Origin of the sequence: Romboutsia sp. 1001713B170207_170306_H8 (genome assembly GCF_015550495.1) — a bacterium.
GTDB lineage: Bacteria > Bacillota > Clostridia > Peptostreptococcales > Peptostreptococcaceae > Romboutsia_E.
Genome location: NZ_JADNAX010000004.1, coordinates 115,344 through 173,014, shown reverse-complemented (window position 1 = coordinate 173,014; position 57,671 = coordinate 115,344). Strand labels below are relative to the sequence as shown.

Below are 57,671 nucleotides of genomic sequence, written 5' to 3'. Positions count from 1 at the left end.
AATGTAGTTTTAGCTGTAGCTCCACCAGCGCAGCTTACTAATATATATCCTTCTTCTTCAGAATCTAAGTTTAATATATACTTAGATTTAAGTTTAGAACCATCTAAATTCATAGCACCAGTCATACCAGCTTCTTCATCTACAGTAACTAAAAACTCTATTTCAGGATGCTCAATAGAATTATCAGCAAGTACTGCCATCCCCATAGCTACAGCAATACCATTATCTGCACCTAAAGTAGTTCCACTAGCGTATATCATACCATCTTCAATTCTTAATTTTAAAGGATCTTTAGTAAAGTCATGAACAGTATCTTTATTTTTTTCACAAACCATATCCATATGACCTTGTAACATAACACAAGGAGCATTTTCATATCCCTTAGTTGCAGGTTTTCTTATTATTATATTTAAATATTCATCTTGAATTGTCTCTAATCCTAAATCCTCCCCAAATTTACGAAGAAAATCACTTATTCCTTTTTCGTTTCCAGAGCCTCTAGGTATTTGAGAAATCTCTTCGAAATATTTAAATACTAATTGAGGTTTTAAATCTTGTAAAACTTTTTCCATAAGATAGAATCTCCTTTATTATAATTTGTATTAAAATACTTATTTTAAGTTAATAATTAAAAAAATACGCTACAAATAATACATGTTTATGTATAATATATAAATAGCTATATAAATAGTATAATACAAATGTACATAAAATAAACGATATAAAAAGAAAGAAAAAATAAAGGAGGAAGTATGAATCAAAAATCATTAAGAGTTTTAGAGTTTAACAAAATTGTTGACATATTAAAGACAAAAGTTTCATCTTCTTTAGGTTTAAAATATATAGAAAAGTTAACACCAAGTTCAAATTATGAAGAAGTTAAATATATGCTAGAAGAAACTAGCCAAGCACAGGGAATACTTCTAAAAAGAGGTGGAATAGCTTTAAATGGAATACATGATATAGAAGATAAAGCAAAGAGAGCAGAAATAGGTGCATCTCTAGATCCTGGAAGTTTAATTAAAATAGCAGATACTTTAAGGGTTTCGAGAAATTTAAAAAATACACTATCAAGTAGTGAAGAAGAAGAGTTCAATTATCCAATAATTCAAGGATTATCAAATTCTTTATATGCTTATAGAGATGTAGAAGATAAAATTTATAATGCAATTATAAGTGAGATAGAAATTTCTGATAATGCTTCAACAGAGCTTAGAAATATTAGAAGGAGAATAGTTCAAAAGAACCAATCTATAAGGTCTAAACTAAATTCTATTATTACATCAACTACATATAAAAAGTACTTACAGGATGCAATAATATCTGTTAGAGGAGATAGATTTGTTGTTCCTGTAAAAGCAGAATACAGATCATATGTGTCTGGAATTATTCATGATCAGTCATCATCAGGAGCAACTTTATTTGTAGAGCCTATGAGTATAGTAGACATGAATAATGAACTTAGACAATTAAGGTTACAAGAACAAGAAGAAATAGAAAGAATATTAGCAGAACTATCAGCAATTGTAGGTGAAATTAGTCATGATATAATTTCAAATCAAGAAATACTAGGAAAATTGGATTTTGCATTCGCAAAAGGTAAATTATCTATATCTATGAAAGCTGTTGAGCCTAATTTAAATAATGATAAATATATAAATATAAAAGCAGGAAGACATCCACTTTTAGATGCAGAAACTGTTGTTGCTAATAACATTTACTTAGGAAGAGAGTTTCATACATTACTTATAACAGGACCTAATACAGGTGGTAAAACTGTAACTATAAAAACAGTAGGTTTATTTGCTTTAATGACTCAAAGTGGACTTCATATACCAGCTAACTATGGAAGTAGCATGTGTGTATTTGATAATGTATTTGCAGATATTGGTGATGAACAAAGTATAGAACAAAGCTTATCTACATTTTCTTCTCATATGACTAATATAGTTTCTATACTAAGAGATGTAACTGAAAATTCATTAGTTATATTTGACGAACTAGGTGCAGGAACTGACCCAATGGAAGGAGCTGCTTTAGCTATTGCAATATTAGAAGATGTAAAGATGGCTGGTGCAACTTGTATAGCTACAACTCACTATACAGAGCTTAAAAACTATGCTTTAACAAAAGAAGGCGTAGAAAATGCTGCAGTTGAATTTGATGTAGAAACATTAAGTCCAACATATAGGCTTCTTATGGGGATACCAGGAAAGTCAAATGCATTTGCAATATCTAAGAAATTAGGTTTAAGTGATTATATAATTTCAAGGGCTAGAGAATTCATAGATGATAGCAATATAGAATTAGAAGATGTTCTTCAAGAAGCAGAAAAAAGTAGGCTTAAAGCTATTGAAGAAAGAGAAGAAGCAGAAAAGCTAAAATTAGAAATAGAAAAAGTTAAGAAAGAGTATGATGAACGATTAGAAAAAATTATATCTCAAAAAGATAAGATGATAGAACAAGCTAAATCTGAAGCATTTAGAATAACTAGAGGTGCTAAAGAAAAAGTTGATAGTATAATAAAAGAGCTTAGAGCTATGGAAAATGAAATGGCTTCTAAAGAGAAAAATCGTAAAATAGAAGCTCTTAGAAAAGAATTAACAAACTCTATGGGGGCACTTCAGCCAACTGTTGAAAGTATGATAGTTCCAAAAGTTGCAAGTAAAGAAATTAAGAACTTAAAACCAGGAGATGAAGTTAAAGTAATAACTTTAAATCAAAATGGTAGTGTAATATCTGTTGATGATAAGAAAAAAGAAGCAGTAGTTCAAATCGGTATAATGAAAATGACTTTACCATTTAAATCATTACAAAGAGCTAAGGCTGAAGCAAAAACTACCGTAACAAAAGGAACTAGAAATATAATTAAGTCTAAATCAGGTAGAGTTAAGAGTGAAGTTGACCTTCGTGGTATGACATTAGAAGAAGCTATAATGGAAGTTGATAAATACTTAGATGATGCATGTGTAGCAGGGCTTGAATATGTTACAATAATACATGGTATAGGTACGGGAGTACTTAAGTCTGGGCTTCAAGATGTACTTAAGAAAAATAAACATGTTAAATCTCAAAGACCTGGTCAATATGGTGAAGGTGGAGCAGGTGTAACCATAGCTGTATTAAAATAATTTAAAAAGAGGTTTTTAATTATGATAATAGTATCAGCATGCTTATTAGGTATAAATTGTAAGTATAATAATTTAAATAATGATAATCAAAAAGTAAGAGAATATTTAAATGGAAAAGAATTTGTAATCGCATGCCCAGAACAGTTAGGAGGACTTAGTACACCTAGAAATCCTTCTGAAATTATTAATATAAGTAAACAAGAGGTTAGCAGATGTAAAGTTATTAGCAATAAAGGTGAAGATGTAACTGAAAACTTTGTAAAAGGTGCTAAAGAGACGTTAAAAATTGCGAAACTATACAATTGTAAAGAAGCCATAATGAAGGATGGAAGTCCTTCATGTGGCTCTAAATATATATATGATGGTAGTTTCACGGGAAAAAAAATTCTTGGTGAAGGAATTACATCAGCATTACTTAGAAAAAATAATATAAAAGTAATTAGTGAAAACGAACTATAATGGCTAAATATCTTGAAAAAACTCAAGATTTGATTTACCATAAGAAGATAAGAGAAAGAGAGAGGAGCAATGACATGCAAGATTTCAAGGTAGCAATAGGAAATTGCCTTAAAGAAAAGATAGACGATTTATCTTTAGAAGAAATATTAGGACTTATAGAAATACCACCAAATAAAGATATGGGTGATTATGCTTTCCCATGTTTTAAATTAGCTAAGGTATTTAGAAAAGCTCCTAACATGATAGCAGCAGACTTAGCAGAAAGTATAGAAGCAAAAGGAGATATAGCAAAAGTTATGCCAATGGGCGGATACGTAAACTTCTTTGTTAATAAGTCTCAATTAGCTACTAATGTTATAAATGATGTATTAACTCAAAAAGATGCATACGGAAAATCAAAATTAGGTGAAGGTAAAACTGTAGTAATAGATTTTTCATCTCCTAACATAGCAAAGCCATTCCATATAGGGCATATAAGAACAACTGTTATAGGAAATGCTTTATATAAAATATACGATTCACAAGGATATGATACTGTAAGAATAAACCACTTAGGAGATTACGGAACTCAATTTGGAAAACTTATAGTAGCATTTAAATTATGGGGAGATAAGGATGCAGTAGAAGCTAATCCAATCCCAGAACTATTAAAATTATATATAAGATTCCATGACGAAGCAGAAGAAAAGCCAGAGATGGAAGATGAAGCTAGAGCATGGTTTACAAAATTAGAAAATGGAGATCCAGAAGCTAAAGAATTATGGCAATGGTTCAGAGATGAAAGTTTAAAAGAATTTGCTAGAGTTTACGATTTATTAGATATACAATTTGACTCTTATAATGGAGAAAGTTTCTACTCAGATAAAATGGATACTGTAATAGAAACTATAAAAGAAAAAGGATTATTAAAAGAATCTCAAGGTACAAATGTTGTTGATCTAGAAGAATATAACATGCCACCAGCACTTATAACAAAAAATGATGGATCTACATTATATATGACAAGAGATTTAGCTGCAGCTGTATATAGAAAGAATACATATAATTTTGATAAGTGTATATATGTAGTTGGTTCACAACAATCATTACACTTCCAACAATTATTTAAAGTTTTAGAACTTGTAGGTTTTGAATGGGCTAAGGATTTAGTTCATGTTCCATTTGGAATGGTTGCATTAGAAGAAGGAACTATGTCTACTAGAAAGGGTAGAGTAGTATTCTTAGAAGATGTTTTAAAACAAGCTATAGAAAAGACTAAAGAAACTATGTTAGCTAAAAATCCAGATGCTAAAAATGTTGATGAAATAGCTAAGCAAGTTGGAGTTGGAGCAGTAGTATTCCAAGAATTATCTAATAGTAGAATAAAAGATTATACTTTCTCTTGGGAAAGAACATTAAGCTTTGAAGGTGAAACTGGACCATATGTTCAATATACACATGCTAGATGTTGTGCAGTTTTAAGAAAAGCTAATGAAGAAGTAAGTGCAGATATAGACTATAACTTATTAACTAACGAAGATAGTGTTGAAGTATTAAAGACTATAGCATCATTTAATAAGAGTATAGTATCTGCTATGAATAGAAATGAACCACATATAGTAACGAGATTTGTTTTAGATTTAGCTCAAGCATTTAATAAATTCTATCATGACAATCCAATATTAGTAGATGATGTTGAGACTAGAAAAGCTAGACTTGCTTTAGTTGCTGTAACTAGACAAACTCTAGAGAATGGACTTAAATTATTAGGAATGCAAGCACCAGAGAGAATGTAATTAGTGTTTTAGTGCTTGTTATAACGGAGGCGTTCGGGCTGATATAATATATCCAAAGCATGCAGCTGAAAATGCTGAAAATGTAATTGGATATATTTATATCAGCCCTTCGCTACGTTATAAAATATACTACTTTAAGTAAATAATAAATAAAGTGAGAACATATACACTTATTTGAGAGCGTTGTTATAAGGTATTACGAGGAGTGTAATATTTATGAAAGATAATATTATAAAAAAGTGTTATTTATCGGCTTTCGATGTAAATGATAAAAATCTTAGATATTTGATTATTGTGAATACTAAATGTTTAGTAGATGATGGGAAGAATAGATGTGTTTTTGTTGATGTTAATAGACTAAAAGATGAGTTGATTTACTTTAAGTTTTATGGTGAAGCTTTAAGTTACAACTCTATTTTAAACTTGATATTACCTGTAATACTTGCTAATACAAATATTGATAGATCTCAAGATGAGTCTATTTCCTTAATCCAGAAATATGCTAAGTACTTTAAAAAAGAAATTAAAATGTTTGATTTTATATTAAGTGCTGTTATTTATAATGGTGTTATACATAGTTTGATTGAAAATAAAAATATAGAATATGAAGAGTTATTGCAAAGCGCTAAGGAGAGAATAATAGGGCTAGCTATAAATTTAGAAAAACCTCAAATGATTAAGTTTCAAATGAGTAGAATTAATACATTACAAATTATAGATAAATTTATAGATGGAAAATATGAAGATTATGATGATAATAATATAGTTTCTACAATTTTAAATATATTATATGATATTTATATTGAAGATAGACAGCCTGTTAATGATGGTATTATGAGTATAAAAAAATCTATATTATCTATTCTAGGAGTTGAAAGTGACCTAAATATAGAGAATATAGATTTTATTAATTCAATGTCTGAATACATAACAAAATTAAGGTTATATAAAATCAATAAAAAGATATACGATAAAACATCTGACCCTAGAAGCTTAATTAAATTAAATGAAAATGATGTTTATGTAGATCCTATATTTAACCAAATTCAGGTTGTTTCAAAAGAATTTAGTGAAAATATACTTAGCGTAAAGATAAAAGCTAAATCTGGAATCTATACATTAAAATTTAAAAAGTCTTAAAATTAATTATTAGCTTCTAGATAATTTATGAAAGCTTCTTCTGAAGTCTCAGTTAAGAAGCATAACTCTTTTACTATACTATTTCTAAGTTCAATAAAATCATTAAGGTTTGTATTTTCAGTAGTAAATTCTAGTGCTTTTATTATAAGCAATAAGTCCCTTTTTGATAATGAATTGATAGATACGTGGTCGATTAATTCCATAATAAACTTCCTTTCTTAAATATATAGTAACTAATAAACTAATATTCTACAAAATGTAATAAAAACCCTTTTAAAAAGTAGAATTTTGATAGTTTATATAAATTATTTTAACTTAAATAGCAAATAAAATATAGACAATATTGATAAAGAGGTGAAATATTTGAAAATATTATTAACCACATTAAATTCTAAGTTTATACATACAAACTTAGCAATTAGATATTTAAAAGAATTTGTAAGAGATTTAACTTCAGTAGACATAAGAGAATATACAATAAATAATGATTTAGATTATATATTAAAGGATATATATAGAAATGATTATGATATTGTACTTTTTTCGACATATATATGGAATGTATATGATATAGCTAAAGTTTGTGAAAACTTAAAAAAGGTAAAACCGAGCATAAAGATAGCTTTAGGTGGACCAGAGGTAACTTATGATAGTACTGATGCTATGAAGAAATATCCTTTTATAGACTACATACTATGTGGAGAAGGAGAATTGGTATTTAGAGATTTAGTAGAATATTTTCTAGATAAAAGAAAAATAGAAGATGTAGAGGGTATTGTATATAGAAATAATGATGAGATAATAACTAATAAACCTAAAGCATTATTGCAAAACTTAGATGAGATACCAAGCCCTTATGAAAACTTAGATCCAAAAGAATATGAAAATAGAATCGTTTATTATGAAACATCAAGAGGGTGTCCTTTTAATTGTCAATATTGCTTATCTTCAACACTAAAAGGATTAAGATATTTTAGTATAGATAGAGTAAAAAGAGATCTAAAGAAATTAATCGATGCTAGAGTTTCTCAAATTAAATTTATAGATAGAACATTTAATGCTAACAAAAAGTTTGCTCAAGAGATCATGAAGTTCCTTATGGAGAATGATAATAACTATACAACATATCATTTTGAAGTTACAGCTCACTTATTAGATGATGATACTTTAGAGTTTTTAAAAGATTGTAAAGAAGGATTATTCCAGTTTGAAATAGGGGTACAATCTACTAATCAAAAAACATTAGATGCAGTTGGAAGAAGAGATGATTTTAAAAAATTATCTTATGTTGTTCAAAAAGTTGCATCTTATAGAAATATACACCAGCATCTAGATTTAATTGCAGGTCTTCCTTATGAAGATTATGCTAGTTTTGAAAACTCATTTAATGATGTATTTAATTTAGGTATAGAGCATCTACAATTAGGTTTCTTAAAAATGATAAAAGGTACAGGTGTAAGAAATACAGCTAAAGAGCATGGATATAAATATAAAGATTATGCACCATATGAAATTTTATATAATGATTATATAACTTATGACCAAATATTAAAGTTAAAAGATATAGAAGAGATATTAGAGAGATACTACAACTCTAAAAACTTTGTATTATCAATGAGATATATAATAAAGAATTTTTATAGTAAAAGTCCATTTAAATTCTTTGAAGAGTTTGCAACATATTTTGATAAAAATGGATATTTTGACATGGCACAAGGAAAAAATCAATTATATAAGATATTATTAGATTTTTATAATGAAAAAATAAATGTAAATAATGAACTATTTAATGATATACTAAAGTACGATTATATATCATTAGGAAAGACATCTAATTTACCACAATTTTTTAATAAGGTAGAAATGGAAGATTTTAAAAATAGATGTCATATATTTTTACAAGATCAAGACAATGTGAAGTTATATCTACCTAAGTTTGAAGATACTCCAGCCAAGTTTATGATAAAGTATGTTCATTTTGAGCCTTTTAATTATAATGTAATAGAGTTAAAAGAAGATATACATAAAAATATACAACCTAATGAAAATGTAATTTTATTTGTATATGATGACAAAAAGATTTTTGAAAAGTCAAAATCATATAGTGTAATGATTTAGGAGGTTAATATGAAGTTTAGGATTGAAAAATATTTATTAAAAAAAGCAGATGAATTAGCTTTCATAACAATAAAAAATGATGGAGACTTTAAGCTACAAGGCTATACACTACCAAGTGGAGGACTTGATGTACCTATAAAAAATGAGGTACTTGTAAAAGGTATAAAAGAAAATACTGCTCAAGAAGGAATAAACTCAATGTCTATAGCAGATGCTATGATATACATTATGGGGATTGATAGTAATTTTAAGTATAATGATGAATATAGAAAGTTTCTTAAAGCATTAGAACAGAATATAAACTTAGATTTAAAAGCTTATATGGGATATATGTCTAGAAAATATTTTGAAATTGGTGAAAGTACAGATTCTTTAATATATCTAAAAGCACTTATAACAATGTTCCCAGAAGATTTAGAAGGAATGTATCACTATGCTATAGTATGTCAAGAACTAGCACAACAATATCAAAAAGACTCAGATAATGATGGAATGAATAATTTCTTACTTGAAGCATTAGATAAACTTGAAAAAGTAATAGATTTAGATGAAAGTTTTGCACTAGCATACTATCACTTAGGATATCATTATTATAATCAAGGACAATATATAAAAGCCAAAGTTATTTGGGAAGAAGCTTTAAAATTAGGGTTAGAAGATGATTTAATAGCAGAGGTTCAAGAAAATATCGGTAAAATGGATTTTAAAGTTCAATACGAAGAAGGATATAGCTTAGTATTCCAAGGAAGAAATGAAGAAGCATTAGAAAAATTATTACCATTGGAGGCAGAGCATTCTGATTGGTGGAACTTATTGTTTATGATAGGTCTTGCATATAAAAATATGAATGAAATAGAAGATGCTAAATCTTATTTTGAAAGAATATTAATATTAAAGCCTCATCAAGTTGACACTATGGTTGAATTAGGACTTTGTGAAGCAGCATCATATAATTTAGAAAAAGCGATAGAACACTTTAGCACAGCTGCAAAAATAAAGGAAGATCCTGAAGTATTATGCAATTTAGGTATGGCATATTTAAATAATGGAGAATTAGATGAAGCTATTTATTATATAGAAAGAGCATATGAATTAGATCCACAAGATGAAATAACAGTAGCATGCTTAAGAGAATTAGATAATTATAGATAATTGAAATAAAAATAGATATTATTAAAGTTCATTTTAATAATATCTATTTTTTATTAAAAAAATTTTATCTGGTATAAAATAATTAAAAAAATATATAATATTTGAGGCAGTAATTACGGTAAAAGATATAATTCAACGATTTAAAAGTAAAGCTTATAAATATAAAAGAGAGAGATTTATATCAATTTATCAAAATGATAGATAAAAAATAAAAATAATATAATACATTGAAAGGAAATAGTGTTAATATTATATATGAGATCGCAATTAATAGGAAAATTATATAATATAATTAATCATTTAAACTGTAACCTTTAACATTATTTATGTATGTTTCAAACATAAGACATTAAATTGTTGTAATGGATTTAAAATACCTATTTTATTGACTTACAAATCAGACAAACCACAATCAAAACTATATTCTATAATATATGAAATACTTATATCTAATCATATCTGATATTTATTAAACTCAAATCAAATCATAAAGTTATAAAAGTAAATTATAAAATAATGAAAAATATAAAATATGAAAGATAAGAAAATGTTTTCTGCAATGTTTTAACAAGGTAAATTTTGTTAAAAAAATATTTGATTTTTTTACCAAGCAATAGCAATTTAGTATATAATCAAATTAGGGTTTTATTAAGACATATTATAATGAGTATCACCTAGGGGGATTTTAAAATTAGAATCAAAAGGGGATAGAGATATGGATAAAAAAGCAATGACTATTGACTTAAACAGTCAAATATTATTAGACAAGGCTGAAAAAGATGGCGTAGAAACAATGTATGACAGAAAAATAGGCTTTAAAAATCAATGTGGATTTGGTTTGCAAGGTACTTGCTGTAGAAACTGTGGTATGGGACCATGTAGAATAAGTCCAAAAACTCCAAGAGGGATATGTGGAGCTGATGAACATGTTATAGTTGGTAGAAACTTTGCAAGAATGGTTGCAGGTGGAACAGCAGCTCACTCTGATCATGCTAGAGATATAGCTCATACAATGGCTTTAAGTTCAAGAGACGGTAATTATACTATAAAAGATGAAGTTAAATTAATAGCTTTAGCTAAAGAATGGGATGTTGAAACTGAAGGCAGAGATATATATGATATAGCTCATGAAGTTGCTGATGTTGCTTTAATGGAATTTGGTAAACCACATGGTGTAGCAAGGTTCTTAAAAAGAGCTCCTAAACAAAGACAAGAACTATGGAAAAAACTTGGTATAGAACCAAGAGCTATAGATAGAGAAATTGCAACAATAATGCATTCAACTCATATAGGATGTACAGCAGATATAGATAGCTTAATGCAGATGTCATTAAGAACTGCTTTAGCAGATGGTTGGGTTGGATCAATGATAGGTACACAATTTAGTGATATATTATTTGGAACACCAACAGTTAGAGAATCAGAAGCAAACTTAGGTGTTTTAGAAGAAAATAAAGTAAATATAATATTACATGGTCATGAACCTTCATTATCTGAAATGATAGTTTTAGCATCAGAAGATCCAGAATTAGTAGAATTAGCTAAATCTGTTGGAGCAGATGGAATAAACTTAGCAGGCATGTGTTGTACTGGTAATGAGGTTACTATGAGACATGGTGTAAAAACTGCAGGGGACTTCCATCAACAAGAATTAGCAATAGTTACAGGTGCTGTAGAAGCTATGATCGTTGATGTACAATGTATATTCCCAGCACTTGCAAGAGTAGCAGACTGTTATCATACAAAATTCATAACTACATCTCCAAAAGCAAAAATAACAGGATCTACATATATGGAATTCAAAGAAGAAGATGCGTTTAATATAGCTAAAGAGATAGTTAGAACTGCTGTATTAAACTTCCCTAATAGAGACAAATCAAAAGTTTTAATCCCAGAACATAAATCAAGCTCAGTAGTAGGGTTTAGTACTGAAGCGATAGTAGGACAATTAGATAGAGTTGTAAACTCTCAAATAGATCCAGCAGGAACTGTAAAACCATTAGCTGACTGTTTAAAATCAGGAGTATTAAGAGGAGCAGTTGCTGTTGTTGGATGTAATAATGCTAAAGGTGTTTCTAACTTAGCACACACAACTGTTATGAAGGAATTAATTAAGAATGATATATTAGTTGTTACTACAGGATGTGGAGCGTCAGCAGCGGGAAAATTTGGATTAATGGCAAAAGATGCTGCTAAAAAATATGCAGGTAAAGGATTAGCAACTGTATGTGAATTAGCAGATATACCACCTGTACTGCATTTAGGTTCATGTGTTGACTGTAGCCGTATACTAGATGTTGTAGGTGCAACAGCTAAGTACTTAGAAATGGATTCATCTGATTTACCAGTAGCAGGTGTTGCTCCAGAGTGGATGTCTGAAAAAGCTGTTGCTATAGGAACTTATGTTGTTGCAACAGGTATAGACGTTTATTTAGGAATAATGCCTCCAGTAGGTGGTTCATCTAGAGCAGTAGAAATATTAACTAAAGAAATGGAAGATATGGTTGGAGCTAAATTTATAGTTGAAGAAGACCCTGTATTATTAGCTCAAAAAATAATAGAAGGAATAGAAAAGAAACGTGTTCACTTTGAAGCTTTAGTAGAAGAAAAAGTGCTTCAAGGAGCAGAAGCTTAAGATTTAAGTTTTATTATAAAAGAATATAATCAGGTAAGATACATATTATGTGTCTTACCTATAGATATATATAAAATAATAAGATCTAAAAGTATTAGACAGAAGGTGGTAGAATATGAAAATAGCAGTTACAGGTAAAGGTGGAGTAGGTAAAACAACTTTTTCTTCAATGCTTTCTAGAATGTTTGCTGAAGATGGATATAGAGTTGTTGCTGTAGATGCAGATCCAGATGCAAATTTAGCATTAGCTTTAGGATTTCCAAGAGATGTTTATGAATCTATAGTACCTATATCAGAAATGAAAAAGTTAGTTTCAGATAGAACAGCAGCAGAAACAGGAACATTTAATAAGATGTTTAAATTAAACCCAAAGGTAGATGATATTCCACAGACATATTGTCAAGAGTATAATGGTGTAAGATTATTGACATTAGGAACTGTTGACTCAGGAGGTTCGGGATGTGTTTGTCCTGAACATGTATTATTGAAAAGACTTTGCAGCCATTTAATAATACAAAATAAAGATGTAGTCGTTATGGATATGGAAGCTGGAATAGAACATTTAGGTAGAGGAACTGCGCAAGGTGTAGATGCTTTTATAGTAGTTGTAGAACCAGGAGAAAGAAGTTTACAAACATATAGAAAAGTAAAAAAACTTGGAAAAGATATAGGTGTTAATCAAGTTTTTGTTGTTGGAAATAAGATAAGAAATAAAGAAGATGAAGATTTTATTATAAGTAACTTAGAAGATGGGGAAGCTTTAGGATTTATATACTATAATCAAGATGTTATAAACTCTGATAGATCAAATCAATCACCATATGATGTAAGTATTAAAACTAAAGAAGAGATTAAAACAATCAAAGATAAATTACTTGAGATAAAAGAAAGTAAGAAGCAATTAAGTTTATAAACACTTACATAAGTGTATTAAAATAAAATTAAAATTTATGGGGAGGATTCAATTATGGGATTTAAATCTGATATTGAAATTGCACAAGAAGCACAACCTCAAGATATAAGAGAAATAGCAAAAAAATTAGGGTTAGAAGAAGATGATATAGAATTATATGGTAAGTATAAAGCTAAAGTGGATTATAACTTACTTAAAAGAGATAATGGTGGTAAAAAGGCTAAGTTAATATTAACTACAGCTATAAATCCAACTCCTGCAGGAGAAGGAAAAACTACAACAACAATAGGTGTTGCAGATGGATTAGCTAAGTTAGGTGAAAATGTATTAGTTGCTTTAAGAGAGCCATCTTTAGGACCTGTATTTGGTATTAAAGGAGGAGCAGCAGGTGGAGGATATGCGCAAGTTGTTCCAATGGAAGATATAAATTTACATTTTACTGGAGATTTCCATGCTATAGGAGCTGCAAATAACTTATTAGCTGCAATGTTAGATAATCATATACATCAAGGAAATGAATTAGGAATAGATTCAAGAAGTATAACTTGGAGAAGATGTGTTGACATGAATGATAGACAACTTAGAAATATTGTTGATGGACTTGGTGTTAGAGCTGATGGTGTAGCTAGACAAGATGGATTTGATATAACTGTTGCTTCTGAGGTAATGGCTGCTTTCTGTCTAGCTAGTGATATAACAGACTTAAAAGAAAGACTTGGAAGAATTATAGTAGGATATAATTTCCAAGGGGAGCCTGTAACTGCAGGACAACTAAAAGCTAATGGTGCAATGGCTGCTTTATTAAAAGATGCATTAAAACCAAATTTAGTTCAAACTTTAGAAGGAACACCTGCATTTGTTCATGGTGGACCATTTGCAAATATTGCACATGGATGTAACTCAGTTATAGCTACAAGAATGGCTATGCATTTTGCAGATTATGTAGTAACAGAAGGAGGATTTGGTGCAGATTTAGGTGCTGAAAAATTCTTAGATATAAAATGTAGAATGGCAGATTTAAAACCAGATGCAGTTATAATCGTTGCTACAGTTAGAGCTTTAAAATATAATGGTGGAGTTCCAAAAGATCAATTAAATAAAGAAAATTTAGAAGCTCTTGAAGCAGGACTTCCAAACCTATTAAAACATGTTGAAAATATAACTCAAGTATATAAATTACCGGCGGTTGTTGCTATAAATGAATTTCCAACAGACACAGAACCAGAGGTTAACTTAGTAAGAGAGAAATGTAAGGAACTAGGCGTTAATGTAGCACTATCTCAAGTTTGGGCAAAAGGTGGAGAAGGTGGAATAGAGTTAGCTAAAGAAATTATTAGATTAACTAGTGAACCAAATGAATTCCAATTCTGCTACGAAGATGATTTAAGTATAGAAGAAAAAATAAATGCAATAGCTACTAAGATATATGGCGCTGATGGTGTTGACTTTACACCTCAAGCTAAAAAAGAATTAGATAGATTAGAAAGTTTAGGATTTGGAAAAATGCCTATATGTATGGCTAAAACTCAATATTCTTTAACAGATGATCAAACTAAACTAGGTAGACCAACAGGATTTAGAATAACAGTTAGACAATTAACTGTTTCAGCTGGTGCTGGATTTATAGTTGCTTTAACTGGTGCAATAATGAAAATGCCAGGTCTTCCAAAAGTTCCAGCAGCTGAAAAAATAGATGTTGATGAGAATGGAGTAATATCTGGATTATTCTAGTACTTGATAAGAACATAGGTTAAGGTAGTACATTTGGTACTACCTTAATTAAAATAGAGACCTTTTGTAGAATTAGGGGGAATTTTAATGAGTATATCAGGAAAAACTTGTGGAGAATTTGTAGAAGTTCTAGCTTCTAAAGCACCAGTTCCAGGTGGTGGAGGTGCATCAGCTTTAGTTGGAGCAGTTGGTATGGCTTTAGGTAGTATGGTATGTAACCTTACTATAGGTAAAAAGAAGTATGCAGAATATGAAGATAGTGTAAAAGAAATATTAAATAAAGCATCAGAACTAGAAAAAGATTTATTGGAAATGATAGACAAAGATGCAGAAGGATTTTATCCACTATCTCAAGCTTATGGACTTCCTACATCAACTGATGAAGAAAAGAAAATAAAGGAAGAAACTATGCAAAAAGCCTTAAAGGTTGCATGTGAAGTTCCTATAAATATAGTAAGAGCATGTTATAAGGCAATAAAATTACATGAAGAATTAGTTGATAAAGGATCTAGACTTGCTATAAGTGATGTAGGAGTAGGAGTTCAATGTTTAAGAGCTGCTATACTTGGAGCAGAGTTAAACGTTGTTATAAATGTTAACTCTATAAAAGATCAAGAATACATAAATAAAGTCAATGCGGAAATGAAAGAACTTATAGAAGATGGAGTTAAAATTTGTGATGAAGTATTTAAAAAGGTAGAGATTGCTTTAGGAAAATAAATAAATTTTATATTTAAGGGGGATCTTGAAAATGGAAGTATCAGTAGCTAAAGGTCAAATAATAAAAGGGAAACCAGTAGCAGATGAAATGAGCGAAAATTTAATAAAAGAGGTTAATGAATTAAGTAAAGAGGGTATAATACCTAAATTAGCTATATTAAGAGTTGGAGAAAAAGCTAATGATTTAGCTTATGAAAGAGGAGCACTTAAGAAATGTGAAACAATAGGTATTGAGACAGAGGTAATTGTTTTAGAAGAAGGTGTTACTCAAGATCAATATATAGAAGCTTTAGAAGATCTAAATAAAAATCCAAAAATAAATGGGATATTAACATTTAGACCATTACCTAAAGGTATTGATGAAGAAGTTATAAAGCATGTTATAGACCCTAAAAAAGATGTGGATTGTTTCAACCCATTAAATACAGCGAAAGTAATGGAAGGAGATAAAACAGGATTCCCACCATGCACTCCTACAGCAGTTGTTGAAATATTAAAACATTATAATGTGGATTTAAATGGAGCTAACGTGGCTGTACTTGGTAGATCTATGGTAGTTGGAAAACCGGTAGCAATGCTTTTATTAGGTGAAAATGCTACTGTTAATATATGTCACTCTAGAACTAAGAATTTATCAGAAGTAACATCTAAAGCTGACATACTAGTTGCTGCTGTTGGTAGAGCTAGAATGGTAACTCCTGAGTATATAAAAGAAGGTGCGGTAGTAATAGATGTTGGTATAAATGCTAAACCAGAAGGTGGAGGAATTTGTGGAGATGTTGATACAGATTCAGTAATAGAAAAAGCATCTATGATAACACCAGTTCCAGCAGGTGTAGGATCAGTAACTACATCTGTACTTGCAAAACATGTTATAAAAGCTTGTAAGTTACAAAATAATAAATAGATGTACTTTTAAGGGGGAATAAGGGTATGGTAATTTCTGATAAAAAGCCGATAGAAGAAGTATTAGGTTTCTTAGAAGGTGCTCAAAATATTATATTAGTTGGATGTAACCAATGTGCTGCAACTTGTAAAACTGGTGGAGAACCAGAATTACAAGCTATGAAGGAAAATTTAGAGGCTAATGGAAAAACTGTATTAGCTTGTAAAGTAATAGATCCTTGCTGTAACCTTTTGCAATGTAAAAAAGATTTAAAAGCTGTTAAAGAAGAGTTAAAGGAAGCTGATGCTATATTATCTTTAGCTTGTGGAGATGGAACACAAACTATAGTTAAAAATACTAAAAATATGCCTGTATACCCAGCAAATAATACATTATTCATAGGTGAAGTTGAAAGAGTTGGTCAATATGAAGAAGCATGTAAAGCCTGTGGAGAGTGTGAGCTAGGATGGACTGGTGGAATATGTCCAGTAACTATGTGTGCTAAAGGATTAATAAATGGTGCATGTGGTGGAGCTAAAGATGGAAAATGTGAAATAAGCCATGAAAATGATTGTGCATGGGTTAGGATATATGAAAGACTTAAAGATTTAGGTCAATTAGATAACTTAACTAAAGTTAGACCGCCAAAAGATTATTCAAAACAAAATAATCCAAGAAGTTTAGATCTAAAGAAAAAAGCACAAGAAGCTGCTAAAGCTGAAGCTTAATAACTTTTAAAGGTTAAAAAGGGGGATTTTATAAATGAGCTTATTACAAGAAGTATTAGAAAGAGGCGAATTTGCAATAACTGCTGAGATGGCACCTCCAAAAGGTACAGATCTTTCTCACCTTTTAGAATGTGCAAAAAAATGTGTTGGTAGAGTTCATGCTACTAATGTAACAGATTTCCAATCAGCAGTTATGAGAGCAACTTCTCTTGCTACATGTAAAATGTTAAAAGATATAGGGCTTGAACCAGTAATACAAATGACTGGTAGAGATAGAAATAGAATTGCTATAGAAGGTGAGATGCTTTCAGCTGGTGTATTTGGAATAGAAAACTTACTTGCTTTAACAGGAGACCATACTTGTGTTGGAGACCATCCACAAGCTAAAAGTGTATTTGATTTAGATTCTGTAAGTATATTAACTACAGCAACTACATTAAATAGTGGTGTAGATAGTGTTGGACTAGAGCTAAAAGGAAAAACTAATTTCTACTTAGGTGCATCAGTTACGCCTGAATATGCTCCAATAGAAGTACAATTGTTAAAAATGCAGAAGAAAATAAATGCTGGAGCTAAGTTCTTCCAAACTCAAGCAGTTTATGATATAGATCATTTAAGAAAATTTAGAGAGCTTACTAAAAATATGGATTGTAAAATATTAGCTGGTATAGTTCCGTTAAAATCACCAGGTATGGCTAGATTTATGACTGCTAATGTTCCTGGTATATTCGTGCCAGATGATCAAATAGAAAGATTAAAAGCAGCTGGAAAAGGAAATTATGTCCAAGAAGGTATTAAAATGGCCGGAGAATTTATAAGACAAATAAAAGAAGAAAACTTATGTGATGGTGTTCACATAATGGCTATTGGAGCAGAAGAGAATGTTCCGTTAATACTTGATGCTGCAGGTTTATAAGATTAAGGGGGCGAATTAAATTTATGAAAATAGCAGTAGTAGGTGGAGGTCCAGGAGGATATGTAGCAGCTATAAAAGCAGCTATGCATGGTGCTGATGAAGTTGTAGTTATAGAGAAAAAAAGACTTGGAGGAACATGCTTAAATGTTGGTTGTATACCAACTAAGGCATTGCTAGCATCTTCTTCAATGTTAATGAATGTGAAAGAAGCTAAAAGTTTTGGAATAAATATAGAAGGTGAAATAAAACCAGATTTTTCTGCTATAATGGCTAGAAAAAATAAGGTTGTAGATCAACTTATATCTGGTATTGAATTTTTATTTGATAAAAGAGGAATCCAAACAATTAATGGATTTGGTAAATTAATAGATAAAAATACTATAGAAGTAACTAAGGAAGATGGATCAAAAGAATTAGTAAAGGCAGATAAAATAATATTAGCTAATGGATCGGTTCCAGTAGTACCACCAATGTTCCCATATGATGGAAAAATTGTAATAACTAGCGATGAAGTCTTAGGTTTAGAAGAACTTCCACAATCTATGTTGATAGTTGGAGGTGGTGTTATAGGATCTGAAATAGGTCAATTTTTTCAAAATTTAGGCACTCAAGTTACTATAGTAGAAATGGCAGAACATATTTTAGGAAATGAAGATAAAGATGTAGCTAAACAGTTGCAGAGACAGTTCAAAAAGGATAAAATTAAAGTGTTAGCAGGTGTAGGGGTACAGACTTGCGGGATAGTAGATAATAAAGTTGTAGCAACACTGTCAAATGGGAAGTCAGTGACTGCTGATACTTGTTTAGTTGCAGTTGGTAGAAAGCCAAACTTAAAGAATTCAGGAATAGAAGAATTAGGTATAGAATTAATTGGAAGAGGTAAGGTTAAAGTTAACGAATACCTAGAAACTAATGTTGAAGGTATATATGCAATAGGGGATATAATTGATACTGCAATGCTTGCACATGTTGCCTCTAAAGAAGGTGAAGTAGCAGCTGTTAATGCTTTGGGAGGCAAAAAAACAGTAAATTATAATGCAGTACCAAGATGTGTATATACCCAACCAGAAGTTGCTGGTGTTGGTAAAACTGAAAAACAACTTCAAGCTGATAATGAAGAATATAAGGTAGGTCAGTTTGATTTTAGAGCATTAGGAAAAGCTCAAGCTATCGGACATATCCAAGGATTTATAAAAGTTCTTGCTGGTAAAGATGATAAAATTATAGGAGCTTCAATAGTAGGACCTCATGCTACAGACTTATTAACTGAATTATCTTTAGCAGTTGGCTTAGGGCTAACAGTAGAACAAGTAGGAGATATAATACATGCACATCCAAGCTTATCAGAAGGATTAATGGAAGCTCTTCATGATGTACATGGAGAATGTGTTCATGCAGCTCCAAAATTAGTTAAAGCATAATACAAAACAGAGTAAAATAAATAATTTAACTTTAAGCTCTGTTTTGACAATGACAAGGGGGAAGTCTTAATATGGGATATAATATAGCTGTTGCAGGAAAAGGTGGAACTGGGAAAACAAGTCTTACAGGGCTTTTAGTTAATTCTTTAATAGAAGATAAAAAGTCACCAGTATTAGTTGTAGATGCAGATGCCAATGCTAATATAAATGAGGTGTTAGGCATAGATGTAGAGGCATCAATAGGTCAAATCAGAGAAGAAGTCAATCAAAGAGAAAAATTAGGTAATTCATTCCCTGGAGGTATGACAAAAGCACAATTTTTACAATATAGATTAAATTCTATAATTGAAGAAGGAGAAGGCTATGACTTATTAGTTATGGGGCGTTCTGAAGGAGAAGGTTGTTATTGTTTTGTCAATGGGATCTTAAGAGAACAAGTTCAAAAAATTTCAAATCATTATAATTATGTAGTCATAGACAATGAAGCTGGTATGGAACACTTAAGTAGAAAAACTACTAGACATGTAGACACACTACTTTTAGTAAGTGATTGCTCAAGACGTAGTATACAAGCTGTTGCTAGAATAAGAGATTTAGCTGAAGAATTGAACCTAAGTGTAGGAGATACAAAACTTATAGTAAATAAAGTTCCTGATGGGATTTTACATGAAGGTGTAAAAGAAGAAATAGAAAAATACAAGCTAGACCTTATAGGAATCGTACCTTTAGATGAATTAATATATGAATATGATTCAACAGGTAAACCATTAGTAAGCTTACCTGAAGATTCAAAAGCTAAAAAAGCTATTAAAGAAATAATAGCAAAATTAGAATTAAAATAGGCTTAAGGGGGAAATAATTATGGCATTTAAAATGTCTGTTCAAAAGTATTCTGGTAAAATATCAGAAGTGGAAATAGGGACAGGAGATAAGGCAATAAAGTTAGGTGGAGAAAATGTTTTACCATTTTATGGTTTTGATGGAGAGGTAGGAAATAAACAAGCAGTAGGTATACAAATATCTGATGTATATCCAGAAAGCTGGTTAGATTGTTATAAAGAAATGTATAAAGGTGTAGCTAACGATCCAGTTGAATGGGCTAAATATGTAGAAGCAAATACAGAAGCAGATTTTATATGCTTAAAATTTGATGGAGCAGATCCAAATGGATTAGATAAAACTCCAGAAGAATGTGCTACTGTTGCTAAAGCTGTTGTTGAAGCTATAAGCGTACCATTAGTTGTAGCAGGAACAGGAAACCATGAAAAAGATGGAAAATTATTTGAAAAATTAGCTCAAGCTTTAGATGGTCACAATTGTTTATTTATGTCAGCTGTAGAAGATAACTACAAAACTGTAGGTGCTTCAGCTGGTATGGCATATAGCCACAAAGTAGGAGCTGAATCTTCAGTTGATATAAACTTAGCTAAACAAATGAACGTATTATTAACTCAGTTAGGAGTTAAATCAGATAATATAGTTATGAACGTAGGATGTTCAGCTGTTGGATATGGATATGAGTATGTTGCATCTACTATGGATAGAATAAGACTTGCAGCATTTGCTCAAAATGATAAATCATTACAAATGCCAATAATAACTCCAGTTGCAATGGAAGTAGGTCATGTTAAAGAAGCTATAGCTCCAGTTGAAGATGAGCCAAGCTGGGGATGTCCAGAACAAAGATCAATAGCTATGGAAGTTTCTACAGCTGCAAGTGTATTAGTTGGTGGATCAAATGCAGTAATACTTCGTCATCCAGAATCAATAAAAACTATAAAAAATTTAATTAGCGAATTAGCTTAATTTATTTGTAAGGTTAGGGGGATATAAAAATGGCATTAAAAGCTTTAGATATATTTAAATTAACACCAAAGAAAAACTGTAAAGATTGTGGTTTTCCAACTTGTATGGCATTCTCTATGAAGGTTGCTTCAGGAGCAGTAGAAGTAGGTAAATGTCCACATATGTCAGATGATGCAATAGCTAAATTATCAGAAGCTACTGCACCTTTAATGAAAGCATTAAAAGTAGGTACAGGAGAATCTGAATATACTTTAGGTGGAGAAACTGTATTATTTAGACATGAAAAAACTTTAGTAAGTAGAAATAGATTTGCTGTTCAATTCTGTGATGGAATGAGTGAAGAAGCAGTAAATGATAAGATAGCAAACATGAAGTTAGTTGACTACGTAAGAATAGGTGAAGAAATGAAAGTTGAGTTTGCATTATTAAAATATAATGGAAACAAAGATGCTTACGTGTCATTAATAAATAAATTAAAAGATAGTGAATTAAAAATAGCATACATAGTAGATTGTGAAGATGCTGATGTTGCTAAAGAAGCTGTAGCTTTATTAGAAGGTACTAATCCAATAGTATATGGAGCTAATAAAGATAACTATAAAGCTATGATAGATGTAGTTAAAGCTGCAAATTTAGCATTAGGTGTTAAAGCATCTAGTTTAGAAGAATTATACTCTACAGTAGAAGCTATACAAAGTGCTGGTTACAAAGAATTAGTTTTAGATGTAACTGGAGAAAATATAAAAGATACTTATACTAATGCAGTTCAAGTTAGAAGAATTGCATTAAAGGAACAAGACAGAACATTCGGATACCCATCAATAATATTTGCAAATAAATTATCTAATAACAATCCAATGATGGAAGTTGCTTTATCTTCTGTATTTACAATAAAATACGGATCAATAATAGTATTAGATGATATAGATTATTCAAAAGCATTACCTTTATTTGCATTAAGACAAAATATCTACACTGACCCACAAAGACCAATGAGAGTTGAGCCTAAGATATACCCAATAAATAACCCAGATGAAAATTCTCCAGTATTAGTCACTGTTGACTTTGCATTAACTTACTTTATAGTATCAGGAGATATAGAAAGATCTAAAGTACCATGTTGGTTAGTAATACCAGATGCAGGTGGATACTCAGTTCTTACTTCATGGGCTGCTGGTAAGTTTGGTGGAAACTCTATAGCAGCATTCGTTAAAGAATGTGGTATAGCAGAAAAGACTAATAACAGAGATTTAATAATACCAGGTAAAGTTGCTGTTATAAAAGGAGACTTAGAAGAGAATCTACCAGATTGGAATATAATAATAGGTACAGAAGAGTCTATGGAAATACCTAAGTTCTTAAAAGATTATCAAGCTAAGAAAGCTCAAGAATTAGCTAACGCTTAGTATAAATAATTATTTAAAATAAATTAATTATTAGTCCATAAGGGGGAAATAGATAATGGAAAAATTTATGATTATAGGTGAAAGAATACACTGTATATCGCCAGAAATAAGAAAAGCACTAGCAGAAAGAGATCCTGAGCCAATATTAAGAAGAGCTAAAGCTCAATTAGATGCCGGTGCTCATTATATAGATTTTAATATAGGCCCAGCTGAAAGGGATGGAGAAGAAATAATGACTTGGGGAGTTCAAATGCTTCAATCTGAACTTAATAATGTTCCACTAGCATTAGATACTGCAAATAGAAAAGCTATAGAGGCAGGTCTTAAAGTTTACAATAGAGAGCATGCTAAACCAATTGTAAACTCTGCAGATGCAGGAGGAAGATTAGACATGATAGATTTAGCTGCTGAATATGAAGCTAAAGTTATAGCTTTATGTGCTAAAGATGGTATACCTAAAGATAACGATGAACGTATGGCATACTGTCAAGAAATGTTAGAAAAAGGTTTAATGCTAGGATTAGATCCATCTGACATGTTATTTGACCCATTATGCTTAGTTATAAAAGGTATGCAAGATAAGCAAGTAGAAGTATTAGAAGCAATAAGAATGATGACAGAGATGGGACTTCCAACTACAGGCGGATTATCAAATGTATCTAATGGTTGTCCAAAACATATAAGACCTATATTAGATAGTAACTTCTTAGCTATGGCAATGGCTAACGGATTTAGTTCTGCAATAGTAAACCCATGTGATGAGTTATTAATGCAAACTATAAAATCTTGCGACATAATAAATGGAGCATCTTTATATGCAGATTCATTCTTAGAAATAAACGAAGGTGCATTTGAATATAACGTATAAGATATAAACTAGTTTAAATTATTAAGCCTCAGCTATAAAGCTGGGGCTAAAAAGGGGGAAGTAGAGTGAATTTATATAATATAATTTTTACAGGTTCAGAACAAGCGTTAGATGCTGCTAAAGGAATGCTTGCTGATGCTATAGCTCAACATGGGAAGGAACATCCAGTATCATTCCCTGATACTGCATACTCATTACCTTGCATATATGCAGCAACAGGGCAAAAAATGAGTACTCTTGGAGACTTAGAAGGTGCTTTAACAGTAGTTGAATCTCTAATAAATAGAACTCATTTATTAGAGCATGCTTTAAATTCTGGTTTAGCTACAGCTTTAGCTGCAGAAGTTATAGAAGCTATAAAGTATGCAACTATGGAAGAACCATACCAAGCTCCATGTGCAGGTCATGTAGGTGACCCAATAATAAGATCTTTAGGTGTACCTTTAGTTACAGGAGATATACCCGGGGTTGCAGTTGTACTTGGTGAATGCCCAGACTCTGAAACTGCAGCTAAAATAGTTAAGGATTATCAATCTAAAGGTTTATTAACTTTCTTAGTTGGTAAAGTTATAGATCAAGTTATAGAAGCAGGAGTAAAAATGGGAGTTGACTTAAGGGTTATACCTTTAGGATATGATGTAACTTCTGTTATACATGTTGTATCAGTTGCTATAAGAGCAGCATTAATATTCGGAGCATTAACTCCAGGAGATCTTTCAGGATTATTAGAATATACTTCTAAGAGGGTTCCAGCATTTGTTAATGCATTTGGACCACTTAGTGAGTTAGTTGTTTCTGCTGGAGCTGGAGCAATAGCTTTAGGATTCCCAGTTATAACTGATCAAACTGTTCTTGAAGTTCCAATGAACTTATTAACTCAAAAAGATTATGATAAATTTGTAGCTACTTCTTTAGAAGCTAGAAATATAAAAATAAAAATAACTGAAATACCTATACCAGTATCATTTGCTGCAGCTTTCGAAGGTGAAAGAATAAGAAAAGGTGATATGATAGCTGAATTTGGTGGAAATAAAACTGAAGCTTGGGAGCTTGTTGTACATAAAGAAGCTTCTGAAGTTGAAGATCATAAAATAGAAATAATAGGACCAAATATAGATGAAGTAGAACCAGTAAATGGATTAATAAGATTACCACTTGCTGTAATAGTTAAAATAGCTGGTAAAGCAATGCAAGATGACTTTGAACCAGTTCTTGAAAGACGTTTCCATTACTTCTTAAACTATATAGAAGGTGTAATGCATGTTGGTCAAAGAGATATGTCTTGGGTAAGAATATCTAAAGATGCTTATGAAAAAGGATTTAGATTACAACATATAGGTGAAGTTCTATATGCTAAAATGAAAGATGAATTTGATACAGTTGTTGATAAATGTGAAATAGTTATAATAACTGATCCAGAACAAGTTTCTGCTAGAAAATCTGAAGCTGTAGCTAGATATGATGCTAGAGATGAAAGATTAGCATCATTAGTTGATGAGAGTGTTGATACATTCTATTCTTGTAACTTATGTCAATCATTTGCACCAGCTCACGTTTGTATAGTAACTCCTGAGAGACTTGGTCTTTGTGGAGCTGTTAGTTGGTTAGATGCTAAAGCAACTAAAGAATTAGATCCAACAGGTCCATGTCAACCAGTTGTAAAAGGAGATTGCTTAGATGATAGATTAGGTAGATGGAATTCTGTAAATGAAACAGTTAACCAAATATCTCAAGGTGCAGTTGAAAGTGTTACATTGTACTCTATACTTGAAGACCCAATGACTTCTTGTGGATGTTTCGAGTGTATATGCGGTATAATGCCTGAAGCTAATGGATTTGTTATAGTAAATAGAGAATTCCCTGGAATAACTCCAGTAGGTATGACATTTGGAGAACTAGCATCTATGACAGGTGGAGGAGTTCAAACTCCAGGATTTATGGGGCATGGAAGACACTTTATATCTTCTAAAAAATTCGCGTATGCAGAAGGTGGACCAGAAAGAATAGTTTGGATGCCAAAAGAATTAAAAGATTATGTAGCTGATAAATTAAATGATACTGTCAAGGAAATGACAGGAATAGAAAACTTCACAGATATGATTTGTGATGAAACAATAGCTAATGATTCTGAAGGTGTACTTGCATTCTTAGAAGAAAAAGGCCATCCAGCATTAGCAATGGAAGCTGTAATGTAATATTACTTAGGAGGAATAATATGAAGGTTATACCAGAATTAAGATATAGTGATAAGCATACTTGGGTAAGAGTTGAAGGAGAATATGGTTATATAGGAATAACTGATTTTGCTCAAGAACAATTAGGAGAAGTTCTATTTGTAGAAATGCCTGAAGTTGAAGATACACTAACTCAAGGGGACGACTTTGGTGTAGTAGAATCTTCTAAGGTAGCATCTGATTTAATTGCTCCAGTATCAGGTGAAGTAGTAGAAATAAATGAAAAATTAGAAGATGAACCTGAATATATAAATGAAGATCCATATGATGCATGGATAGTTAAAGTTAAATTTTCTGATGCTGATGAATTAGAAAGTTTATTAAATTCAGATTTATATGAAAGCACATTAGAGTAATTTTATTAATTAAAGATAGGAATTCGACTGCAGCGAATTTCTATCTTTAATATAGTTATATATATTATAAGGTGAAATATTTATGGCTTTAAAACTACTTTTATACAATTATCTAGCTTACTATCAAATATATCATAGGCATATTTACCCTCAGATAAAGATAGTTTATGAGTAATTATGTCAGTAGGATCATATTCACCTTTTTTTATTATGTCTAAAATCTTAGGAATATAAGCTTGTGCAGGACATTGTCCCATTTTTATAGTTATATTTCTAGAAAAGAAGTCACCTAGCGGGAATAAATTATATCTTGCACCATAGACTCCAACCATCATGACTGTTCCACCTTTTCTAATACAACGAGAAGATATTTCAATTGCTGATTTTGAGCCACCTTGTAATTTTAATAAAGTTTCTACTTTTTCAAAATTTGACATTACACCATCCATACCAACACAATCTAAGACTACATCAGCACCTCCTTGAGTAATTTCTTTTATATACTCACCAGTATCATAATGATCTTCAAAATTAATTACTTCAACGCCTTTATATGAAGATGCATGGTTTAGTCTATATGAAACTCTATCTACGGCAATAATTCTTTTTACATTTTTTAGCATAAGCCACTTTATAGCAGAAAGACCTATAGGTCCACAACCAAGAACAACTACAGTATCCCCCTTTTTTACATCTGCGTTATCTACTCCCCAATAAGATGTTGGTAAAACATCAGTAAGGAAAAGTGCCTGATCATCAGATAATTCTTCGGGAATTGTTATAGGACCAACATTAGCATAAGGTACTCTTAAATACTCTGCTTGTCCACCATCATACCCACCAAATGTATCGCTATATCCAAATATTCCACCACATTCACCATATTCATTTGAGTTATCACATTGGCTATATAACTTGTGTTCACAATAAAAGCAATGTCCACATGCTACAGGAAATGGAACTATAACTCTGTCACCTTTTTTTACTTTATTAACATCTTTTCCCACTTCCTCAACTATTCCCATTGTTTCGTGACCTAAAATTGAATTCTTTTTTAGATTAGGAATCATACCATGAATTAAATGAAGATCTGAACCACATATAGCGGTAGATGTTACTTTAACAATAATATCATCATTTTTTTCTATTTTTGGATCTTCTACATCACGTACATTTACCTTTTTTATTCATTCATATACAATAGCTTTCAAAAATTGTCCTCCTGTATAGTAAAATTAATTTATATTTAGTTTTAATAAAATTGAATTTAAATATTCTTGAAAAGGTATAGATTAGTTTCTTATTTAATATATATATTGTGGAAATTTATGCTAAAATTATAATAGAGACTATAATAGGGGGAATAGAGTATGATAAAGGTACTTTTTAAGTCTCATAATAAAGAGACTTATTGCAAAGAAGGGGATTTATTACTTGATGTAGCAAGGGCTGCAGATATATTTATAGATGCACCATGTAATGGTAATGTGTCATGTGGGAAATGTAAGGTTAAGGTTTTAAATGGAAATGTAGATACAGAGAAAACAAGGCATATAACTGACGATGAAGTTAAGCAAGGTTATGTATTAGCATGTAACTCTAGGGTAGTTTCAGATATTGAGGTAGAAGTACCATCTAAGTTGTCTTCATCTATGCATGGTATGAAAATTGAAGGTGGGGGGAAAGAAAAGGACGAGGCTATTTTTAATAGAGCTAAAGATATTGCTTCAAATCATAACCTAGAATTTCGTACAAATATTAAGAAAAAATATATTGAATTAGATGAGCCTACATTAGATGATAATATAAGTGACGTTGATAGATTACAAAGATATATTAGAAATAATTTGGGCTATAATGAAATTGATTTTAGATTAGATATATTAAGAAAAATACCTAAGGTACTTAGAGAAAATGATTTCAAAGTAACATTAACATACGTACAAAAAAAGAATAAGCTAACAATAATAAATATAGATTCAGGTGATACAGGAGAGTCTTTATACGGAGTAGCAATAGACATAGGGACAACATCAGTTGTAGTTTGTTTAGTAGAATTAGAGAATCAAGTACTTATAGATAAAGCATCATCAGGTAATGCTCAAATAAAATACGGAGCAGACGTGATTAATAGAATAGTATTTGCAACAAAGAAGGATGGTCTTGATATTTTATATAAAGCAATTATACATGAAACCATAAACCCATTACTTAGATCTATATATGAAAAAAATAATATAAATAAAGATGATGTTATAAGTGTTGTAGCATCTGGTAATACGACAATGTCTAGTTTGCTTTTAGGAGTTTATCCAGATTTCTTAAGAAGAGAACCTTATATACCACCTTTTTTAAGATCACCTAAACTAATGGGAGAAAATGTAGAACTAGAAGTTAATGATAGTGCATATGTTTACCTAGCACCGAATGTATCTAGTTATGTAGGTGGAGATATAACTGCAGGTGTATTATCAGCAGGGATATGGGCTAATGAAGAAAATGTATTATTTATAGATTTAGGTACAAATGGAGAGATTGTATTTGGAAATAAAGACTTTATGATGAGTTGTGCTTGTTCTGCAGGCCCTGCCTTTGAAGGTGGAGGTATTAGGTGTGGAATGAGGGCATCTTGTGGAGCTATAGAAGGGATTAAAATTAATTCAGATACATTAGAACCAACTTTAAAAATTATAGGTGATTGTGAACCTATTGGTATATGTGGATCAGGAATAATTGACTTGATATGTCAGATGATTATAAATGGAATTATAGATAGAAGAGGAAAGATACAAAAAGATATAGATAATCCAAGAATTAGATTTGATGAAAATGAAATAGGGGAATATGTATTAGCATTTAAAGAAGAATACAATTTAGAAAATGACATAATTGTAAATGAAGTAGATATTGATAATTTTATAAGAGCTAAAGGGGCTATATACTCGGGTGCATCCGTACTTTTAGATAGTTTAGGAATGGACTTTAGTGTATTAGATAAAGTTTATATTGCCGGAGGTATAGGAAATAGCTTAAATATGGAAAATGCAATAACTATAGGATTGCTTCCAGATGTATCTAGAGATAAGTTTAAGTATATTGGAAATAGTTCATTAGTAGGATCTTACTTAGCGTTAATAAGCAGAGATGCTAAAAATAAGTTAGAGGAAATTGCGAGCCAGATGACTTATGTTGAACTTAGTGTTTATCCTGGGTATATGGATGAATTTGTATCTGCATGTTTCTTACCTCATACAAATATAGAGGAATTTCCATCAGTAAAAGAACTTTTAAAGATATAGTAAGAAGTATTATAATTTATATATAGAATTGTATAACTATACATATTATAGTAATTCATATGATAGATTGTAAAAATATTAACAATACACCCTTATTATATAAATAAAATGTAAATATAAAAATAGATAATATAAGCACCAAAAATATCCAAATTAAATTGACTTTGGATTAATTAAAGTGATATACTTTATTTAAATAAGAGTATATTTTAATTGAGATCATGAAGATTTCTTTGGTGTATTGTAATGCCTAAAGGAGTCTTCTTTTTATTTTTAAAATAATATGGAGGGGATTATATGTGTGAATCAGCAGCATTTATGTTAAAAAATAATGAATTAAAAAAGGTTATGGATAATGTTGTTAGCGTAGATCCAGTTGAAGGTAAGGTTTACTTAACAGATTTACTTGGGGATCAAAAAATAGTAGATGGAGTAATAAAGGAAATAAGACTTATGGATCATAAGATAATATTAGAAGAATCAAAATAATTTATAAAATAATAGGGGTAAATTAATATGATAATAGCAGTTATAGACGGAATGGGTGGAGGAATTGGAGCTCAGATAGTATCATCATTAAGAGATGAGCTACCTACATATATAGATATATATGCATTAGGTACAAATTCAATAGCAACTAGTGCAATGATGAAATCTCATGCAAATAAGGGCGCTACAGGCGAAAATGCAATTGTAGTTTCATCTAAAAAAGCAAACGTAATAGTAGCACCAATTTCGGTCATAATGCCTAATTCTATGATGGGAGAAGTTACATGCAATATTAGTGAGGCTGTTGCAAACAGTGAAGCTTTAAAAATTTTACTACCTATAATGCCAGAAAATATAGAACTAGTTGGACTAGAAAATAAGCCACTTGCATTATTAGTAAAGGATGCAATCAAAGTTATAAAAAAGGAATTTAATATAAAATAATTAGGGGGAAATAATATGTTTACTAAAGATAGAATAAGATTTCATCATGCAGATGACCATGACCATGGGGATTTAGGAGGACATGATCATCATCATCCACATACACATAGCCATGGTGATAATGAAATAAACAAAGATGAAAAAACATTAAAAATATTGCTAGCTCATTGGGTAAATCATAACGAATCTCATGAAGAAGGTTTTAGAGAATGGGTAGATAAAGCTAGAAATATGGGTAAAGATCAAACTGCAGAAAATATAGAAAAAGCAATTGAATGCATGCAACAAGCAAATCAAATGTTATTAGAAGCAAAAAAACATATGTAATTTATATAAAAAAGATAATAGACTTAAATCTATTATCTTTTTTATATAAATTTAATTAATAAATTACTATATTATAAAATATAGGGGAATATGAAAAATATAAGTAGAATACTAAATATAATGTAGAAGTATGTATAAAACTAAATTTTCTGAAACTTAGAAAATATATTTACAAAAAAATCCATAAAATATAATATAAATATAAGGAAATATTGAAGTTTTTCAAAACAAGGGAAAATTAAGTGAGAATTATATGTTTGTCAGAAATAGTTTAATGTTATATTATAATACGCATATAGATTGATGCTGTGCATATAATCATAGTTATGACCGTAAACATACTCAATAGTTAAACATAATAGACGATAAGACCATGAAGGTTTAATACAAGAGATAATATATTATATCTTTTGTTAACTTCATGGTTTTTTTATAAAAAAATATATACAAATATGAGGGGGAAAATAAAGATGGTAAAAAATAAGAGTTTAAAAAGATTTCTAGCAATATTAACAATAACAGGATTATCTTTATCTGTAGTAGGATGTTCTAATAATTCAAATAATAAATCAGAAACACCAGCTTCATCGGTAGAAGCTAGCAATTTTGAGACGATAGAGTTTGTTTATTCGGATGGAGCTAAAGATTATGATGTTAAAGTTGATAGCCCAAGAAAAAAAGCAGTTACATTATCTCAATTCATGACAGAGATGTTACTGGCATTAGATTTAGGGGATAAAATGGTTGGTACAGCTCTTTTAGATAATCATATACTTCCTGAATTTGAAGAAGATTACAAAAAAATACCAGAACTTGAAGTAGGAGAAGGTCACTCTATATCTAAAGAAGCATTTTTAGCTACAGGTGCAGACTTTGTAAGTGGTTGGGACATGTCTATAAGTGAACAAACTACAGGGTCACCTGATGAACTTATAGAAAAAGGTATAACACCATTTTTAGCAGCATCATATAAGTCAGATGCAACAATAGAAACAGTTTATGAAGATTTTGAATTATTAGGAAAAATATTTGATGTACAAGACAAAGCTAAAGAAGTTATAGATAATATGAAAGATGATATAAAAGTTGTAACTGATAAAGTTGGAGAAGTTAAAGATGAAAATAGAGTAAAAATGATGGTATATGATTCAGGAGAAGATAAAGCAATGGCTGTTGGATCAGGTCTTGCAAATAATTTAATAGAGCTTGCTGGTGGAAATAATATATTCTCAGATCAAAATCAGCCATACATAAATGCTACATGGGAAAGTGTGGTAGCTGAAAATCCTGAAGTTATAATAGTAACTGATTATTTAGCAGGATCTCCAGTAGAAGAAAAAATAGAATTTTTAAAGAATCATCCAGCACTTAAAGAGGTAGATGCAATTAAAAATGATAGAATATATGTTGTAGGATTAGCTGACTTATCTCCAGGAGTTAGAAATTCTCAAGTCATAGAAAAAATGTATGGATATTTCTACGGAGAAAATAAATAATGGATTTAAATATTAATAGAAGTAGAAATCTCTCTAAAAAGAGAGGTTTCTTATTTTGGTTTTTAGGGCTGAGCATTTTTTTAGTAATGACTATAATAGGTGCGATAGCTATTGGTAGTACTTATATAGAACCTGGAGTAGTATATAAGGTACTACTTAATAAATTATCTAATGGAGCTTTATTTAATACGGAGTGGAACACAATGTATGAGAGTATAATATGGGAAATCAGACTTCCAAGGGTAATACTAGGAGCAATTTGTGGAGCAGGTCTTGCTCTTTGTGGTGTTATTATGCAATGTGTTACTAAAAATCCAATAGCAGAACCATATATACTAGGAATATCATCTGGAGCATCTTGTGGAGCTGTTGCAGTAATAGTATTAGGTGGAATATCAACATTAGGTATAACTAGTATAACAGGTGGTGCTTTTTTAGGATCTATATTATCAGGTGTATTAGTATTTGCTATAGGTACTCAAATGGGACGAACTACATCAACTACAAGATTAGTTCTTTCTGGTATGGCTATATCAACAATATTTAGTGCTTTGACAAATTTGCTTATATATTCAGCAAAGAATTCTAATCAAGCAAAGAGTGCATTGTTTTGGACTATAGGAAGTTTGGGAGGAGCAAAGTGGGATGTATTATTACTACCATTTGTAGCATTAATATTTGTAATTATAATATCATTTATAATGTCTAAATCTTTAGATGTGTTACTATTAGGGGATGATAGTGCAGTTATACTTGGTATTAATATAAAGTTAGTTAAATCAATAATAATATTATTAGCAACCCTACTTACATCTACATTAGTTGCTATAACAGGGGCAATTGGATTTATAGGTCTTGTTGTACCACATATTTGTAGAACTATTTCTGGAAGTGACCATAAAAAGCTTATAGTCCTATCAAGCTTATTTGGAGCTATATTTTTAATTTTATCTGATGTTGTAGCGAGAGGGTTATTTCCACCAATAGAAATACCTATAGGAATAATAACATCATTAGTTGGAGGTCCATTCTTCTTATATCTTATTTCTGCAAAAAATTATTCTTTTGGAGGAAATGAGTAATGTTTAAAATCGAAGTTAAAAATTTAAAATTTAGTATAGATAAAAAGGAAATTCTAAAAGACATTTCATTAGAGGTTCCTAAAGGAGCATTTGTTGGAATTATAGGGCCAAATGGTTCTGGAAAATCTACTTTACTAAAAAATATTTATAGATTATATAAACCGTCAAGTGGAAGTATATTTTTAGATAATAAAGACTTATCTAAGGTGAAGGATAAAGAATGTGCAAAGGAAATTGCAGTACTAGCGCAAGAAAGTACATCACAATTTGATTTTACTGTTGAACAAATAGTTAAAATGGGAAGATACCCATATAAGAGTGTTTTTGAAGATTACTCTAAAAAAGATTTGCAAATGGTTAAGGACATGCTTAAAAAAGTTGGATTAGAAAATTATAGTGAAAGAAGCTTTTCAAAGTTATCAGGGGGAGAAAAGCAAAGAACGTTAATCGCTAGAGCTTTAGTTCAAGATACTGATTTTTTAATACTTGATGAACCTACAAATCATTTGGACATAGGATATCAAATTCAGTTTATGGATTTAGTTAAAAGTTTAAAAATAACAACATTATCAGCAATACATGATATGAATATAGCAGCTATGTATTGTGATTACTTAATAGTCATGAAGGATGGTAAAATAAAACAGTTTGGTACAGTTGAAAAGGTTATAACAAGTGATATGTTAAAGGAAGTATTTGGGGTAAATGCATACGTAGGCACGAATCCTATTAATAAAAAATTGCAAGTATCTTTTATGCATAGTCATGTACATATAAATGGTATAGGTCATGATCATATTCATGAAGATGGATTTAGTGGAGAACATAGTCATTTCCATGAACATGTGTAGTACTTAAAAGGAGTTTACTTTTATTTTAGTAAATTCCTTTATTTATTTTGTATACATAAACAAAACATATAAATAATATAATATACTTTTAATATAAAATAATGTTTTAGGGGGCGATTTTATGAGAGATGGTCATATACATACTCAATACTGTCCACACGGTAGTAATGATGAGATTGAAGATTATATAAAAAGAGCTATTGAGATTGGGTTAAATGAAATAACTTTTACAGAACACTTACCATTACCTGAAGATTTTAAAGATCCATCGCCTGAAAATGATAGTGCTATGGATATAGAGAGTTTACATATGTACATTGATGAAGTAAATAAGTTTAAGAAAAAGTATAAGAATAAAATAAAAATAAACTTAGGTATAGAAGTTGATTATTTAGAAGGATATGAAGAGCAAACTAAGTCAATGCTAGATAAGTATGGTAAGTATTTTGATGATTCTATTTTATCTGTTCATATGTTAAATATTAATGATAAATATTATATAATGGATTATAATAAATATGAATTCGGAAATATAATAGATATATTAGGAGGACTTAGCAGTGTTTATTATAAATATTATAAAACTGTTAAAAAAGCAGTAAGTGCTGACTTAGGAGATTATAAGCCAAAGAGAATAGGTCATTTAAATTTAATTAGGAAATTTAATAAGGTATACCCATACAATTATGAAAATAATATAGTACTTGAAGAATTATTAATGCTTATAAAAGAAAATGGATATGAATTAGACTACAATGTATCTGGACTTTTAAAAGAAGATTGTGGTGAAGCATATATAAGTGGTGAATTACTAGAGTTAGTAAAAAAATATAAAATACCTGTAGTTCCAGGTTCTGATGCACATAGTGTAAATAATATGAAGAATTATGATAAGATAGAATGTTTGATAACAGAATGAATTAATTTAAATTTGGAATTAAATTGTAAATATATTATTGACTTATTATAAATAATAATATATAATTAAGTTATATTAAGGAGAAGTACTCAAGTGGCTCAAGAGGATCCCCTGCTAAGGGATTAGGCTGGGTAAACCGGTGCGAGGGTTCGAATCCCTCCTTCTCCGCCAGTAAAGACTATCGATTTAGATAGTCTTTTTTTTATGCTTAAACAAAAAGATGGGTAATACCCATCTTTTATAATTTTATTCTTACTCGGGGAAAGTAGAATATAGATAAAATTTAGTTACAGTTTCATATAAATAAAAAAGTCAGAAGGAATAGCCTTCTGACTTTCTAAAGATATTTTCAAATATCTATTATTTTTATGAACTTTTTATCTTAGTTAAATAGTATCTGAATAAATATATAAAGTCAACTGAAAATCTATAAATAATATAAATTATATTTATAGATAATAAATAGAAAATAATGTATAATATAAAGTATAAAAATTATTACTTATATATTAATAATTAAATTTGATAATAAATTTGGTAACTCATGAAGGGTTACTATTTAACCATGAAGGGTCTATGGATATTGTTATAAATATCTATAGACTTTTTTATTTGAAAATTAATTTTATATATAAAAATAAAGTATAAAATGAAGGTGGTATATGGATGAAAAAAGAAAATATTGAAAAATTATGGTCTTATTCATCTAAAGGGTACAGTGACATTATAAAAAATGAATTAAATAGTTTTAGACCAAAGGTATGGACAGAGTTAATTGAAAAACAAGTAGATAATAAAGATAAACTAAATATTTTAGATATAGGAACTGGACCTGGATTTTTTTCTATAATATTAAGTAAAAGAAATCATAATGTTATGGGTATTGATTGTACTAAAAATATGATTGATGAAGCTAGAAAAAATGCAGAGTTTGCAAATGTTAATCCTAAATTTATGGTAATGGATAGTCATGAATTAGAATTTGAAGATAATACATTTGATTTAGTATTAAGTAGAAATGTAACTTGGACATTAGTAGACCCTATTAAAGCATATAAAGAATGGATGAGGGTGTTAAAGCCAAATGGAACTTTATTGATATTTGATGCTAATTGGAACTTGCATAAATATGATAAGTCCATACTTAAAGAAGTAGAAGAAAGAGAAATTAAATTTAGAAATAAGTATGGTAAACCTTATGATACTTATGAAGGTCCTAATGAAAATAAGGATATAGGTTTTAAATTACCACTAGAAGATAAAATAAGACCTAGTTGGGATAAGGTAGTTTTAGATGATATTGGATTTTATAATATAAACTATGACTTAGATATTACAAAAAAGGTATGGGATGAAAAAGAGCAATTACTTTATGGAGCTACTCCAATGTTTATGGTAAAAGCAAAAAAATTATAGATAAATTTATATTAATAGAGAATAAATAAAGTCATGAAGATTTTGCAAATAGTATTTTGCATTTGAATTCATGATTTTTTTAGGGGGTATGGATAATTATGGATTTAAGTGAAAGAATTAAGGAATATTGGAATGGAAGAAGCGATGAATTTTGTAACTTGCGTATGTCAGAGTTAAATAGCCCTAAAAGAAATTTATGGCTAAAAGAGATAAAAAATAATTTTAATTATATAGACAATGTAAAGTTAAAAATTTTAGATATAGGAACTGGAACTGGATTCTTTGCAGTTATATTAGCGTCATTAGGACATGATGTAGTTGGAATTGATTTATGTGAGAATATGATAAGTAATGCAGGTAAGACTGCAAAATCGCTTGGCTATAATATTGATTTTAAGGTTATGGATGCACAGAAACTAGATTTTGAAAATGAAACATTTGATATTATAATTTCACGAAATTTAACATGGACATTGCCTGATGTGAAAAAAGCTTATAAAGAATGGCATAGAGTTCTTAAGAAAAATGGTCGATTAATAAACTTTGATGCAGATTATGGAGATGTATCATTTTCAGAGGAAGCTAAAACATTGGACATAAATCATGCTCATTCTAAAATAGATAATAAAATTTTAAAGGAATGTGATGATATAAAAAATCAATTATATATTAGTGGAAAATTAAGACCTAATTGGGATATTGAAGTTTTAGATAATATAGGATTTATTAACTGTGAGACTGATATCACAGTTAGTAATCGTATTTATCATGATGAAGATGAATTCTGTAACCCAACAAAGATGTTCAGTATATGTGCAATAAAATAATATACAAAAACGACATTCAAGTATATTATTCGACAAAAAGAGGTATATATAGGTTGAAATACAGTATTGTAGCCTTTTAAATGCCATAAAGTTGAGCTATTAATGACACAATAATGACATAATCAAATAGTATAATTTATTTTGTAAATAAAGTTGACAACAAAAATTAAGTATAAGTCAAAAAATAAGGGGAGAATATATGAGATTAAAAAAATTAGCAGTCACAGCACTATCTACTATAATGTGTTTATCTATAATTGGCTGTAGTAGTAAAAATAGTGGAAAAGCAGATGCAGGGGAAAAAGATCAAATAGTATATGCAAGTACAAAAGATATAAGGGATATAAATCCACATCTTTATTCTGGTGAAATGGCAGCTCAAAATATGGTATTTGAGTCACTTGTAAAAAATACAGACGATGGTGTTGAACCATGGTTAGCCAAATCATGGGACATATCAGAAGATGGAAAAGAGTATATTTTTTATTTAAGAGATGATGTTACATTTACTGATGGAGAAAAGTTTAATGCAGAAGCCGTAAAAATGAATTTTGATGCAATAATAGAAAATGTAGAGCGTCACAACTGGCTAGACCTAGTAAACGAAATAGAAATAACAGAAGTAGTTGATGAATATACATTTAAATTGACATTAGAACATCCATACTATCCAACACTAGAAGAGCTAGCATTAACTAGACCATTTAGAATGTTATCTCCAAATTGTTTTATAGATGGAAGTACTAAAGATGGAGTTAATGGATATATAGGTACTGGTCCATGGGTACTTTCAGAACATAAGGAAGATCAATATTCAATATTTATAGCAAATGAAAATTACTATGGTGAAAAGCCAAAGGTAAGTTCTATAAAGTGGAATGTTATGACAGACCACCAAACAATATTATTAGCACTTGAAAAAGGTGAAATAGATTTAATATTTGGTTCTGATGGAGATATGATAGACCTTGATACATTTGTAGCTTTAGAAGAGCAAGGTAAATATGAAACACAGATGAGTGAGCCAGTTGCATCAAGAGCCATACTTCTAAATTCTAATAAAGAAATAACTGGAGATGTAAAAGTTAGACAAGCTTTACAATATGCAGTAGATAAAGAAACTATATCTGATGGTGTTTTAAATGGAACTGAAACTGTTGCAGATACTTTAATGGCAAAATCAGTACCTTATTGTGATATTGATTTAGAAGTTCGTTCTTATGATATAGATAAAGCTAATTCATTATTAGAAGAAGCTGGTTGGATATTAGGTGACGATGGTTATAGATATAAGGATGGTAATAAATGTTCTATGACTATATACTACAATTCAGATAATGCTCAAGAAGGAACTATAAGTGAATACTTACAAAGTGATTTTAAAGCAGTAGGTGTAGAACTTAAGGTAGTAGGTGAAGAAAAACAGTCATTCCTTGATAGACAAAAGTCTGGTGATTTTGACCTTCAATACTCATTATCTTGGGGAACTCCATATGATCCACAATCATATGTTTCATCATTTAGAATACCAGCTCATGGAGATTATCAAGCTCAGCTTGGAATGGACAAGAAAGAATGGTTAGATGAAACTATAACTAACCTTATGATAGAATCTGATGAAGAAACACGTACAGAAATGTATAAAGAGGTATTTACATATTTACATGAACAATCAGTATATATACCACTTACATATTCAAGAACCAAAGCAGTTCATGTACCTAATTTAAAAGGAGTAACATTTAACCCTTCTCAATATGAAATACCATTTGAGAAAATGTATTTTGAGGCTAAGTAAGATTCAAATAAATTTAAATATAAATTTTTATGCTAGGTCAATGAGGCTAAGAATATAATTTGCAATAAAGTTTATATTCTTAGCTTTTTATTTTCTAGTAATGACTAACAAGGGGGAAGTATGAGAGATTTTATTACTAAAAGATTAATTAGTACGATACCTATATTAATAGGTATATCATTTTTATCATTTGTGATAATAAACCTTAGTCCAAGTGATCCAGCAGAAGTTGCTCTTCGTGTTAATGAGATAACAGTTACTGAAGAAGCGGCACAACAAATGCGTGAAGAATTAGGTTTAGATAAACCATTTTTTGAAAGATACACGACTTGGTTAAAAGACTGTTTAAAAGGTGATTTTGGTAATAGTTATGTTAATAAAAAGCCAGTTGCTAAGGAAATAGTGGAGGCCCTACCAGCAACTCTTAAATTAGCAGGTGTATCATTAGCGATAACAATAATAATTAGTGTAATAGCGGGTGTACTTTGTGCCGTTTATGAAGGAAGCATAGGAGATAAAATAACAAGAGGGGTAATATTTTTAGGAACAGCAATGCCTAGTTTTTGGGTAGGACTTCTTTTAATGTGGTTATTTGCAGTTAAGTTAAATTTATTTCCAACAAGTGGGATGGAGACTGCAAATTCTGTAGTTTTACCAGCAATAACTTTATCTCTTGCATATATTTCAACATATGTAAGGCTTATAAGAAATAATATGGTAAAAAATAAAAAAGAAAATTATGTACTTTATGCTAGAGTCAGAGGTCTTAAGGAAAGCACAATAATCAAGCATGTATTTAAGAATTCATTACAATCTTCAATTACAGCTTTAGGTATGTCTATACCAAAATTAATAGCAGGAACTGTAGTTGTAGAAAATATATTTGCATGGCCAGGTATAGGAAGACTATGTGTAAATGCTATATATAATAGAGATTATCCAATTATACAAGCTTATATATTAATAATGGCTATTTTATTTGTTGTATGTAACCTATTAGTAGATGTGATATCAGTAATGATTGATCCAAGAATGAGATTGGAGGCATAATATGAAGTTTTGGAATAGATTCAAAAAAGACAAGCTTGGCATACTAAGTATGATAATAATACTCGTTGTTATGGCACTAGGTATATTTTCGCCAGTAGTTGCACCACATGATCCAACTGAGGTGAATATTAAAATAAAACTTATGAGAATGTGTGCAGAGTATCCATTTGGTACAGATCAATTAGGAAGATGCGTATTATCTAGATTATTATATGGAATAAGAACAACTGTATTTTTATCATTAATAGCAATGTTTTTAACTATAGCTATAGGTACTATACTTGGAGTTATAGCAGGATTCTTTAGAGGATGGTTAGATGAAGTAATAATGAGAATTTGTGATATAATGCTTTCTTTCCCAAGCGAAGTTATGATACTTGCTATAGTTGGTATTTTAGGTACAGGAATAGAGAATATAATAATTGCCAATATAATTGCAAAGTGGGCATGGTATACTCGTATGATTAGATCAATAGTTATTCAATATACTGATAAAAATTATATAAGATTTGCAAAAGTATCTGGATGTAGTACTTTCCATATAATTAAAAAACATTTAATACCAGGGGCAATAGGTGAAATAGGTGTTCTTGCAACATTAGATACTGGATGGGTTATATTAAATATTTCAGCATTATCATTTTTAGGGTTAGGTGTACAAGCTCCAACTCCAGAGTGGGGGATGATGTTAAGTGAAGCTAAGAATATAATGACTATATATCCATCTCAAATGCTACCAGCAGGAATTGCAATATTAGTTGTAGTTGCAGCCTTCAACTTCTTAGGTGATAGTTTGCAAGAAGCACTAAATCCTAAAAAGAGTATAAATTAAATGGGGGTAAGAGTATGAGTTTATTAGAAGTAGAAAATTTAAAAGTTTTAGATATAAAAACAAAAGAAGAAATAGTTAAAGGGGTTAGCTTTAAGTTAGAAAAAAATACTTGCTTGGGTATTGTTGGTGAGAGTGGTAGTGGAAAATCTATGACTACTAAAGCTATATTAGGTCTTATTAGCCCAAATTTAAAAACTGAAGGATTAGCTATATTTGATAATAAAATAAATTTACTAAAGTCTAATAGAGAAGAACTTAGAAAAATAAGAGGGCAAAGAATTTGTATGATTCTTCAAGATGCTATGTCAGCTTTTGATCCACTGTATACAATAGGGTATCAGATGATAGAAACTTTGATAGAAAATAAAAATTTATCTAAGTTTGAAGCTGAAGAATTATCTATAAAATCTTTAGAAAAAATGCTTATAAATGAACCTAATGAAGTAATCAAAAAATACCCTCACCAATTATCTGGTGGAATGTTGCAAAGATGTATGATAGCTTTAGCTTTATCTATGAACCCAGATGTAATAATTGCAGATGAACCAACAACTGCTTTAGACTCTATAAATCAACGTGAAGTAGTAGAGGAGTTTAAAATATTAAGAGAAGTAACTGGAACATCTCTTATATTTATATCTCATGATTTAGGAGTTGTTCAGCACTTAGCTCAGGATATACTTGTCATGAGAAAAGGTGAACAAGTTGAGTATGGAAAGGTTAATGATGTATTCTCTAATCCAAAGCATGAGTATACGAAGTATTTGGTAGAAACAAGGTTAGAACTAACAAAATCCTTTGCCAAGTCTATGAATAAGGAGGTAGCAGTTTAATGCTATTAGAAGTTCAGAATGTACATAAGAGTTATTCAAAATTAGGTAAGAGAGAAAAACAACATGTATTAAAGGGGATTAGCTTCTCTATAAAAGATGGTGACTGTGTAGGCCTTATAGGTGAAAGTGGAAGTGGTAAAAGTACATTAAGTCGTTTAGTATTAGGTCTTGAAAATCCTGATAGTGGGATTATAAATATAGAAGGTAAACCTGTAAAAAGGTGGATAAAGGGAAATAAAGGAAAGATGAGTGTAGTTTTTCAGGATTATACTTCTTCAGCAAATCCTAATTTTACAGTGAAAGAAGTTATAAGTGAGCCTCTTAAGGCATTAGGAAAAAAAGATAATCTAGATAAAGTAGTATTAGAATTATTAGATAAAGTTGGATTACCAAATAACTTAGTGGACAGGTATCCACATGAATTAAGTGGAGGGCAATTACAAAGAGTGTGTATTGCAAGAGCTATATCAACAAAACCTAAATTTATGGTTTTAGATGAAGCGATAAGTTCGCTAGATGTATCTATACAAGCTCAGATATTAGACTTATTAAAAGAATTAAAAGATGATTTAAATATGACATACTTATTTATAGCACATGATCTACAAGCTGTTACTAATTTATGTGATAATGTAATGTTTTTATATAGAGGAGAAATAGTAGAAAATATAGACAGCTCAAATCTTGCAAATGCAGAAAATGAATATGCTAAAAAATTACTAGACTCAGTAATACCTTTTACAGTTTAACTATATACTAAGATGGAATATGATTTTTCATATTCTATTTTTTTATGTTTAAGTAAATTAATATAAATTTAATATAACTGGATATAAGAAAATTTTCAACAAAAAGATTGACTCTTGTGTTACAAAAGACTTTATAATGTGTAATAGAAAATAGGAGAGGAGACAATAATATGATAAATGAATTTTTAAAATACGCTATTCCATCCGCATTTTCTATGTTTATATCGGCATTATATACAATTATAGATGGAATATTTGTAGGACAAGGTGTAGGAGATGCAGCACTTGCAGCGGTTAATATAGTTTTACCATTTACAGTAATCTTAGTTGGTATGGCAAATATGATGGCTGTAGGCGGAGGTGCTTTAGTTTCGAAAAATATAGGAGCTAAAGACATTGATAAAGCAGTTAATATATTTAGACAGGTATGTAAATTTCTGTTAATATTAAGTGTATTTATCAGTATAATATGTGTAATTTTTACTAAGCAAATAGTACAATTACTAGGTGCAACAAATAATTTACAAGGACTATCTATAGAATACTTAAGATTCTATGCGTTATTCTCTATACCAAATTTAATAGGTATAGTTTTAAATAGCTTTGTTAGAAATGACAATAAACCTAAATTAGCTATGGTTTCAATAATATCAGGAGCTATAACTAATATAATACTAGATTATGTATTTATATTTAAGTTTGGATTTGGAATAAAAGGTGCAGCAATAGCTACAGGATTAGGTCAAATAGTAACTGTAAGTATATTATTACCTCATTTCATAAGAAAAAAAGGATATCTAAGTTTTGGACAGGTAAAATTAAAAATAGATACTATAAAAGAATTTTTAAAGATAGGATTCCCATCATTTTTTGCACAAGCAAGTTTCTCTGTTATAGTATTACTTCATAATGTGATAATAACTAAAACTATAGGAGAAATAGGTGTTTCTGCATATAGTATAATTAACTATATAGGTACCAATATATATATGGTATTATTTGGGCTAACACTAGGTACGCAGCCACTAATAAGTTATAATTATGGAAGAAAAGACAGTGAAAAGATGATGCAATTTTATAAAATAAATTGTATTTCATCTATCTTATTTACTTGTATAGCTACTATAGTTTGTTATTTATTTGGAAGAAATTTAATACAAATATTTACATTAGATAAGGAAATAATAGAATTAGCGTATATAGGAATAAGAGTAACTGTTTTAAGTTATTTCTTTGTAGGATTAAATTTAAATACAATAGTTTATTATCAAGCTATAGAAATGCCAAAGTATTCAAATTTAATTTGTTTATTTAGATCAGTAATATTCTTACCAATAGGACTTATAATGCTTTCTAAGGTATTTGGTATAAATGGAGTATGGGGTGGAACTTTATTCTCTGAAACTATTACATTTATATCTATAAATTTAATTACTAATATCAAAAGAAATACATCAAAATCTACTGAATATTATAATGTTACAGAAATGGCATAGAAAATAATGGGTGTGAAATAATATATTCACACCCTTTTTGATTAGGAGAGAATAATATGAAAAAATATTTTTCGATAGGAGAAATGTCAAAATTACATAATATATCAATTGAAACACTAAGACATTATGATAGGGTTGGAATACTTAAGCCAGAATATATAAATGAAAAAACAGGATATAGATATTATTCAACACAAAGCTTTATAACAATAGATCTAATTAAAAAATGTAAAGCAATTGGATTATCCTTAGAAGAAATAAAAGAAATAAAGAATGATTATACATCACTAGACTCAATATTAAATATCATAAAAAATCAAAAACATATTATAGATAAAAAGATAGTAGAATTAAATAATATTAAAAAAAGTATACAGAATCTTGAAAGTAGCATAAGTGAAGCTTTAGACGTTGGGATAAATAAATTTTTTATAAAATATAATAAAGAAAGAAAATTAAAAAAATATACATATACAAGAAGATATACAGAGGAATTTGAAATACAATTAAGAAAATCACTAAGAGAAATAGAAAAAGAATATAATTGCTCAGATGTAAAAATAGCATTTGAGACGTCTTATGATGGAATAGTAAAACAAAATGAATTGATATACACAAAAGCAATGTTAGAATTAGATTGTAATGTATTAATTAATGAAGAAGATATAGTAACTCTTAAAGAAGGTAATTATTTGACTTTTTATTTTGATGATAATTTTTATGATAATAAAAAGTATTATCATAATGTAATTGAGTATATAAAAAATAACAATATAGATGTTATTGGGGAATTTTATGAAATATATGAGATGACCAGAGTTAGCAGTAATGGAGAGGTAAAATCATTAGCAAAAATTGAAATACTACTAAAGTAAAATTGTAAATCAATTAGAATTTGTATAAAATTATTTTGAGGGGATGAGCAAATGAGAAATAGTAGAAACAGAGTTTTTAATATGTTAAAGAGGATTCAAAACTTAAAATACAAATTAGTTTTGGACTCGTTAATTGTAGGTGTTTTAGTTGGGCTAACTATTGTGGCTCATAGATTAATTTTAAATAATATTTCACCTATATTTTTAAACTTATATAAAAAGGCTAATGAAAGTTATATATTTATAGGATTAGTTTTTTTATTAATGATAGCATTAGGATATTTAGTTGGTAAATGTGTAAAAAAAGAGCCCATGATAAGTGGAAGTGGTATACCACAAGTAGAAGGTATATTAACTAGAAGATTAAGTATTAATTGGTTTACGACACTATTATATAAGTTTGTTGGGGGACTTATTTGTTTATGTGCAGGGTTATCTGTTGGTAGAGAAGGTCCTTCTGTTCAAATGGGAGCTTGTATTGGAGATGGAGTATCTAAAAAGTTAAAAAATCTAGATAATGAGGAAAAATATTTAATAACTAGTGGAGCTAGTGCAGGGTTATCAGCAGCATTTAATGCACCAATATCAGGAGTTATGTTTGCATTAGAAGAGACTCATAAAAATTTCTCACCATTAGTTTTATTATCTGCAATGATAGCATCTTTAGGTGCAGATTTTGTATCTAAGCAATTCTTTGGAGTTACACCGTCATTATATTTTGAAAAAGTAAATAATTTGCCGTTAAAGTATTATTGGTCATTAATTATTTTGGGATTAGTAATAGGAGTTAGTGGCGTTATTTTTAATAGAGGAATATTAAAGACTCAAGAAATATTCAAAAAATCTAAATTGAGTACAGAGTTAAAGTGCATAATACCATTTATTATTACGGGAATAGTAGGTATATTATGTCCTATATTACTAGGTGGTGGACATGATTTAATAATGGATTTAAAAAATCAAAATTTCTCATTATCAATATTATTAAGCTTTATAGTAATTAAATTTTTATTTACATTTATATGTTTTGGATCAGGCGTGCCTGGAGGAATATTCTTTCCACTATTAGTTTTAGGTGCATTAGTTGGTAATTTAACAGGAGATTTATTTGTTACCTACTTAGGTATAGAGAATACTTATATTGTTAATTTTATTATTCTCGCAATGGCAGCTCATTTTGCAGCAATAGTAAAGGCTCCTATAACAGCAATAATTCTAATATCAGAGATGACTGGATCATTAGATCATTTATTGGCACTAGCTATTGTAGTCGTTGTATCTCAGTTAACGTCAGATATATTAAATTCCAGTCCAATTTATGAAAGTTTACTAGAAAGAATATTATTAAAGTCACCATACAAGTATGATGTAAATGAAAGTAAAAAGTTATTATTAGAAATGGCAGTACATATGAATAGTGATATAGATGGAAGGAAAATAAAAGATATATCATGGCCTAAAAATTGCTTAGTAGTTTCGATTTTAAGGGGGAATAAAGAAATAATACCTAGAGGTGATACTGAAATAATAAGTGGAGATTATCTTACAATAATGATGGATGAGAGTATGTACTCTAAAGTAATGGATGAAATAGAGTTAATATCAACTATTAATTAAAAAAAGAGGGCAATTAACCCTCTTTTACTATATCTTTTTCTAAAACATTTAACTTTTTAGCTACAATACCTGTAGTGCTAGCTTGAACTAAAAGTGTAAATATAATCGCCATAAATACTGTAGATGAAATCACATTATACCCAGGTATTTTAGACGATACTACAATACCTGATAATGCTGCAGGTATAACTCCAGTTTCTCTCACCCACATCATAAATATTTTTTCATTCCAGCTCCATTCAACTTTCCTATCAAAAGCTGTACAAATCATTACAACTATTGGTCTAGTTACAAATGTAAAAACTAGTATAACTAAAAATACTTTATTACCATATTTAATTAGGGAATTCAAATCTAAATGAGTACCTAATATTATAAATATACACATTCTAGCGATTTTTGATATATTTTCTCTAAAATGAATTCCTTCCATATAAATTTCATCAGCAATCCAAAATCCAAATACTTTTTTATTTCCAGCAACTAAACCTGATATAAAGACAGACATATATCCACTACCACCAAGTTTTTCTGAAATTTCATAAGCAAATATTACTATTATTATAGAAATTAAAGCCTCATATTTTGCAAATACACCATATTTTTTTTCTGATGTTAGTGCTGTAGCTATTAGTGCAATGATAGTACCTACAACTATTCCAACTACTATCATATAAAATAGTTTAAAAATGATTTGAGATAAATACATTTTTCCAGATGATGTAAGGCCTACAAATACAGTTGAAAATAATATAGCTCCAAATGCATCATTAAATGCAGACTCACTTATTACAGTTTGCTTTAACCTATTTTTAACTGGAAATTGTTTGAATACTGGTATTAAGCTTGCAGGATCAGTAGAAGCTATTATAGAACCTAAAAGCATACTAGTACCAATTGGTAAGTCTAATATAAAATAAGATGGTAATGCTACTATTCCAGCTGTTATAAATACCCCAAGAGATGATAAAAGTAAAACTGTTATTTTAACTTCATTTAAAATTTTTAATTTTACCTCTCTACCACCTTCATAAAGAATAAATGCAGAACCAAATGTTAGTATAAGTTCGTTGGCAACTGGAAAAGCATCTATATTAACTGCATTTAAAAATGTAGGTCCAAATGCAACTCCAAACAAAAGGTATATAACAACATCAGGTATTTTTAATTTTTCTCCTATAAATCCACCAATTACACCTAATACTGTAATTGATGCTATTATGAGAAGTAATTCGTTAGAACTTATTTCTGCAAGATTCATTTCGCCCATAATTCTACCTCTTCTATAAATATTAAAATATCTATATGAAGTTAGTATATACAAAAAGTATTATTTATATAAATTTAATTATTTAATGTATATAGTTATAAATTTAGATACTAAAAGCCTATATTAAAGTTAATTCCTTTTTTACTAAAAAATTACATAATGAGTTTATATTATCTTCTAAAATATCAGCATTAAATTTTAATGGTATTATAGTTGATAATTTATAAAATAATATTTCATTGTTATTTGAATCTATTCCTTTGTTTATATCTATATCAATATTTAAATTATTTTTTTCAGAAAAGATAGAATAGTTGTCTTTATAAATTTTTATATTATATATATTACCTGAAAAAATTTTATACTTCATAATTAAATTAGTTTTAGTTATTTTATAATTTGTAGGAACTAATTTTAGTATTTGATTATTTATATCTAATATTAATGGATTTAAATTTTTAATAATAATATCTTGTATTTTAAGCATTTTAGAAAGATAATAAATATCTTCATAATTATGAAGTAATATCTTGCTTTTAATAGTTTCATTTTGTGAAGCTTCAAACTCTTTATAAAGTTCTACACTTTCTTTTCCAGATATAGTATCATTTCTATCTATTCCAAGGTATTTTTCTATAGTTTTAAGTTTACAATCTAAAAGACATAGTTTTTCTTTATAAGGTTTAACGATTCTTAATATATCTATATCATCATCTTTATTTAAGTGAAAGTCTATGTTATGTTTTTTTAACCTAGAATTTAAAAAAGGTATATCAAAAGTAAATCCATTAAAGGTTATATGTTTTTCAAATGAATTTATATTATTTATAAATGCTAACAATAATTCTTTTTCTTCATTTTCATTTAAAGCAAAGAATTGTTTTATTATTGTTTTATTATTTTCATTATAAACAATTCCAATTAATATAACCTTACTAAATTTGGGACTAAGACCAGTTGTTTCTATATCAAATACAAAGTGATTTTTAGGGATATCTATAAAATCATCACATATATGCTTAATTATCTCCATAAAATTTCTCCTTTTTTAGATTCTATATTATAATAGTTTGGTAATATTATAAAATATTATATAAACATTATAAAGTAAGAAAATAATACTTCAAGGTGGTAATTATGATAAATATAGATACATTAAATGAAAATCAAAGGCAGGCAGTATGTCACTTAGATGGCCCTTGTATGGTTCTTGCAGGTCCTGGTTCAGGAAAGACAAGAGTTATTACTCATAGGATTGCAAATATGGTTGTAAATAACAATATAAAACCAACGAGCATACTTGCTATAAGCTTTACAAAAGCATCTTCTATAGAAATGAAAAATAGATCTATGGCTTTAAGTAAAGATTTAAAAATGAACAAAGTTACATATGGAACATTCCACTCAGTATTTTTTAGGATATTAAGACATTTTGAAAAATATAGCTTAGATAGTATATTAGACGAGAAGTCTAAAAGACTAGCAATAAAGGGAATTTTAAAAAGCTTAAATATTGAAAATGGAGAAGATGATGAAGTAATTGGGCAATTTATAAATGAAATTTCCTTTGTCAAAAACGAATTAATGGATAAAGTTGATTTTAATTCAGAAGTTATGAGTAAAGATGAGTTTATTAAAGCCTATAATTTATATGAGGAGCATAAGCATCAAGTGAAAAAAATAGATTTTGATGATATGCTACTTAGAACTTATTTTTTGCTTAAAAATAATATGAAAGCTTTAGAAACAGTAAGAAATGCATATAGATATATTTTAGTAGACGAATTTCAAGATATAAATAAAGTTCAATTTGAGGTATTAAAGTTAATAGCTAATCCTTTAAATAATATATTTGTTGTTGGAGATGAAGATCAAAGTATATATGGATTCAGAGGGGCAAGACCAGATTTTTTATTAGAATTTGAAGAATACTTTGAAGGAACTAAAAAGATTCTATTAGATATAAATTATAGATCTAAAGGTGAAATTATAGATATTGCAAATAGATTAATAGAAAAAAACTCAAATAGATATGAAAAAGTAATAAAATGTAGTCAAGGAAATGGAGGAAATATAAATTATATAGCTCCAAAAGACTCAGAAGAAGAAGCTGTTATTATTGGAAAAGAAATATTAGATGAGGTAAAAAAAGACTTTGTAGAGTACAGTGATTTTGCTGTTATATATAGAACTAATATACAATCGAGAGCTTTAGTGGATGTATTTATGGATATGAGGATACCTTTTGTAGTTAAAGATTCTATAGTTACTATATATGACCATTGGGCATCTCAGGATATACTTGCATATTTAAGATTAGGGCTTGATCCTAGTTCAACTAAAGATTGGGTTAGGATTATAAATAAGCCATTTAGATATATATCTAGAGATAGTATAAATAGTATAAAAGATGAGAAAGACTTTATAAATGCTTTAATAACTAAGTGCAACCTTCATCCAAAACAAGTAAAAACTATAAATGACTTAGATATTGATTTAAGTTACTTAAAAACATTAAGTCCTCAAAATGCAATTTCTTACATTAGGACAAGTTTAGAATATGATATATATATCTTAGATTATTGTTCAAATAGAAAGATTAAAACAAATGGATTAATTGAGATTTTAAACGAATTAGAAAGTTCTGCAAGTAATTTTAAAACGATAAAAGATTATTTAGATCATATAGATAGAGTGAAATCAGAAGTTGCAGATAATAAACACAAAGATCAAAGCGATGGTGTAATATTTACAACAATGCATAGTGCCAAAGGATTAGAATTTAAGAACGTATATATTATAGGAGTAAATGAGGGAACTATACCTCATGAAAAATCATATGATTTAGATGATGACGATAAAAAAGATAACCAAATTGAAGAAGAAAGAAGACTTATGTATGTTGCTATTACCAGAGCTGAAGAAAATTTATGTATAAGCTCACCACAAAATAAGTATGGAAAAAAAGTATCTGTATCAACTTTTATAGATGATATTAAAGCTCCTACTAAAGAAGAAATGGATAATATAAATATAGGTGACACAATATACCATAAGAAATTCAAAGAGGGAACTATAGTATCTAAAGATGGAGATTCTATTAGAGTTAAGTTTTCTGATGGAACAAGAATTTTAAATTATAGAGTATGTGTATTAAATAATGTTATACATATTTAAATATGTAAATATTTAATAATGAATACATTATTCATAAAATTAAAAAAATATATATAATTCAAAAAATAAAATTGACACTTAAGGCTTATAACACTACAATTGTATTAACAATTTCAAATAAGAAATCCTAAGAAAAAGAAAGTAACCTAAGTGGATTTTCAGCGAGCTAGGAATTGGTGTGAGCCTAGTATTGAAGTTTAGAGTGAAAAGAGCTTTGGAGGAGATTATCAGAAATTAATAGTATGATAATTGGATAGCCCGCCTTAAGGGTTTGAGAGGATAAGTTAAACTTATCAAAAAGAGTGGTAACGCGGATATAATTCGTCTCTTAGTCATTATGACTAAGAGGCTTTTTTATTTGTAAACATTATTTTGATATGAATGATTTATCAAAAAGAGTGGTAACGCGGATATAATTCGTCTCTTAGCTATTATAGCTAAGGGGCTTTTTTTATACTCAAATAAATTTTTTATTATAAATAGGGAGGAATTATTATGAAGATATTAAAGAAATTAATGGGTTTAGGTATAGTATTTACACTATCATTAGGAATGGCAGCATGTAGTTCATCAAATGAAAGTAAAGATGAAGCTAAGGATGAATTACAACAGATAAAAGATTCTGGGAAATTAGTATTAGCAACAAGTGCAGAGTATTCACCATATGAATTCCATAAAATGATAGATGGTAAAGATACCATAGTTGGCTTTGATGTTATGATAGCTAAAGAAATAGCCGATGAGATTGGCGTTGATTTAGAATTTATGGATATGGATTTTGATGGATTATTAGGAGCGTTAAATGCAGATAAGGCAGATATAGTATTAGCCTGTATGACACCTAATGAAGAAAGAGAAAAAAGCGTTGATTTTTCTAATTTATATTATGAAGATAAAAATGTAGTAATAGTAAAAAAAGGTGATGAAGATAAAATAAAATCTGATGAAGATTTAAAAAATATAAAGATTGGAGTTCAAAGAGGAAGTACTCAAGAAGCATTTGTAGTAGACGAATTAGGTTGTACAGACTATAAAAGTTTAGCTAAAACACCAGATTTAATGTTAGAACTTCAAAATGGAAATATAGATGCTATAGTAACTGGAAAGAATGTTGCTGCAATAAATATTGAAAACTATGATAATGTTGCAATAGGAAATAGTAATGTAGGAGAAGATTGTGAAGAAAGTGCAGCAGTAGCATTTAAGAAAAGTGATAAAAATGAATCTTTAATAGAATTAACTAACAATGTTATAAAGAAATTACAAGATGAAGGCAAAATAGATGAATATATGCAAGATGCTATAAAATTAGCTGATGAACAATAAGGATTAATGATTTAGGAGGTGGGAACATGAATTTTAGTTTTTTAAGTAAATATGGAAGCTTATTTTTAGAAGGAACATCTGTAACAGTAATAATTTCACTAGTGGCATTATTATTTGGATGTATTATAGGTATGTTAATTTGTTTAATGAAATTATCTACATTTAAGGTATTAAAAGCTGTAGCAACAACATATATAGAAATTTTAAGAGGAACACCTCTATTTGTTCAAATATATATAATTTACTTTGGGTTACCACAGGTTGGAATAGATTTTCCAAGTATATTAGGGATATCTAGTGATTTTATAGCAGGTGCATTTGCTTTATCAATAAACTCAGGAGCCTATGTGGCTGAAATATTAAGATCAGGAATACAATCAGTTGAAAAAGGTCAAATGGAAGCAAGTAGATCTTTGGGGTTAGGCTATGCAGCAACAATGAGATATGTAATAGTACCACAAGCTATAAAAAATATATTACCATCTTTAGCTAATGAATTTATAACTCTAGTGAAAGAGTCTGCAATAATATCAGTTATAGGTGTACGTGAGATAATGTTTACTTCATCAATAGTTAAGAATGCCACATATAAACCATTAGAGCCACTTATAGTAGCAGCTATTATATACTTTATATTAACGTTTACATTATCTAAGTTAGTAGGTAAATTTGAGAAAAAGCTAGCTAAAGCTAATGCATAGATTATAAAAAAAGGATAGTGATAATATGATTACAATAAAAAATTTAAAAAAATCATTTGGAGATGTACATGTATTGAAAGGTATAGATTTAAAAGTTGATAAGGGAGAGATAATGGCTATAGTAGGTCCTAGTGGTTCTGGCAAGAGTACATTGCTTAGATGTATGAATTTATTAGAAGAACCAACTGAGGGAGAAATAATATTTGAAGGAACTAATATAGCTGATAAAAAAGTTAATATAGATGAAATAAGACAAAAAATAGGAATGGTATTTCAAAACTTTAATTTGTTTCCTCATAAGACAATATTAGAAAATATCACTTTAGCACCAGTAATATTAAAGAAGATGAACCAGTCAGAGGCTAATAAGAAGGCAGAGTATTTATTAGATAGAGTTGGGCTTTTATATAAAAAAGATGCTTATCCAGCACAATTATCAGGAGGACAAAAACAAAGAATAGCTATAGCTAGAGCTCTAGCTATGGAGCCTGATATGATGTTATTTGATGAGCCAACTTCAGCTCTTGATCCTGAGATGGTAACAGAAGTTTTAGATGTTATAAAAGAATTAGAAGAAGATGGGATGACTATGGCTATAGTTACACATGAAATGGGATTTGCAAAGGAAGTTGCTGATAGAGTTATATTTGTGGATGGTGGCAAGATAATTGAAGATGATTGTCCAGAAAATGTATTTAATAACCCTACACATCAAAGAACACAAGAATTCTTAGCGAAAATATTAGCTTAGTAGTAAGAAGAGATAAAGATATTTTAGCTAAAAACTAATGGATTTTTTTTATATTTTAAGTTGAATTATAAACCGGGGGGATATATTATATGAAATTAAAAAAATTAATTATATTTGGATTAAGTTTAGGAATGACATTATTTATGATTGGATGTAGCTCAAGTAGTGATGAAAATACATCAGAAAGTAATAAATTAGAAGAAATAAAAAATAGAGGTAAGTTAATTGTAGCAACTAGTGCAGATTATCCTCCGTATGAGTTTCATAAAATAATAGATGGAAAAGATACTATAGTTGGATTAGATGCTATGATAGATAAAGATATAGCAGATGGAATAGGTGTAGAATTAGAATTTTTAGATATGGATTTTGATGGGGTACTTGGGGCAGTAAATGCAGATAAAGCGGATTTAGTTTTAGCTGGTATGACTGCTACAGATGAAAGAAAAGAAAGTGTAAATTTCTCAGAACCTTACTATCATGAGAAAAATAAAATAATAGTAAGAAAGGGAGATGAAGATATAGCTAAAACTGAAGATAATGTAAAAAATATGAAAATGGGTGTACAAAAAGGAAGTATTCAAGAAACTTTTATAGCTGAAACTTTAGGATCTATTAATTATAAAAGTTTAGCTAAGATACCTGATCTAATTTTAGAACTTCAAAATGGAAATATAGATGGAATACTTTGTAGTGAGAATGTAACCAATATAAATATAGATAGCTATGAAGGAATATCGGTAGCAAATTCCACAGTAGGAGAAGATATACATAAAGGTGCATCTGTAGCATTTAAGAAAGATGACAGCACAAAAGAACTTGTAGAAGTAGTAAATAAGATATTAAAAGGCCTTAATGAAAGTGGGACTATAGATAAATATATGGAGGGAGCTAGAAATTTAGCTAAAGAAGAGTAGTTTATAAATTTAATTAAACTAAAATTCCTTTATGGCAGTGATAGAAGTATAAAATCAGTGCATAAAGGAATTTTTTTATTAATAAAACAATTATTAAACTCTAGAGAATAAATCTTCTAATAAATTTATACTATCACCATAAAATGTTGTAAATTCTTCATTTTTACTATCAGCTATAGAAGCAACTGGTATAGAAAGTGACACATCGGACATTAGGCTGATACTGCTATTAGGATTTGAAGTTATGCAGATAATATCTCCTCCAAGGTCAGATAACTGTTCAATCTTTCTTATACATGAAAAGTTTTCTCCAGATTTTGATACTACTATTAATGTAGGAGAATGATCTCTTTCATACACTATAGGTATTTCTAAGCCATGTAATAATATAACATTGTATTTCTTTACTAAAAGCTTTCTGTGTATGTATCCAGTTACAAATTCACAAAAGCCCTCTCCATAAAGATAAATATACTTTTTCTTGTTTAAATATTTTTTTGATAGCTCATCAAGATCAGCTAAAGGGATTTTAGAACACCAGTTGAAATAATTTTCCTGTTCATTATTATTAGTTAAACTATCTGATGTCATTCTTTTTATATCAAAAATCAACTCATTATAACCACTGTATCCAAGTTTTTTTGAAAGTCTAATAATGGACGCTGTAGAAGTAAAGTTTGACTTAGCAAGTTGCCTTATACCTTCTTTTTTTACCTTATCTGGATTTGTAAATATGTATTCAAGTATTTTTGTTTCTGAATCTGATAAATTTTGATTCTTAAAGATTCTCCCAACATGAAATGTTTTGATCATATATATCCCCTTTTTTAAATTTTTACATTTAATATATAAATATTATATCATAAAGAATTTATATTTTGAAACATGTTACGCTATTGTACATATGTTACAAAAGTAGTTAGAAGTATATTAATGTAGTAAAAAAGGATATATAATTTAAATATATCAAAGAAAAGGGGGAGAATGATATCAAGAGACTAATTATTAACGCAGATGACTTTGGATATTCTAATGCTGTAAACTTAGGAATAATTAAGAGTCATATAAAAGGTGTTTTAACATCAACAACATTAATGGCAAATATGTCAGGTACAGAACATGCAATTGAACTATCTAAACAGACACCTACATTGGCAGTAGGGGTACATTTAACATTAACATGTGGTAAACCTATTTTAGGTAAAAATGTAAGATCGTTGATAAAAAATGATGGAAGTTTTCATAATTTAAGTGATTTTGAAAATGAAAGTATAGAAATTGATAAAAATGAACTTTATGATGAATGGAAATCTCAGATAGATAAATTATGCTCACTAGGGATTAAATTAAGTCATATTGATTCACATCATCATATACACACATTTAAACAAACATCTGAGGTAGTAAAAACACTTTCTAAAGAATATGATTTACCAGTTAGAAACTGTAATAGAGTAGTAAATGAGGATGATATAAATTTTTTAGATTTGTGCAATTATGAACCAATTAGAGATATGTCTAATAAGTATATGTCAGTTAGAGATAAGTGTTTTAAAATTATAGAGTCAAATATACTTAAAAATATAGAATTTAAAAAAAGTGAGGCGATGTGTCATCCTGCATTTATAGATAGCTGTTTATTGGAAGGTTCATCTTTCAACATTCCTAGAGCAAGAGAAGTAGATATTCTATGTGATCCATATATGAGAGAACTTATAGATAAGTATGATATAAATCTTTGCAATTATAATAATATATAAATTTAAAGGGGGATATTATTTTGGCTAATTCACTTAGATTAGTAAGTAATCAATTATCTAAATTAGGAAAAGCAATGCTAATTCCAGTTGTTGCTATGCCTGTTGCAGGTCTTTTATCTAGACTTGGGCAACCAGACTTATTAAACTTAGATATATTAAAGATAGCGTCAGACGTTATATTTGGAAACTTAGATTTATTGTTTGCAGTTGGATGTATACTAGCATATACAAAAAGTAAAGATAAATCATCTGCAGTTTTAGCAGGAGTACTATCAGTTATGGTATTTAGGCAAGCGCTTACATACTTAAATGAAAGTATTAGCATGGGGGTATTTGGAGGTATAGTATCAGGTATAAGTACAGCTGTTATATATAACTATAGTAAAGACTGGAAAGTTCCTAGTATGTTTTCTTTCTTTGCAGGTGAAAAATTAGCTATAACTTTAGGTCCAATATTTTCACTTGTTTTAGCTGGAGTTTTTAGCTTTATATGGCCTCCAATAGAAGCTGGATTAGATACTTTTGCAATAGGACTAGGATCTATGGGAATCTTTGGAGTATTCTTATTTGGATTTTTAAACAGAGCTTTAATACCAACAGGATTACATCATGTTTTTAATGCTTATATATTTTATGAGTTAGGTAGTTATACAACAGCCAATGGAACAGTAGTAACAGGTGAAATGACAAGATTTTTAGCAGGGGACCCAAGTGCAGGATCATTTTTAGTAATGTTTTACGTAATAATGGTATTTGGAATACCTGGTGTGGCTGCTGCAATGTATAAAACAGCACGCCCAGAAAATAAAGAAGAAGTAAAAGGATTAGCAAACAGTGGAGCCTTAACTTCAATAGTTGCAGGTGTAACAGAGCCGATTGAATTTTCATTCATGTTTACATCTCCACTTCTATACCTTATACATTCAGTATTTACAGGTTTGGCTGGAGCAGTATTATACATATTTAATTCAAGA

The 57,671-nt window shown here is 29.3% G+C and carries 51 protein-coding genes, 1 tRNA gene and 1 other annotated feature (2 of these 53 cut by a window edge); of the genes, 46 read left to right on the top strand and 6 right to left on the bottom strand.

Translation table 11 applies throughout. From position 1 onward, the window contains the following. Nucleotides 1-572, bottom strand: partial view of an aminoacyl-histidine dipeptidase gene (locus I2A66_RS10260; protein ID WP_147516377.1) — the 5' end (the start) only. The gene continues 874 nt to the left of window position 1, outside the view; the window shows 572 of its 1,446 coding nt (coding positions 1-572); the start codon lies at nt 570-572; the stop codon falls past the left edge of the window. Nucleotides 573-752: 180 nt separating this feature from the next. On the opposite strand from I2A66_RS10260, the gene I2A66_RS10255 reads away from it, so the two are divergent. The 4 genes from I2A66_RS10255 to I2A66_RS10240 all read left to right on the top strand — a co-directional run bounded on the left by I2A66_RS10255 (nt 753) and on the right by I2A66_RS10240 (nt 6,505). Then, nucleotides 753-3,131 (top strand): endonuclease MutS2, encoded by a 2,379-nt coding sequence (locus I2A66_RS10255; protein WP_195251565.1) that lies wholly within the window; start codon nt 753-755, stop codon nt 3,129-3,131. 21 nt (nt 3,132-3,152) lie between these two features. Further along, nucleotides 3,153-3,590 carry a DUF523 domain-containing protein gene (locus tag I2A66_RS10250; protein WP_122639307.1) on the top strand — a complete coding sequence of 146 codons (438 nt, stop codon included), beginning with the start codon at nt 3,153-3,155 and terminating at the stop codon, nt 3,588-3,590. A 74-nt stretch (nt 3,591-3,664) separates the two neighbouring features. Then, nucleotides 3,665-5,365, top strand: a complete 1,701-nt coding sequence (gene argS / locus I2A66_RS10245) for an arginine--tRNA ligase (protein ID WP_147516379.1) — start codon at nt 3,665-3,667, stop codon at nt 5,363-5,365. A gap of 216 nt (nt 5,366-5,581) precedes the next feature. After that, a complete protein-coding gene (locus I2A66_RS10240; RefSeq protein WP_195251564.1) occupies nt 5,582-6,505 on the top strand; it encodes a hypothetical protein in 924 nt (307 codons plus the stop codon). Between the two features lie 2 nt (nt 6,506-6,507). On the opposite strand, the gene I2A66_RS10235 is transcribed toward I2A66_RS10240, so the two are convergent. Then, entirely contained in the window at nt 6,508-6,708 is a 201-nt protein-coding gene (locus I2A66_RS10235) for a hypothetical protein (protein ID WP_122639304.1), read from the bottom strand. Between the two features lie 160 nt (nt 6,709-6,868). On the opposite strand from I2A66_RS10235, the gene I2A66_RS10230 reads away from it, so the two are divergent. The 16 genes from I2A66_RS10230 to gcvH all read left to right on the top strand — a co-directional run bounded on the left by I2A66_RS10230 (nt 6,869) and on the right by gcvH (nt 26,395). Continuing rightward, nucleotides 6,869-8,623, top strand: a complete 1,755-nt coding sequence (locus I2A66_RS10230) for a B12-binding domain-containing radical SAM protein (protein ID WP_122639303.1) — start codon at nt 6,869-6,871, stop codon at nt 8,621-8,623. 9 nt (nt 8,624-8,632) lie between these two features. Continuing rightward, a complete protein-coding gene (locus I2A66_RS10225; RefSeq protein ID WP_122639302.1) occupies nt 8,633-9,775 on the top strand; it encodes a tetratricopeptide repeat protein in 1,143 nt (380 codons plus the stop codon). A 715-nt stretch (nt 9,776-10,490) separates the two neighbouring features. Continuing rightward, nucleotides 10,491-12,410 (top strand): anaerobic carbon-monoxide dehydrogenase catalytic subunit, encoded by a 1,920-nt coding sequence (gene cooS / locus I2A66_RS10220; protein WP_122639301.1) that lies wholly within the window; start codon nt 10,491-10,493, stop codon nt 12,408-12,410. A 115-nt stretch (nt 12,411-12,525) separates the two neighbouring features. Beyond that, a complete protein-coding gene (locus I2A66_RS10215) occupies nt 12,526-13,323 on the top strand; it encodes an ATP-binding protein (protein ID WP_122639300.1) in 798 nt (265 codons plus the stop codon). 54 nt (nt 13,324-13,377) lie between these two features. Beyond that, the gene (locus tag I2A66_RS10210; RefSeq protein ID WP_122639299.1) at nt 13,378-15,054 is read left to right on the top strand and encodes a formate--tetrahydrofolate ligase; all 1,677 of its coding nucleotides are present in this window, start codon (nt 13,378-13,380) and stop codon (nt 15,052-15,054) included. Between the two features lie 87 nt (nt 15,055-15,141). Further along, nucleotides 15,142-15,774: a cyclodeaminase/cyclohydrolase family protein gene (locus I2A66_RS10205; protein ID WP_122639298.1), complete on the top strand. Its 633-nt coding sequence runs from the start codon at nt 15,142-15,144 to the stop codon at nt 15,772-15,774. 31 nt (nt 15,775-15,805) lie between these two features. Continuing rightward, nucleotides 15,806-16,681, top strand: coding sequence for a bifunctional 5,10-methylenetetrahydrofolate dehydrogenase/5,10-methenyltetrahydrofolate cyclohydrolase (locus I2A66_RS10200; RefSeq protein ID WP_122639297.1), 876 nt, complete (start codon nt 15,806-15,808; stop codon nt 16,679-16,681). A gap of 26 nt (nt 16,682-16,707) precedes the next feature. Further along, entirely contained in the window at nt 16,708-17,388 is a 681-nt protein-coding gene (locus I2A66_RS10195; protein ID WP_122639296.1) for a methylenetetrahydrofolate reductase C-terminal domain-containing protein, read from the top strand. A gap of 34 nt (nt 17,389-17,422) precedes the next feature. After that, a complete protein-coding gene (locus I2A66_RS10190; RefSeq protein ID WP_147516381.1) occupies nt 17,423-18,304 on the top strand; it encodes a methylenetetrahydrofolate reductase in 882 nt (293 codons plus the stop codon). Nucleotides 18,305-18,327: 23 nt separating this feature from the next. Next, nucleotides 18,328-19,725 carry a dihydrolipoyl dehydrogenase gene (gene lpdA / locus I2A66_RS10185; RefSeq protein WP_147516382.1) on the top strand — a complete coding sequence of 466 codons (1,398 nt, stop codon included), beginning with the start codon at nt 18,328-18,330 and terminating at the stop codon, nt 19,723-19,725. A gap of 71 nt (nt 19,726-19,796) precedes the next feature. Further along, the gene (locus I2A66_RS10180; RefSeq protein ID WP_122639293.1) at nt 19,797-20,567 is read left to right on the top strand and encodes an ATP-binding protein; all 771 of its coding nucleotides are present in this window, start codon (nt 19,797-19,799) and stop codon (nt 20,565-20,567) included. A gap of 19 nt (nt 20,568-20,586) precedes the next feature. Further along, complete coding sequence (gene acsD, locus I2A66_RS10175) at nt 20,587-21,531, top strand: acetyl-CoA decarbonylase/synthase complex subunit delta (protein WP_122639292.1); 945 nt, start codon at nt 20,587-20,589, stop codon at nt 21,529-21,531. A gap of 29 nt (nt 21,532-21,560) precedes the next feature. Further along, nucleotides 21,561-22,937 carry an acetyl-CoA decarbonylase/synthase complex subunit gamma gene (gene acsC, locus I2A66_RS10170; protein ID WP_147516383.1) on the top strand — a complete coding sequence of 459 codons (1,377 nt, stop codon included), beginning with the start codon at nt 21,561-21,563 and terminating at the stop codon, nt 22,935-22,937. Between the two features lie 55 nt (nt 22,938-22,992). Then, complete coding sequence (gene acsE / locus I2A66_RS10165) at nt 22,993-23,805, top strand: carbon monoxide dehydrogenase/acetyl-CoA synthase methytransferase subunit (protein WP_122639290.1); 813 nt, start codon at nt 22,993-22,995, stop codon at nt 23,803-23,805. Between the two features lie 65 nt (nt 23,806-23,870). Further along, nucleotides 23,871-26,000 carry an acetyl-CoA decarbonylase/synthase complex subunit alpha/beta gene (gene acsB, locus I2A66_RS10160; RefSeq protein ID WP_195251563.1) on the top strand — a complete coding sequence of 710 codons (2,130 nt, stop codon included), beginning with the start codon at nt 23,871-23,873 and terminating at the stop codon, nt 25,998-26,000. Between the two features lie 20 nt (nt 26,001-26,020). Next, complete coding sequence (gcvH, locus tag I2A66_RS10155; protein WP_122639288.1) at nt 26,021-26,395, top strand: glycine cleavage system protein GcvH; 375 nt, start codon at nt 26,021-26,023, stop codon at nt 26,393-26,395. 80 nt (nt 26,396-26,475) lie between these two features. Here gcvH and I2A66_RS10150 read toward each other — a convergent pair whose 3' ends face one another. Continuing rightward, complete coding sequence (locus tag I2A66_RS10150) at nt 26,476-27,522, bottom strand: zinc-dependent alcohol dehydrogenase (RefSeq protein WP_330615469.1); 1,047 nt, start codon at nt 27,520-27,522, stop codon at nt 26,476-26,478. Between the two features lie 243 nt (nt 27,523-27,765). On the opposite strand from I2A66_RS10150, the gene acsV reads away from it, so the two are divergent. From acsV to I2A66_RS10055, 19 genes are all read left to right on the top strand, one after another. Then, a complete protein-coding gene (gene acsV, locus I2A66_RS10145; protein WP_147516384.1) occupies nt 27,766-29,694 on the top strand; it encodes a corrinoid activation/regeneration protein AcsV in 1,929 nt (642 codons plus the stop codon). A gap of 297 nt (nt 29,695-29,991) precedes the next feature. Beyond that, nucleotides 29,992-30,183, top strand: a complete 192-nt coding sequence (locus I2A66_RS10140) for a CooT family nickel-binding protein (protein WP_122639285.1) — start codon at nt 29,992-29,994, stop codon at nt 30,181-30,183. A gap of 27 nt (nt 30,184-30,210) precedes the next feature. Continuing rightward, on the top strand, nt 30,211-30,627 hold the full coding sequence (locus tag I2A66_RS10135; RefSeq protein ID WP_122639284.1) for a DUF3842 family protein: 417 nt from the start codon (nt 30,211-30,213) through the stop codon (nt 30,625-30,627). 15 nt (nt 30,628-30,642) lie between these two features. Continuing rightward, nucleotides 30,643-30,954 (top strand): hypothetical protein, encoded by a 312-nt coding sequence (locus I2A66_RS10130; protein WP_122639283.1) that lies wholly within the window; start codon nt 30,643-30,645, stop codon nt 30,952-30,954. A 470-nt stretch (nt 30,955-31,424) separates the two neighbouring features. Further along, nucleotides 31,425-32,450 carry an ABC transporter substrate-binding protein gene (locus tag I2A66_RS10125; RefSeq protein WP_195251562.1) on the top strand — a complete coding sequence of 342 codons (1,026 nt, stop codon included), beginning with the start codon at nt 31,425-31,427 and terminating at the stop codon, nt 32,448-32,450. Continuing rightward, nucleotides 32,450-33,532 (top strand): FecCD family ABC transporter permease, encoded by a 1,083-nt coding sequence (locus tag I2A66_RS10120; protein ID WP_195251561.1) that lies wholly within the window; start codon nt 32,450-32,452, stop codon nt 33,530-33,532. Before I2A66_RS10125 ends, I2A66_RS10120 begins: the two co-directional genes overlap by 1 nt. Beyond that, on the top strand, nt 33,532-34,383 hold the full coding sequence (locus I2A66_RS10115) for an ABC transporter ATP-binding protein (RefSeq protein ID WP_147516387.1): 852 nt from the start codon (nt 33,532-33,534) through the stop codon (nt 34,381-34,383). Before I2A66_RS10120 ends, I2A66_RS10115 begins: the two co-directional genes overlap by 1 nt. Nucleotides 34,384-34,504: 121 nt before the next feature. Continuing rightward, on the top strand, nt 34,505-35,302 hold the full coding sequence (gene hisJ / locus I2A66_RS10110) for a histidinol-phosphatase HisJ (RefSeq protein WP_147516388.1): 798 nt from the start codon (nt 34,505-34,507) through the stop codon (nt 35,300-35,302). Nucleotides 35,303-35,381: 79 nt separating this feature from the next. Further along, nucleotides 35,382-35,473, top strand: a tRNA-Ser gene (locus tag I2A66_RS10105). 495 nt (nt 35,474-35,968) lie between these two features. Continuing rightward, nucleotides 35,969-36,718: a class I SAM-dependent methyltransferase gene (locus tag I2A66_RS10100; protein ID WP_122639278.1), complete on the top strand. Its 750-nt coding sequence runs from the start codon at nt 35,969-35,971 to the stop codon at nt 36,716-36,718. A gap of 98 nt (nt 36,719-36,816) precedes the next feature. Continuing rightward, nucleotides 36,817-37,545, top strand: a complete 729-nt coding sequence (locus tag I2A66_RS10095; protein WP_122639277.1) for a class I SAM-dependent methyltransferase — start codon at nt 36,817-36,819, stop codon at nt 37,543-37,545. Between the two features lie 199 nt (nt 37,546-37,744). Continuing rightward, nucleotides 37,745-39,343: a nickel ABC transporter substrate-binding protein gene (gene nikA, locus I2A66_RS10090; RefSeq protein WP_147516389.1), complete on the top strand. Its 1,599-nt coding sequence runs from the start codon at nt 37,745-37,747 to the stop codon at nt 39,341-39,343. Nucleotides 39,344-39,463: 120 nt separating this feature from the next. Further along, nucleotides 39,464-40,393 carry a nickel/cobalt ABC transporter permease gene (gene opp1B, locus I2A66_RS10085; RefSeq protein ID WP_195251560.1) on the top strand — a complete coding sequence of 310 codons (930 nt, stop codon included), beginning with the start codon at nt 39,464-39,466 and terminating at the stop codon, nt 40,391-40,393. Between the two features lies 1 nt (nt 40,394). After that, nucleotides 40,395-41,225, top strand: coding sequence for a nickel/cobalt ABC transporter permease (gene opp1C / locus I2A66_RS10080; protein WP_195251559.1), 831 nt, complete (start codon nt 40,395-40,397; stop codon nt 41,223-41,225). Nucleotides 41,226-41,239: 14 nt separating this feature from the next. Next, nucleotides 41,240-42,058 (top strand): ABC transporter ATP-binding protein, encoded by an 819-nt coding sequence (locus I2A66_RS10075; protein WP_195251557.1) that lies wholly within the window; start codon nt 41,240-41,242, stop codon nt 42,056-42,058. Then, a complete protein-coding gene (locus I2A66_RS10070; protein ID WP_122639272.1) occupies nt 42,058-42,807 on the top strand; it encodes an ABC transporter ATP-binding protein in 750 nt (249 codons plus the stop codon). Before I2A66_RS10075 ends, I2A66_RS10070 begins: the two co-directional genes overlap by 1 nt. A 170-nt stretch (nt 42,808-42,977) precedes the next feature. Next, a complete protein-coding gene (locus I2A66_RS10065; protein ID WP_122639271.1) occupies nt 42,978-44,303 on the top strand; it encodes an MATE family efflux transporter in 1,326 nt (441 codons plus the stop codon). A gap of 56 nt (nt 44,304-44,359) precedes the next feature. Continuing rightward, a complete protein-coding gene (locus I2A66_RS10060; protein WP_147516394.1) occupies nt 44,360-45,178 on the top strand; it encodes a MerR family transcriptional regulator in 819 nt (272 codons plus the stop codon). Nucleotides 45,179-45,229: 51 nt separating this feature from the next. Then, a complete protein-coding gene (locus I2A66_RS10055) occupies nt 45,230-46,795 on the top strand; it encodes a ClC family H(+)/Cl(-) exchange transporter (RefSeq protein WP_147516395.1) in 1,566 nt (521 codons plus the stop codon). Nucleotides 46,796-46,808: 13 nt separating this feature from the next. On the opposite strand, the gene I2A66_RS10050 is transcribed toward I2A66_RS10055, so the two are convergent. Both I2A66_RS10050 and I2A66_RS10045 read right to left on the bottom strand, forming a co-directional pair. Beyond that, complete coding sequence (locus tag I2A66_RS10050) at nt 46,809-48,065, bottom strand: cation:proton antiporter (protein ID WP_122639268.1); 1,257 nt, start codon at nt 48,063-48,065, stop codon at nt 46,809-46,811. 118 nt (nt 48,066-48,183) lie between these two features. Beyond that, complete coding sequence (locus tag I2A66_RS10045; RefSeq protein ID WP_147516396.1) at nt 48,184-49,098, bottom strand: ribonuclease H-like domain-containing protein; 915 nt, start codon at nt 49,096-49,098, stop codon at nt 48,184-48,186. 104 nt (nt 49,099-49,202) lie between these two features. Between I2A66_RS10045 and I2A66_RS10040 the strand changes: the two genes are divergently transcribed. The 5 genes from I2A66_RS10040 (at nt 49,203) to I2A66_RS10020 (ending at nt 54,937) form a co-directional block, all read left to right on the top strand. Next, complete coding sequence (locus tag I2A66_RS10040; protein ID WP_122639266.1) at nt 49,203-51,242, top strand: ATP-dependent helicase; 2,040 nt, start codon at nt 49,203-49,205, stop codon at nt 51,240-51,242. A gap of 120 nt (nt 51,243-51,362) precedes the next feature. Next, nucleotides 51,363-51,574, top strand: a binding site (T-box leader). A 163-nt stretch (nt 51,575-51,737) separates the two neighbouring features. Then, nucleotides 51,738-52,568 carry a transporter substrate-binding domain-containing protein gene (locus I2A66_RS10035; RefSeq protein ID WP_195251556.1) on the top strand — a complete coding sequence of 277 codons (831 nt, stop codon included), beginning with the start codon at nt 51,738-51,740 and terminating at the stop codon, nt 52,566-52,568. 26 nt (nt 52,569-52,594) lie between these two features. Next, nucleotides 52,595-53,269 carry an amino acid ABC transporter permease gene (locus tag I2A66_RS10030; protein ID WP_195251555.1) on the top strand — a complete coding sequence of 225 codons (675 nt, stop codon included), beginning with the start codon at nt 52,595-52,597 and terminating at the stop codon, nt 53,267-53,269. Between the two features lie 25 nt (nt 53,270-53,294). After that, nucleotides 53,295-54,020 carry an amino acid ABC transporter ATP-binding protein gene (locus tag I2A66_RS10025; protein WP_195251554.1) on the top strand — a complete coding sequence of 242 codons (726 nt, stop codon included), beginning with the start codon at nt 53,295-53,297 and terminating at the stop codon, nt 54,018-54,020. 89 nt (nt 54,021-54,109) lie between these two features. Continuing rightward, nucleotides 54,110-54,937 (top strand): transporter substrate-binding domain-containing protein, encoded by an 828-nt coding sequence (locus tag I2A66_RS10020; protein ID WP_195251553.1) that lies wholly within the window; start codon nt 54,110-54,112, stop codon nt 54,935-54,937. A gap of 93 nt (nt 54,938-55,030) precedes the next feature. Here I2A66_RS10020 and I2A66_RS10015 read toward each other — a convergent pair whose 3' ends face one another. Next, on the bottom strand, nt 55,031-55,750 hold the full coding sequence (locus tag I2A66_RS10015; RefSeq protein ID WP_122639261.1) for a MurR/RpiR family transcriptional regulator: 720 nt from the start codon (nt 55,748-55,750) through the stop codon (nt 55,031-55,033). A gap of 152 nt (nt 55,751-55,902) precedes the next feature. Between I2A66_RS10015 and chbG the strand changes: the two genes are divergently transcribed. Together chbG and I2A66_RS10005 are read left to right on the top strand one after the other, a co-directional pair. Continuing rightward, the gene (gene chbG, locus I2A66_RS10010; RefSeq protein ID WP_330566183.1) at nt 55,903-56,697 is read left to right on the top strand and encodes a chitin disaccharide deacetylase; all 795 of its coding nucleotides are present in this window, start codon (nt 55,903-55,905) and stop codon (nt 56,695-56,697) included. Nucleotides 56,698-56,717: 20 nt separating this feature from the next. Then, on the top strand, nt 56,718-57,671 hold the 5' portion of the coding sequence (locus tag I2A66_RS10005) for a PTS transporter subunit EIIC (RefSeq protein ID WP_147516400.1). 483 nt of this gene lie beyond the right edge of the window; only the first 954 of its 1,437 coding nucleotides appear in the window; its start codon is at nt 56,718-56,720; the stop codon falls past the right edge of the window.

What these genes read in the sequence shown, in the direction of transcription:
- I2A66_RS10255 (WP_195251565.1), top strand. Translation starts at nt 753, where the DNA reads ATGAATCAAAAATCATTAAGAGTTTTAGAGTTTAACAAAATTGTTGAC.
- I2A66_RS10250 (WP_122639307.1), top strand. Translation starts at nt 3,153, where the DNA reads ATGATAATAGTATCAGCATGCTTATTAGGTATAAATTGTAAGTATAAT.
- argS (WP_147516379.1), top strand. Translation starts at nt 3,665, where the DNA reads ATGCAAGATTTCAAGGTAGCAATAGGAAATTGCCTTAAAGAAAAGATA.
- I2A66_RS10240 (WP_195251564.1), top strand. Translation starts at nt 5,582, where the DNA reads ATGAAAGATAATATTATAAAAAAGTGTTATTTATCGGCTTTCGATGTA.
- I2A66_RS10235 (WP_122639304.1), bottom strand. Translation starts at nt 6,708, where the DNA reads ATGGAATTAATCGACCACGTATCTATCAATTCATTATCAAAAAGGGAC.
- I2A66_RS10225 (WP_122639302.1), top strand. Translation starts at nt 8,633, where the DNA reads ATGAAGTTTAGGATTGAAAAATATTTATTAAAAAAAGCAGATGAATTA.
- cooS (WP_122639301.1), top strand. Translation starts at nt 10,491, where the DNA reads ATGGATAAAAAAGCAATGACTATTGACTTAAACAGTCAAATATTATTA.
- I2A66_RS10215 (WP_122639300.1), top strand. Translation starts at nt 12,526, where the DNA reads ATGAAAATAGCAGTTACAGGTAAAGGTGGAGTAGGTAAAACAACTTTT.
- I2A66_RS10210 (WP_122639299.1), top strand. Translation starts at nt 13,378, where the DNA reads ATGGGATTTAAATCTGATATTGAAATTGCACAAGAAGCACAACCTCAA.
- I2A66_RS10205 (WP_122639298.1), top strand. Translation starts at nt 15,142, where the DNA reads ATGAGTATATCAGGAAAAACTTGTGGAGAATTTGTAGAAGTTCTAGCT.
- I2A66_RS10200 (WP_122639297.1), top strand. Translation starts at nt 15,806, where the DNA reads ATGGAAGTATCAGTAGCTAAAGGTCAAATAATAAAAGGGAAACCAGTA.
- I2A66_RS10195 (WP_122639296.1), top strand. Translation starts at nt 16,708, where the DNA reads ATGGTAATTTCTGATAAAAAGCCGATAGAAGAAGTATTAGGTTTCTTA.
- I2A66_RS10190 (WP_147516381.1), top strand. Translation starts at nt 17,423, where the DNA reads ATGAGCTTATTACAAGAAGTATTAGAAAGAGGCGAATTTGCAATAACT.
- lpdA (WP_147516382.1), top strand. Translation starts at nt 18,328, where the DNA reads ATGAAAATAGCAGTAGTAGGTGGAGGTCCAGGAGGATATGTAGCAGCT.
- I2A66_RS10180 (WP_122639293.1), top strand. Translation starts at nt 19,797, where the DNA reads ATGGGATATAATATAGCTGTTGCAGGAAAAGGTGGAACTGGGAAAACA.
- acsD (WP_122639292.1), top strand. Translation starts at nt 20,587, where the DNA reads ATGGCATTTAAAATGTCTGTTCAAAAGTATTCTGGTAAAATATCAGAA.
- acsC (WP_147516383.1), top strand. Translation starts at nt 21,561, where the DNA reads ATGGCATTAAAAGCTTTAGATATATTTAAATTAACACCAAAGAAAAAC.
- acsE (WP_122639290.1), top strand. Translation starts at nt 22,993, where the DNA reads ATGGAAAAATTTATGATTATAGGTGAAAGAATACACTGTATATCGCCA.
- gcvH (WP_122639288.1), top strand. Translation starts at nt 26,021, where the DNA reads ATGAAGGTTATACCAGAATTAAGATATAGTGATAAGCATACTTGGGTA.
- acsV (WP_147516384.1), top strand. Translation starts at nt 27,766, where the DNA reads ATGATAAAGGTACTTTTTAAGTCTCATAATAAAGAGACTTATTGCAAA.
- I2A66_RS10140 (WP_122639285.1), top strand. Translation starts at nt 29,992, where the DNA reads ATGTGTGAATCAGCAGCATTTATGTTAAAAAATAATGAATTAAAAAAG.
- I2A66_RS10135 (WP_122639284.1), top strand. Translation starts at nt 30,211, where the DNA reads ATGATAATAGCAGTTATAGACGGAATGGGTGGAGGAATTGGAGCTCAG.
- I2A66_RS10130 (WP_122639283.1), top strand. Translation starts at nt 30,643, where the DNA reads ATGTTTACTAAAGATAGAATAAGATTTCATCATGCAGATGACCATGAC.
- I2A66_RS10125 (WP_195251562.1), top strand. Translation starts at nt 31,425, where the DNA reads ATGGTAAAAAATAAGAGTTTAAAAAGATTTCTAGCAATATTAACAATA.
- I2A66_RS10120 (WP_195251561.1), top strand. Translation starts at nt 32,450, where the DNA reads ATGGATTTAAATATTAATAGAAGTAGAAATCTCTCTAAAAAGAGAGGT.
- I2A66_RS10115 (WP_147516387.1), top strand. Translation starts at nt 33,532, where the DNA reads ATGTTTAAAATCGAAGTTAAAAATTTAAAATTTAGTATAGATAAAAAG.
- hisJ (WP_147516388.1), top strand. Translation starts at nt 34,505, where the DNA reads ATGAGAGATGGTCATATACATACTCAATACTGTCCACACGGTAGTAAT.
- I2A66_RS10100 (WP_122639278.1), top strand. Translation starts at nt 35,969, where the DNA reads ATGAAAAAAGAAAATATTGAAAAATTATGGTCTTATTCATCTAAAGGG.
- I2A66_RS10095 (WP_122639277.1), top strand. Translation starts at nt 36,817, where the DNA reads ATGGATTTAAGTGAAAGAATTAAGGAATATTGGAATGGAAGAAGCGAT.
- nikA (WP_147516389.1), top strand. Translation starts at nt 37,745, where the DNA reads ATGAGATTAAAAAAATTAGCAGTCACAGCACTATCTACTATAATGTGT.
- opp1B (WP_195251560.1), top strand. Translation starts at nt 39,464, where the DNA reads ATGAGAGATTTTATTACTAAAAGATTAATTAGTACGATACCTATATTA.
- opp1C (WP_195251559.1), top strand. Translation starts at nt 40,395, where the DNA reads ATGAAGTTTTGGAATAGATTCAAAAAAGACAAGCTTGGCATACTAAGT.
- I2A66_RS10075 (WP_195251557.1), top strand. Translation starts at nt 41,240, where the DNA reads ATGAGTTTATTAGAAGTAGAAAATTTAAAAGTTTTAGATATAAAAACA.
- I2A66_RS10070 (WP_122639272.1), top strand. Translation starts at nt 42,058, where the DNA reads ATGCTATTAGAAGTTCAGAATGTACATAAGAGTTATTCAAAATTAGGT.
- I2A66_RS10065 (WP_122639271.1), top strand. Translation starts at nt 42,978, where the DNA reads ATGATAAATGAATTTTTAAAATACGCTATTCCATCCGCATTTTCTATG.
- I2A66_RS10060 (WP_147516394.1), top strand. Translation starts at nt 44,360, where the DNA reads ATGAAAAAATATTTTTCGATAGGAGAAATGTCAAAATTACATAATATA.
- I2A66_RS10055 (WP_147516395.1), top strand. Translation starts at nt 45,230, where the DNA reads ATGAGAAATAGTAGAAACAGAGTTTTTAATATGTTAAAGAGGATTCAA.
- I2A66_RS10050 (WP_122639268.1), bottom strand. Translation starts at nt 48,065, where the DNA reads ATGGGCGAAATGAATCTTGCAGAAATAAGTTCTAACGAATTACTTCTC.
- I2A66_RS10045 (WP_147516396.1), bottom strand. Translation starts at nt 49,098, where the DNA reads ATGGAGATAATTAAGCATATATGTGATGATTTTATAGATATCCCTAAA.
- I2A66_RS10040 (WP_122639266.1), top strand. Translation starts at nt 49,203, where the DNA reads ATGATAAATATAGATACATTAAATGAAAATCAAAGGCAGGCAGTATGT.
- I2A66_RS10035 (WP_195251556.1), top strand. Translation starts at nt 51,738, where the DNA reads ATGAAGATATTAAAGAAATTAATGGGTTTAGGTATAGTATTTACACTA.
- I2A66_RS10030 (WP_195251555.1), top strand. Translation starts at nt 52,595, where the DNA reads ATGAATTTTAGTTTTTTAAGTAAATATGGAAGCTTATTTTTAGAAGGA.
- I2A66_RS10025 (WP_195251554.1), top strand. Translation starts at nt 53,295, where the DNA reads ATGATTACAATAAAAAATTTAAAAAAATCATTTGGAGATGTACATGTA.
- I2A66_RS10020 (WP_195251553.1), top strand. Translation starts at nt 54,110, where the DNA reads ATGAAATTAAAAAAATTAATTATATTTGGATTAAGTTTAGGAATGACA.
- I2A66_RS10015 (WP_122639261.1), bottom strand. Translation starts at nt 55,750, where the DNA reads ATGATCAAAACATTTCATGTTGGGAGAATCTTTAAGAATCAAAATTTA.